Annotated in this window: 39 protein-coding genes and 1 riboswitch (1 of these 40 only partly in view); of the genes, 16 read left to right on the top strand and 23 right to left on the bottom strand. The window is 73.3% G+C overall.

The features are described 5' to 3' along the window. The 4 genes from ACFUJY_RS31240 to ACFUJY_RS31255 all read right to left on the bottom strand — a co-directional run. Positions 1 to 643: the 5' end (the start) of a DUF4246 domain-containing protein gene (locus tag ACFUJY_RS31240; protein ID WP_383305793.1), read on the bottom strand. It extends 926 nt beyond the left edge of the window; only the first 643 of its 1,569 coding nucleotides appear in the window; it begins with the start codon at positions 641 to 643; its stop codon lies off the left edge, out of view. Positions 644 to 657: 14 nt separating this feature from the next. Continuing rightward, positions 658 to 2,373, bottom strand: coding sequence for a PP2C family protein-serine/threonine phosphatase (locus ACFUJY_RS31245; protein ID WP_383305795.1), 1,716 nt, complete (start codon positions 2,371 to 2,373; stop codon positions 658 to 660). A gap of 198 nt (positions 2,374 to 2,571) precedes the next feature. After that, the gene (locus ACFUJY_RS31250; protein ID WP_383305796.1) at positions 2,572 to 3,369 is read right to left on the bottom strand and encodes a triphosphoribosyl-dephospho-CoA synthase; all 798 of its coding nucleotides are present in this window, start codon (positions 3,367 to 3,369) and stop codon (positions 2,572 to 2,574) included. A gap of 212 nt (positions 3,370 to 3,581) precedes the next feature. Continuing rightward, entirely contained in the window at positions 3,582 to 4,574 is a 993-nt protein-coding gene (locus ACFUJY_RS31255; protein ID WP_383305798.1) for a polysaccharide deacetylase family protein, read from the bottom strand. A 356-nt stretch (positions 4,575 to 4,930) separates the two neighbouring features. Here ACFUJY_RS31255 and ACFUJY_RS31260 point away from each other — a divergent pair, with 356 nt between their 5' ends. Then, on the top strand, positions 4,931 to 6,118 hold the full coding sequence (locus ACFUJY_RS31260) for a cellulose-binding domain-containing protein (protein WP_383305800.1): 1,188 nt from the start codon (positions 4,931 to 4,933) through the stop codon (positions 6,116 to 6,118). A 40-nt stretch (positions 6,119 to 6,158) separates the two neighbouring features. On the opposite strand, the gene ACFUJY_RS31265 is transcribed toward ACFUJY_RS31260, so the two are convergent. The 3 genes from ACFUJY_RS31265 to ACFUJY_RS31275 are packed head-to-tail and all read right to left on the bottom strand — an operon-like array spanning position 6,159 to position 8,961. Further along, positions 6,159 to 6,857 (bottom strand): IclR family transcriptional regulator, encoded by a 699-nt coding sequence (locus ACFUJY_RS31265; protein ID WP_383305802.1) that lies wholly within the window; start codon positions 6,855 to 6,857, stop codon positions 6,159 to 6,161. After that, entirely contained in the window at positions 6,854 to 8,086 is a 1,233-nt protein-coding gene (gene fahA, locus ACFUJY_RS31270; protein ID WP_383305804.1) for a fumarylacetoacetase, read from the bottom strand. Before fahA ends, ACFUJY_RS31265 begins: the two co-directional genes overlap by 4 nt. A 26-nt stretch (positions 8,087 to 8,112) precedes the next feature. Beyond that, positions 8,113 to 8,961 (bottom strand): hypothetical protein, encoded by an 849-nt coding sequence (locus ACFUJY_RS31275; protein ID WP_383305806.1) that lies wholly within the window; start codon positions 8,959 to 8,961, stop codon positions 8,113 to 8,115. A gap of 232 nt (positions 8,962 to 9,193) precedes the next feature. Here ACFUJY_RS31275 and ACFUJY_RS31280 point away from each other — a divergent pair, with 232 nt between their 5' ends. The 3 genes from ACFUJY_RS31280 to katG all read left to right on the top strand — a co-directional run bounded on the left by ACFUJY_RS31280 (position 9,194) and on the right by katG (position 14,460). Beyond that, positions 9,194 to 11,416, top strand: a complete 2,223-nt coding sequence (locus ACFUJY_RS31280) for a serine/threonine-protein kinase (protein ID WP_383305808.1) — start codon at positions 9,194 to 9,196, stop codon at positions 11,414 to 11,416. 39 nt (positions 11,417 to 11,455) lie between these two features. Then, positions 11,456 to 12,073 carry a class I SAM-dependent methyltransferase gene (locus ACFUJY_RS31285; RefSeq protein ID WP_383305810.1) on the top strand — a complete coding sequence of 206 codons (618 nt, stop codon included), beginning with the start codon at positions 11,456 to 11,458 and terminating at the stop codon, positions 12,071 to 12,073. A gap of 155 nt (positions 12,074 to 12,228) precedes the next feature. Next, positions 12,229 to 14,460 carry a catalase/peroxidase HPI gene (katG, locus tag ACFUJY_RS31290; protein WP_383305812.1) on the top strand — a complete coding sequence of 744 codons (2,232 nt, stop codon included), beginning with the start codon at positions 12,229 to 12,231 and terminating at the stop codon, positions 14,458 to 14,460. Positions 14,461 to 14,526: 66 nt separating this feature from the next. On the opposite strand, the gene ACFUJY_RS31295 is transcribed toward katG, so the two are convergent. The 3 genes from ACFUJY_RS31295 to ACFUJY_RS31305 all read right to left on the bottom strand — a co-directional run bounded on the left by ACFUJY_RS31295 (position 14,527) and on the right by ACFUJY_RS31305 (position 21,283). After that, entirely contained in the window at positions 14,527 to 17,832 is a 3,306-nt protein-coding gene (locus tag ACFUJY_RS31295; protein ID WP_383305864.1) for a GH92 family glycosyl hydrolase, read from the bottom strand. Positions 17,833 to 18,085: 253 nt separating this feature from the next. After that, positions 18,086 to 20,296, bottom strand: a complete 2,211-nt coding sequence (locus tag ACFUJY_RS31300) for a HelD family protein (protein ID WP_383305866.1) — start codon at positions 20,294 to 20,296, stop codon at positions 18,086 to 18,088. A gap of 177 nt (positions 20,297 to 20,473) precedes the next feature. After that, positions 20,474 to 21,283, bottom strand: coding sequence for an alpha/beta fold hydrolase (locus tag ACFUJY_RS31305; RefSeq protein WP_383305814.1), 810 nt, complete (start codon positions 21,281 to 21,283; stop codon positions 20,474 to 20,476). Between the two features lie 153 nt (positions 21,284 to 21,436). Here ACFUJY_RS31305 and ACFUJY_RS31310 point away from each other — a divergent pair, with 153 nt between their 5' ends. Further along, the gene (locus ACFUJY_RS31310; protein WP_383305868.1) at positions 21,437 to 21,898 is read left to right on the top strand and encodes a MarR family winged helix-turn-helix transcriptional regulator; all 462 of its coding nucleotides are present in this window, start codon (positions 21,437 to 21,439) and stop codon (positions 21,896 to 21,898) included. Between the two features lie 11 nt (positions 21,899 to 21,909). Here the strand turns inward: ACFUJY_RS31310 and ACFUJY_RS31315 are convergent, their stop codons facing one another. From ACFUJY_RS31315 to ACFUJY_RS31325, 3 genes are read right to left on the bottom strand one after another with little or no spacing between them, the layout of a single operon-like run. After that, positions 21,910 to 22,542, bottom strand: coding sequence for an isochorismatase family protein (locus tag ACFUJY_RS31315; RefSeq protein ID WP_383305816.1), 633 nt, complete (start codon positions 22,540 to 22,542; stop codon positions 21,910 to 21,912). Between the two features lie 33 nt (positions 22,543 to 22,575). Next, complete coding sequence (locus ACFUJY_RS31320) at positions 22,576 to 24,234, bottom strand: (2,3-dihydroxybenzoyl)adenylate synthase (RefSeq protein WP_383305818.1); 1,659 nt, start codon at positions 24,232 to 24,234, stop codon at positions 22,576 to 22,578. A gap of 51 nt (positions 24,235 to 24,285) precedes the next feature. Then, entirely contained in the window at positions 24,286 to 25,128 is an 843-nt protein-coding gene (locus ACFUJY_RS31325) for a 2,3-dihydro-2,3-dihydroxybenzoate dehydrogenase (RefSeq protein WP_383305820.1), read from the bottom strand. A 421-nt stretch (positions 25,129 to 25,549) separates the two neighbouring features. Next, a riboswitch (cyclic di-AMP (ydaO/yuaA leader) is annotated at positions 25,550 to 25,734 on the top strand. A gap of 3 nt (positions 25,735 to 25,737) precedes the next feature. Between ACFUJY_RS31325 and ACFUJY_RS31330 the strand changes: the two genes are divergently transcribed. The 3 genes from ACFUJY_RS31330 (at position 25,738) to ACFUJY_RS31340 (ending at position 29,626) form a co-directional block, all read left to right on the top strand. Next, the gene (locus ACFUJY_RS31330; protein ID WP_383305822.1) at positions 25,738 to 26,604 is read left to right on the top strand and encodes a transglycosylase SLT domain-containing protein; all 867 of its coding nucleotides are present in this window, start codon (positions 25,738 to 25,740) and stop codon (positions 26,602 to 26,604) included. A 188-nt stretch (positions 26,605 to 26,792) separates the two neighbouring features. Next, on the top strand, positions 26,793 to 26,978 hold the full coding sequence (locus ACFUJY_RS31335) for an antitoxin (RefSeq protein ID WP_383305825.1): 186 nt from the start codon (positions 26,793 to 26,795) through the stop codon (positions 26,976 to 26,978). 140 nt (positions 26,979 to 27,118) lie between these two features. Continuing rightward, positions 27,119 to 29,626 carry a SpoIIE family protein phosphatase gene (locus ACFUJY_RS31340; protein ID WP_383305827.1) on the top strand — a complete coding sequence of 836 codons (2,508 nt, stop codon included), beginning with the start codon at positions 27,119 to 27,121 and terminating at the stop codon, positions 29,624 to 29,626. 91 nt (positions 29,627 to 29,717) lie between these two features. Here ACFUJY_RS31340 and ACFUJY_RS31345 read toward each other — a convergent pair whose 3' ends face one another. The 3 genes from ACFUJY_RS31345 to ACFUJY_RS31355 form a co-directional block, all read right to left on the bottom strand. Then, positions 29,718 to 30,521, bottom strand: coding sequence for a thioesterase II family protein (locus tag ACFUJY_RS31345; protein ID WP_383305829.1), 804 nt, complete (start codon positions 30,519 to 30,521; stop codon positions 29,718 to 29,720). 67 nt (positions 30,522 to 30,588) lie between these two features. Beyond that, entirely contained in the window at positions 30,589 to 31,908 is a 1,320-nt protein-coding gene (locus ACFUJY_RS31350) for a geranylgeranyl reductase family protein (RefSeq protein ID WP_383305831.1), read from the bottom strand. A 177-nt stretch (positions 31,909 to 32,085) separates the two neighbouring features. Next, on the bottom strand, positions 32,086 to 32,571 hold the full coding sequence (locus ACFUJY_RS31355; RefSeq protein ID WP_383305833.1) for a potassium channel family protein: 486 nt from the start codon (positions 32,569 to 32,571) through the stop codon (positions 32,086 to 32,088). Between the two features lie 343 nt (positions 32,572 to 32,914). On the opposite strand from ACFUJY_RS31355, the gene ACFUJY_RS31360 reads away from it, so the two are divergent. Beyond that, positions 32,915 to 35,515, top strand: a complete 2,601-nt coding sequence (locus ACFUJY_RS31360) for a SpoIIE family protein phosphatase (protein ID WP_383305870.1) — start codon at positions 32,915 to 32,917, stop codon at positions 35,513 to 35,515. Between the two features lie 78 nt (positions 35,516 to 35,593). On the opposite strand, the gene ACFUJY_RS31365 is transcribed toward ACFUJY_RS31360, so the two are convergent. Further along, entirely contained in the window at positions 35,594 to 37,777 is a 2,184-nt protein-coding gene (locus ACFUJY_RS31365) for a discoidin domain-containing protein (protein WP_383305835.1), read from the bottom strand. A 473-nt stretch (positions 37,778 to 38,250) separates the two neighbouring features. On the opposite strand from ACFUJY_RS31365, the gene ACFUJY_RS31370 reads away from it, so the two are divergent. Further along, a complete protein-coding gene (locus ACFUJY_RS31370) occupies positions 38,251 to 39,684 on the top strand; it encodes a helix-turn-helix domain-containing protein (protein ID WP_383305872.1) in 1,434 nt (477 codons plus the stop codon). Positions 39,685 to 39,741: 57 nt separating this feature from the next. On the opposite strand, the gene ACFUJY_RS31375 is transcribed toward ACFUJY_RS31370, so the two are convergent. Continuing rightward, entirely contained in the window at positions 39,742 to 43,224 is a 3,483-nt protein-coding gene (locus ACFUJY_RS31375) for a M28 family peptidase (protein ID WP_383305875.1), read from the bottom strand. 241 nt (positions 43,225 to 43,465) lie between these two features. Here ACFUJY_RS31375 and ACFUJY_RS31380 point away from each other — a divergent pair, with 241 nt between their 5' ends. Next, on the top strand, positions 43,466 to 44,386 hold the full coding sequence (locus ACFUJY_RS31380) for an aldo/keto reductase (RefSeq protein ID WP_383305837.1): 921 nt from the start codon (positions 43,466 to 43,468) through the stop codon (positions 44,384 to 44,386). After that, entirely contained in the window at positions 44,383 to 45,375 is a 993-nt protein-coding gene (locus tag ACFUJY_RS31385) for an aldo/keto reductase (protein ID WP_383305840.1), read from the top strand. Before ACFUJY_RS31380 ends, ACFUJY_RS31385 begins: the two co-directional genes overlap by 4 nt. Here the strand turns inward: ACFUJY_RS31385 and ACFUJY_RS31390 are convergent, their stop codons facing one another. Both ACFUJY_RS31390 and ACFUJY_RS31395 read right to left on the bottom strand, forming a co-directional pair. Further along, positions 45,376 to 46,458 (bottom strand): serine/threonine-protein kinase, encoded by a 1,083-nt coding sequence (locus ACFUJY_RS31390; RefSeq protein ID WP_383305877.1) that lies wholly within the window; start codon positions 46,456 to 46,458, stop codon positions 45,376 to 45,378. It abuts the gene before it with no gap. 206 nt (positions 46,459 to 46,664) lie between these two features. Then, on the bottom strand, positions 46,665 to 47,138 hold the full coding sequence (locus ACFUJY_RS31395) for an Lrp/AsnC family transcriptional regulator (protein ID WP_164398671.1): 474 nt from the start codon (positions 47,136 to 47,138) through the stop codon (positions 46,665 to 46,667). A gap of 333 nt (positions 47,139 to 47,471) precedes the next feature. Here ACFUJY_RS31395 and ACFUJY_RS31400 point away from each other — a divergent pair, with 333 nt between their 5' ends. Both ACFUJY_RS31400 and ACFUJY_RS31405 read left to right on the top strand, forming a co-directional pair. Continuing rightward, a complete protein-coding gene (locus tag ACFUJY_RS31400; protein WP_383305879.1) occupies positions 47,472 to 48,965 on the top strand; it encodes an FUSC family protein in 1,494 nt (497 codons plus the stop codon). 112 nt (positions 48,966 to 49,077) lie between these two features. Continuing rightward, entirely contained in the window at positions 49,078 to 50,124 is a 1,047-nt protein-coding gene (locus ACFUJY_RS31405) for a lactonase family protein (RefSeq protein ID WP_383305843.1), read from the top strand. A 73-nt stretch (positions 50,125 to 50,197) separates the two neighbouring features. On the opposite strand, the gene ACFUJY_RS31410 is transcribed toward ACFUJY_RS31405, so the two are convergent. Together ACFUJY_RS31410 and ACFUJY_RS31415 are read right to left on the bottom strand one after the other, a co-directional pair. After that, positions 50,198 to 51,121 (bottom strand): sirohydrochlorin chelatase, encoded by a 924-nt coding sequence (locus tag ACFUJY_RS31410; RefSeq protein ID WP_383305845.1) that lies wholly within the window; start codon positions 51,119 to 51,121, stop codon positions 50,198 to 50,200. Between the two features lie 137 nt (positions 51,122 to 51,258). Next, a complete protein-coding gene (locus ACFUJY_RS31415; protein WP_383305847.1) occupies positions 51,259 to 52,269 on the bottom strand; it encodes an N-acetylglucosamine kinase in 1,011 nt (336 codons plus the stop codon). Positions 52,270 to 52,352: 83 nt separating this feature from the next. Here ACFUJY_RS31415 and ACFUJY_RS31420 point away from each other — a divergent pair, with 83 nt between their 5' ends. Then, complete coding sequence (locus ACFUJY_RS31420) at positions 52,353 to 53,030, top strand: uracil-DNA glycosylase (protein WP_383305849.1); 678 nt, start codon at positions 52,353 to 52,355, stop codon at positions 53,028 to 53,030. Positions 53,031 to 53,046: 16 nt separating this feature from the next. Here the strand turns inward: ACFUJY_RS31420 and ACFUJY_RS31425 are convergent, their stop codons facing one another. Beyond that, the gene (locus ACFUJY_RS31425; protein WP_383305851.1) at positions 53,047 to 54,135 is read right to left on the bottom strand and encodes a WD40/YVTN/BNR-like repeat-containing protein; all 1,089 of its coding nucleotides are present in this window, start codon (positions 54,133 to 54,135) and stop codon (positions 53,047 to 53,049) included. A 255-nt stretch (positions 54,136 to 54,390) separates the two neighbouring features. On the opposite strand from ACFUJY_RS31425, the gene ACFUJY_RS31430 reads away from it, so the two are divergent. Then, a partial coding sequence (locus tag ACFUJY_RS31430; RefSeq protein WP_383305853.1) for a leucine zipper domain-containing protein occupies positions 54,391 to 54,601 on the top strand: 211 nt, incomplete at its 3' end.

The raw sequence follows: 54,601 nt of genomic DNA on the forward strand, positions 1-54,601 counted from the left end.
GGAAGGCGGCCACGCCGTCCGCGCTGACGTCGACGTCCGTGGGAAGCCACTGGAACCGCTCCGAGAACTCGTACTTCGAGTAGCGGTTCGTCGGGTTCTCCCAGGCCCGCTCAGGGCCGCCGCTCACGTCCCGTACCAGGCAGAACAGCGAAGGATGCACCAGGTCCAGCACCTGTCCGTCCGACCCCGGATGCCAGTCCTTCTCCTCCTCGGGGACCTCCTCCAGCACCCGGACGGCCTCGCGCAGCCGTGACCGGAGCGCCTCGTCGATCAGCGTGTCCGACTGCCAGACACCGTCGACGGCGGACACCTCGATGCCGGTACGGGCGTCCCGCAGCTGCGCGTAGTACGCGAGTTCGGCCAGCACATGGCGCACCTGCGCCTCGGTGAGGCCCTGGTCGACGGCCTCCCGCGTCCATGTGGCGGCTATGGCCGTGTCGTGCATCTTCTCGAACCACCCCGGCTTCGCCCGAAGGTGCGCGCTGCACGTGATCATCTCCAGCTCGCGCACGGTCCGGGGCTCGGCCGACGATCGGAGGCGGGCGCTGTGGAACGGCAGCGGAAAGGGGGACAGGCCAGTCAACTCTCTTGGTCCTTCCGGGTGGTGAGTGGTGGCCGGAAGACTACGGGAGCCCACTGACACCGCCCGGGCACGGGTCAGGGCCGGCGCAGGGCCAGGAGCGTCGCGTCGTCGGTGCAGTGGGGACCGTTCAGGCGGGCCACCAGCCGTTCGACGTAGTCCTGGAGCCCGTCGTGCCCGGGGCCCGGCGGGGTCTCCCGGAAACAGCGCTCGACCGCGTCGAGGAAGCGGAGCGTGTCCTTCTCGGGATCGGCCGGCCGGCGTTCGGTCAGCCCGTCCGAGTACATCAGGACGATGTCGCCCGTCTCCAGCGTCGTCTCGGTGGCGCTGTACGACGTCCCCGGCAGCACTCCCAGGGTGAGCCCGGGTCCTCCGGCCGGCGCGGGCAGCTGACCGGCGCGACCGTCCCGGAGCAGCACCGGGCGGGGATGCCCCGCGCAGGTCCAGCGGAGCAGGGTGCGCTCGGGGTGGTAGAGGGCGATGATCGCGGTGGCGGTGGACTCCCGGTCGTCCGCGCAGGCCACCTCGTTGAGCCACTGCGTCAGCCGCTCCACGGGCTCCGACGTGTACGCGAGCCCCGCGAGCGCGTAGCGGAGTTTGGCCATCAGGGTGACCGCTTCCAGGCCGTGCCCCCGGGCATCGCCCAGCGCGAGCAGCAGACGTCCGTCGGGCAGCCCGCGGGCCTTGTACCAGTCGCCGCCGACCCCGGCCCCGGGCGCGTCGGGGCGGTAGACGGCCGCCGCCTCCAGGCCGTAGCCGTCCAGCTCGTCCTGGAAGTGGGGCAGCACCGCGTCCCGCAGGACACCGGCCACCTCCGCGACGGCCTCGGCCCGCTCGTGCTCGCGGCGCGCGGCGCGCTCGGCCCGCTGTGCCGCCTCCCGCCTGCGCCGTTCCGTGGTGACGTCGATCAGGACGGCCCGAAGAGCCCACACCAGACCGCCGGACACGATGCGGACGGGCTCGGCGACCATGCGGATCACGCGCTCACTGTTGCGGAAGCGCAGTTCGCACTGGGTGACGCGCTTGCGCAGGAGCACGTCGTACAAGGTCTGGTACAGCGTGGTCAGACACTCCGGCGTGGTGGCGGCGGCCAGCTCGTACAGGCTGGGCACCGGGGTGTCGTCCGCCAGGCCGAGCACCTGGCGGAACCCCCGGGACGGCTGGATTCCGTCGTCGGCGAGATTCCACTCCGCCCAGCACGTGCGCACCAGCTGCTGGGCCGCGCCGGCCATGCTGAGCCGGCCGCCCGGTTCCCAGGTGAGCAGGAAGTGGTCGCCGCAGCGCGCGATCCGGACCTCCGCGTTGACCCGCACCGGCCCCGTGCGCGTGTTCACCAGCCATTCCACCGTGTCGCTGTGCTGCGGCACGCCCTGGCGGTGCGCGTCGGCCAGCATGCGCGGGATCGCGGTGCCGGCCAGGGAGGGGATGCGTTCGAACAGCGACACCGGTCCGGTCCACCGGGGCAGGGCCTCGCCGGGGAACCGGGAGGCCTCGTCGTCGCGGGCCGTGGCGTTGCGGGCGAGGAGGACGACGTCCCGGACCTCGCCGCCTTCGTCGAACTCCGGGGCCAGCAGCAGGGCCGCCACCGGGAGGGCGTCGAGCACCGCCTGACCGGAGGGCGGGGGAGCGGCGACGGCTTGCGGGGCCGGCGGCCCGGCGGCGGGTGCGGGGGCCCCGTAACGCTCGGCGTACCGGGTGACGCGCCGGCGCTGCGCGTCCAGGAGCGCCCGGATCGCCTGGAGTTCCAGACGTGCGCGTGCGCTGCCCGCGGGCGGGGGGACGTCCACGGGCATGTCGGGCCTCTCGACGCGGGTGTACGGGCGGCGCCGCAACAGCATCGGGCGGCGGGCCGCGGTTGTACGGGCGGCGCCGCAACAGCATCGGGCGGCGGGCCGCGGGTGTACGGGCGGCGCCGCAACAGCATCGGGCGGCGGGCCGCGGGCCGCCACTCGGTGTACGCCGGGTGGGCGTGCCCGGGCCCCCTGCCCGGCTCAGGCGGCGACGCCGAGCGGCCGGCTGTCCACGGAGTCCAGGAAGAGCACCACGGTGAGCAGTGCGCCGCTGGTCGCCGGGCAGATCCCGTACCGGGTCAGCTGCTCGTCCAGCTCGGCCAGGCGCCGCCGCCCCTCGGGCATTCCGGCGCCCCCGGCGGCCAGGACCGCGGCGGCGTCCTCCTGGACGATCCGCAGCGCCAGCGGCCCCTTGTCGCGTACGACGCGCTCGTCGTCCATCGCCGCCATCAGCGTCAGCAGCGCGTCGAGCTGCGCGGTCTCCTCCGTGAGACTCCGCGTCCGGGCCTCGCGCACGGCGGAGAGCGCCGCCTCGATGGCCGTCAGACCGCGCCACTTCGTGCGGCCCGACAGCAGCCGGTAACTTTCGTGGAAGTCGCCCGACGGCTCCACCCGCTCATCGAGGGCGAGGGCCCGCGCGCAGGCGTCCCTGGGGTCGACGGCGCCCTGTGCCCACGCGGTGGTGAGCAGGCACAGCGCGCGGGCCGCCACATCGAACCCGTTCAGGGACGCGGTGTGGGGCACGACCTCCTGGGCCGCGCGGCAGGCGGCGGCGAGCTGGGCGGTGTCCGCTCCGGCGCCGCCGGCCGCGCGCAGCGGCCCGTGGAGCCGTACCCCGACGTTCACGAGCGAGGAGAACACCGAGTTGGCGGGGGTCTGTGCGGTGCGGCAGTCCGGCAGTCCCGGCTTGGGCGTGAGGAACACCTCGCGGGTGAAGGCCGCGACGGCGAGGTCGGCGAGGCCGTCTGCGTCGAGCCGGGGCAGGTGCTGAGAGGACATGCGTATCGCTTCCACTGGGCGGTGCGGGGCGGACGGACCCGGCACGGGGCCGGGCTCACAGGGTGATGCCCGTGCCCCGGCGGGAGAACCGGGACGAAGGGCCATAAGAGGCACATAAGTGATCGATTCCGGCTGGCGCTGCCGCCGGCCCCGCGCACCTCCCGCCCCCCGCCCCCGGTGGCGGCCCCGCACCGCTCAGTGGCGGGCCGGTGTCAGCCCGTGGCGCAGGAGACCGTGGGCCAGGTCCAGGTGCCGTTGGTCTGGATCGTCAGGCCCCAGTTGTTGCCGCTGCCGTTGGGCCTCGCGGTCAGTACCTGGGCGCTGGGGTAGGAGGCGCTGATGTTCCAGGTGGTGAGGACCCGTTCCGGGGAGGGGAGGCGCAGGGTCACCGTCCAGTTGGACGAGCCCGTGACGGCGACGTTGAGGTTGTAGCGGTCGCCCCAGCTCTGGCCGGCGGACAGGGTCGCCGTGCAGCTGCCGGTGTTCCCGCCGCCGTCGCCTCCGCCGCTGCTGCCGTCGGGTGCGACGGCCCGCCCGGTCTGCGGCGAGATCATGCCGGAGCACAGGCCCCGGGAGGCGAGCGACTGGGCGATGCGCGGGATGGCGGCCAGGGTGTTGGCTGGCCACTCGTGCATCAGGATGATCTGGCCGCTGGAGAGGCGTGAAACGGCCTGGACGATCGCGTCGGTGCTCGCCCCGTTCCAGTCCTGCGAGTCGACGTCCCAGATGACCTCGGTGAGCCCGTACTTGGCCTCGACGGCTTTGAGCGTGGCGTTGGTCTCCCCGTACGGCGGCCGGAACAGCTTCGGCGTGCCGCCGCCGGCGTTCGCGATGGCCTGCTGGGTCCGGGAGAGCTCCGAGTCGATCTGGGCCTGGCTCTGCTGGGTGAGGTGGGGGTGGGTGTAGCTGTGGTTGCCGACCCACATGCCCGCGTCGACCTGGGCCTTCACCTGCGCCGGGTACGAGGCGGCGAACTGGCCCTCGTTGAACATGGTGGCCCGCAGGCCGTTCTGCTTGAGGGCGTTGAGCAGGGCGGGGGTGTGGTCGTTGGACGGGCCGTCGTCGAACGTCAGGCCCACGTAGCCGTTGCAGGCGGCGGCCTGGGCCGGGGCGGCGGCCGTGGCGGTCAGGCCCAGGGAACTCGCCGCGGCGAGTACGAGCCCCGCCGCCAGGGCGGCCGGGCGGCGGTGGAATCGGAGACGCATGAGGGGGTCCTCCAGGTGAGGGGAGTTCCGGCCGCACGGGCGGTGCGGCCGGGCCTGAGCACGGAGTTTTTGGGCCACTTCCGTGGCTGTCAATGGTTTCGGCAATCATTTCGAAAGCTTCGGTCTCGTACGGTGTCCGTCCGGACCGAAACAGCGCATGTCAGGGGCATGCGTGGCTGCGAGCCGGTACACCGCGATGGCGCGCGGGGCCGATGCGGCGTCGAGGCGGAGGCCTGGGCGGCGAAACTTTCGGGCCTCATGAAGTCTCGACCCGCCACCGTATTGACAGTGCGCCGTCAACTCGCTGTCATACATGGGAGCGCTCCCACCACTTTCCCCGCCCCGAGGAGGCGCACATGACCATCCACCCCCGCCGCTTACTGCGCAGACCCTGGACCGCGGCCGGCTCCGCCGTCGCGCTGGCCCTGTCGCTCTTCGTGGCCATGCCCGCCGGTGGACCGGCCGCGGCGGCGGAGTCCGCGCCCGGGTGCCAGGTCGACTACACGGCCAACGAGTGGACCGGCGGCTACACCGCCGAGGTCCGCGTCACCAACGAGGGCCCGGCGCTCAGCGACTGGCGGCTGACCTGGACGTACACCGGCGACCAGCACGTCACCTCCGGCTGGAACGCCACCGTCACGCAGACCGGCCACGCCGTGACCGCCGTCAGCACGGCCTGGAACGGGGCGGTGGCCGAAGGCGGCACCGTCTCCTTCGGGGTGCAGGGGACCTCGCAGTCGGGCGGCCCCGCGCCCACCGACTTCGCCCTCAACGGCGTCTCCTGCGGCGGCGACGGCACCACGCCCCCCACCACGCCGCCTCCCACGACACCGCCCCCCACCACGCCGCCCTCCGCCGAGTGCGGTGACGCCGTCGTCTGCGACGACTTCGAGGACCAGGCCGGCCCGGCCCCCGCCGGCGACTGGCGCTTCACCGCGCCCGACTGCCAGGGCACCGGTACGGCCGCCGTGGACACGGAGACCGCGCACAGCGGCACGCGTTCGCTGAGGCTCGACGGGAAGGCCGGCTACTGCAACCACGCCTTCGTCGCCTCCACCGCCGACCTGTCGGCGGTCGGTCCCGTGCTGTACGTCCGCATGTGGGTGCGGCACACCACGGCGCTCCCGGCGGCGCACGTCGCCTTCGTGTCGATGCCGGACAGCTCCCAGGGCGGCAAGGCCCTGCGGATCGGCGGGCAGAACGGGGCGCTCCAGTGGAACCGGGAGATCGACGACGCCACGCTCCCGGCGCAGAGCCCGACCGGGGTGGGCCTGAGCAGGCCCCTGCCGACGGGCAGCTGGCAGTGCCTGCGGTTCGCGGTCGACACCTCGGCCCCGGGGCTCGACACCTGGCTGGGCGACGAGCAGGTGCCCGGCCTGCACGCCGACGGCGTACCCACGCGTGACGTGGACGACCAGTGGCTCTCGCGGACCACTCCGCCCCGGCCCACCGCCCTGCGGCTGGGCTGGGAGAGCTACGGGGTCGGCGACGACACCCTGTGGTTCGACGACGTGGCCGTGGGCTCCGAGCCGATCGGCTGCTGACGGGCGGACGCGTACCGGCCGTGGCGGGCCGGTACGCCGTTCACCCCGTGCCGAGGTGGTCGCTCAGTGTGCCGATCGCGGCGGCGGCCTCCAGGACGTGCGGGACGGCCCGGTCGGCGAGTGCGGGGTCGGAGGTCACCACGTTGATCGCGGCCCGGACGGGCCAGCCCGGCAGCGGGGCCGCGATGCCGTGGGCGCCGATGTTGACCTCGCTGTGGGTGATGACGTAGCCGGTCTCGCGGATCGCCTGCACACGGGGCGGTTCGGCGGCGCGCGGCGGGCCGGAGGCCAGGGCGGCCAGGCCGCCGGAACCGTGGTCCAGGGGGTCCCGGCTGCCCTTGCGGTACCAGAACAGGGGGCCGTCCGTCGGCGGCTCGGCCACCACCGTGGTGACGGCGGCGGTGCCGACCGCCTCGACCAGACTGGCGGTGGCGTCCAGGCGGCGGGCGAGGCGGTGCAGGACGGGCTCCGTGACGGACCGCAGGCTCGGGCCGGTGCCGCCGAGGAGCCCGGTCACGGCCGGCCCCACGGTGTACCGGCCGCTGTCGTCGCGCGCGGCGAACCCCGTCCGGTGGAGCGAGACGAGCAGCCGGTGCGCGATGGAGCGGTGGAACCCCGTCGCGGCCGACACCTGGCTGGTCGTCAGCCCCTCCGGGTGGCGGCTCAGTTCGACCAGCAGGGCGAGTCCGCGCTCCAGGGTCTGCGAGCCGCCGCTCTCGGGGTCGTTCGGCGGTGTCATTCCACCTCTTCGGGGAGCGGCCGGATGGTGGGGAGGATCTTGCCACGGACCTCGCCCAGGCCGATGCGCCCCCGTGCGCCCGGCGCCGAGTAGCGCAGGACGACCTCGTCGCCGTCCTGGAGGAACGTGCGCTCCTCGCCGCCCGCCGTCCAAGTCTCCTTGCCGCCCCAGGACAGTTCGAGGAACGAGCCGCGCTGGTGCTTCCCGGGGCCGGAGATGGTGCCCGACGCGTAGAAGTCGCCGACCCGCAGCGAGGCGCCGTTGACCGTGAGATGGGCCAGCATCTGCGCGGGCGACCAGTACATGGACGCGTACGGCGGACGCGCCACCACCGTGCCGTTGACCTCCACCTCCACCTCGATGTCGTAGCCCGACGGGCCGTCCTCGCGCAGGTACGGCAGTACGGCGGGGCTCTGGCCGGGCAGCTCGGTGCGGGCGTGCTCCAGCGCGGCGAGCGGGGTCACCCAGGCGCCGATGCTGGTGGCGAAGGACTTGCCCAGGTTGGGGCCCAGCGGGACGTACTCCCAGGCCTGGATGTCGCGCGAGGACCAGTCGTTGACCCCGGTGACGCCGAACACGGTCTCGGCGAACTCGGAGGTGGCCACGCGCTGCCCGAGCGGGACCGCGCGGCCGACGACGAAGCCGAGTTCGGCCTCGATGTCCAGGCGCAGGGACGGGCCGAAGACGGGCGCCGGGTCGGTGGGCGCCTTGCGCTGTCCGGCGGGGCGGTGCACGGGGGTGCCCGAGACGACGATGGAGCCCGCGCGGCCGTGGTACGCGACCGGCAGGTGGCGCCAGTTGGGCATCAGGGCGTCGCCGTCGGGCCGGAAGATGCGGCCGACGTTGGTGGCGTGGTCCACGGAGGCGTAGTAGTCGACGTAGTCGCCGACCTCGAACGGCAGGTGCAGCGTGACATCGGTCAGCGGCACCAGGCGGACGCGGTCGCGGTGCGCGGTGTCGGTGAGCAGACCGGTCACCCAGGCCCGGACCTCCGCCCACACGGTCGCGCCCGCGGCCATCAGCGGGTTGAGCGCGGGCGCGTCGAGCAGCGGCGCCCAGTCGGGGCGCAGGCCGGTGGCGGCGGCACCCAGGTCCAGGACCCGGTCGCCGATGCGGACGCCGATGCGCGGGGCGGTGTCCGCGGTGGAGAAGACGGCGTACGGGAGGTTGTCGACGTCGTACGCGCTGCCGGCCGCGGTCTCGACCCAGGTGACGGGGTGGATGGTCATGCGTGGCGCCCTTCGGTGACGGGTGATCAGGTGGTGGCGGGGCCGAGCAGGCCCAGGCCGGTCAGGTCCTCCAGCGGTTCGCGCACACTGCACGACCCGTACGAGACGAACGCCTCCCGCGCGGCGGCGGCCTCGGCGGCCGGGAGCGCGGTCACGGCACGGGCCAGCGCCTCCGGATCGCGCTCGGCGAGGGCCGCGCGAACCTCGGGCAGGGGCGCTCCGGCGCGGGCCCGTGCCGTCGCCAGGAGCACGTTGAGGTAGCCGTGGTGCTCGAACCCGGTGGCGGCGGCGGTGTGCCGGACCGCGTGGTGCAGCCCGGCCGTGCACTTGAAGGCGGCGCCGGCGGCGACGGCCCCGTGGACCCACGCCGCCACCTCGTCCTCGGACGGGAACGCCGCCGCCTCGGTCCCGCCGGTGCGGAACTTCAGCCGGAAGCCGTGGCGTACCACCAGTGCGAGAGCCCGCTCCCACTCCGGCGTACCGGGGCGCGGTACCTCGACGTACGCCGCCCCGGGGAAGCGCAGCGCGGCCAGCTCCTCGGTCTGGGGCCCGAGCGGCCGGGCGGGGTCCGGCTTGAACTCCACGGCCGCCGGCACGAGCCGGCCGGTTTCCGCGAAGGCGGCCGGGACCGCCGGGAGCGCGGCCGGCCCGGCCACCACGCTCACCCGCAGCCCGCCGGGGAACAGCCGGGGCTCGGCCAGCCCGGCCAGTTCGCCGAGGCGGTCGGCGCCGATCACGAAGGGGCCCACGAGCTCGGCGTACCCGGACGCGAGGTGCCCGGCGTGCTCGGCGACGGCGCGCGGCAGCGGAGCCAGGCCGGGCGGGAAGACCGCGGCGTCGTCCACGAGGTGACGGAAGGCGAGAGGGAAGGACACGCGCGACACCCTAGCCGAGGTACCTCGGAATGCGGACGGAGAGCGTTCTGATATCGGTCACCGTCTTCATCCTGGCGCCCGACGGAGGCGGTTGCAGTCCCACCAGGGACGGTGACCCGCCCGCACGTGTCACCCGCTTTGCCCACCCCCACCACCCTGCGGCTAGTTTGTGTCCAGCACAGACGGGCGGTCCGTGACGGCACGGGCGCACGGGGACGAGAGGTCGGGAAGAGTGTCGCTGCGCGCAGGCGATCCAGCCGAGATCGGCGGTTATCCGCTGGAGGCGCGGCTCGGCTCAGGTGGCATGGGCACGGTCTTCCTGGCCCGTACGAGCTCCGGCCGGCCCGTCGCGATCAAGCTCATCCACCAGCAGTTCGCCGGCGACAGCGAATTCCGCATCCGCTTCCGCCAGGAGGTCGCCGCGGCGCGCCGGGTCAGCGGCGCCTTCACCGCCGCCGTGGTGGACGCCGCGCCCGAGGCCGAGCAGCCCTGGATGGCGACCACCTACATCGAGGGCCCCACGCTCGCCGAGCGCATCGCCGCCGAGGGCCCGCTGAACGGGCCGGCACTGCGCAGCCTGGCCATCGGGCTGGCCGAGGCGCTGCGCGACATCCACCGCGTCGGGGTCGTCCACCGCGACCTGAAGCCGTCGAACGTCGTGCTGTCCCCCGAAGGGCCGCGCGTCATCGACTTCGGCATCTCGCGCGCCGCCGACCAGCAGACCCTGACGATGACCGGACGCGTCATCGGCACCCCGCCCTTCATGTCCCCGGAACAGCTCCAGGCGCCGCGCGGCGTCGGACCCCGCTCGGACGTCTTCTCACTGGCGACCCTCCTGGTGTACGCGGCCACCGGCCGCGGCCCCTTCGACGCGGACAGCCCGTACCTCACGGCCTACCAGGTGGTGCACGAGGAGCCGTCGCTCGACGCGGTGCCGGAGGCGCTGCGCGCCGTCGTCGAACCGTGCCTGGTCAAGGAACCCGAGGGCCGGCCCTCGGCCGACGAACTCCTGGAACTGCTACGGGACCTGCCCGCCGACCCCGGCGGCGCGGCGGTGGCCGGGCGTGCCACCGGCCGCACCCGGGACGTGGCCACCCAGCACCACCTCGCCACGCGCGACACCCCGGCGCCGAACGCCCCCGCCCCGGAGGAGACCGCTGCCCCCGGCGGACGCGGGCTGCGCGGACGCTGGCGGCCGGTCCTCGCGGCGGCGGTCGCCGTTGCGGCCATCGGCGGGGGAGTGGCCGTCCTCCAGGCGGGCGGCTTCGGTGAGGAGTCGGACGAGGGCAAGGCCCGCACGGTCGCCGCGCCCGCCGGCACCCTGCCCGACGGCTTCACGCCCTGGCGCGTGACCGTGCCGGGCGGCCGCGAGGACATCCCGGACGAACTGCGGTGCGTCGCCCGCGCCGACGCCGTGTTCTGCGGGGGCGGCGGGGTCCTCGCCGCCCGCATCGACGTCCGGGACGGCTCACGCGCCTGGACGGCGAAGAGCCCCGGCGTGCCCGTCCAGGGCATGCACCTGGTGGGCGCCACCGACGACACCGTGCTCGGCTACCGGATCGCGGCCCAGGACGACCCGCGGGGCACCTCCGACGAGGTGGTCGCCCTCGACGCCGACAGCGGCAGGGAGCTGTGGTCCACGCCCTCGGGCGCCCAGTCGACGGCCGTCACCGGCCGGACCCGGGACGCGGTGGTGCTCGGCACCGACGTGATCACCGTCGACGCCGCGGACACCGCCCTGGAGGCCCGCGACGCGCGCACCGGAGACCTCGCCTGGACGGCGCCGTTCCCCGCCGGCTCCCGGTGCGCCCCCGTGCCCGTGGGCGCCCGGCTGCTCGCGATGTGCGCGACCGACGCCGAACTCGACGCCTCGGCGGTGCGCCACCCGGCCCTGTACCCCCTCGACCCGGACTCCGGCACCTGGGGCGAGGCCGTCGCGGTCGACGGACCCGCCGTGCCGGTGGGCGTCGCCGGCGGCCGGCTCGTCCTGCTCAGGGAACACCTGGAGGGCCCGGCGCTCACCGGGTACGACGCGGTGGTCCGGGTCGACCCGGCCTCCGGGAAGGTCACGGACGCCCCGCTGCCCACCACGTACGCGGGCACGCCCGGCATGGCGGACGGCACCGTGTACGTGAGCGGGCAGACCGGCCGCGTCACCGCGTTCGACCCCGCCACGGGCCGTGCGAAGTGGTCCCGGCAGACCAGCGTGGAGGGCGCGTCGGGCCCCGCGGCCGGGGACGGCGCCCTGTTCTTCAGCTCCGCCACCGGCCGGGTGGTCGCCCTCTCCCCGTCCGACGGCACGGTGCTGTGGGCGACGGACCCGAGGGCCGACGGCCTGACCGGCCAGGAGGGCGCGAGCCCCCGCGTGACCGTCGCCGGACGCGTCGTGGTCGTGGCGGCGGCCCGGAACACCCTCTTCGCCTTCGACGCCGGCCACCCGCCGCCCTCGGGCTGATCCGGCTCCGGCCCACGCGCTCCGCTTACAGTGGCCCGCATGAATCGCTGGACCGAACTGACCGGAGACACCTCGGGCGAGGACTACGCCGCCCGTTTCGCCGCCCTCGCCCGCAGCGGCAAGGACATGCACGGCGAGGCGCGGTTCTGCGCCGCGCTGGTGCCCGCCGGGGCGCGGGTGCTGGACGCCGGCTGCGGCACCGGCCGGGTCGCGATCCGGCTCGCGGAGCTCGGGTACGACTGCACCGGGGTGGACGTCGACGCCTCGATGCTGGCCGTCGCGCGCAAGCAGGCGCCCGGACTGCCCTGGTACCGGGCCGACCTCGCCGCGTTCGACCCGGCTGCGCTCTCCGTGGAACCGGGGTTCGACCTCGTCGTCGCCGCGGGCAACGTGATGGCGCTGGTCGCCCCCGGTACCGAGGCCACCGTCGTCGCCCGCCTGGCCGGGGCCCTGCGCCCGGGCGGCCTGCTGGTCGCCGGGTTCGGCCTGGACGAGGCCCACCTCCCCGTACCGCCCGGCCTCACGCTCGACGAGTACGACGCCCACTGCGCCGCCGCGGGGCTCACCCCCGTCGACCGCTTCGCCACCTGGGACGCGGCCCCGTACGACGGCGGCGGCTACGCGGTCAGCGTCCACCGGCGGCGGAACGGTGCTTGAGGGCTGTCGCGGGTTCGTATTGACTTGGACTGGGTCCATCGTAGGATCGGTTCCGGCCGAAGCCAGGGCAGGACGCCCCTCCGGGCGAGACCGGCCAGGCCACCCGCCCGCACCTTCTCAGAGCACCGAGATCCGCCCCGTCCGGAAGGAATTCCATGACTGAGAACCACGACGCGATCGTCACCGACCCCAAGTCGGAGGAGGCCGGCGGCTGCCCCGTCGCGCACGGTCGCGCGCCGCACCCCACCCAGGGCGGCGGCAACCGCCAGTGGTGGCCGGAGCGGCTCAACGTGCGGATTCTCGCCAAGAACCCCGCCGTGGCCAACCCGCTCGGCGAGGACTTCGACTACGCCGCGGCCTTCAACGCGCTCGACCTGCCCGCCGTCAAGCGGGACATCGCCGAGGTGCTGACCACCTCGCAGGACTGGTGGCCCGCCGACTTCGGCAACTACGGCCCCTTCATGGTCCGGATGGCCTGGCACAGCGCCGGCACGTACCGCATCAGCGACGGCCGCGGCGGCGCCGGCTCCGGCCAGCAGCGCTTCGCCCCCCTCAACAGCTGGCCGGACAACGCGAGCCTCGACAAGGCGCGCCGCCTGCTGTGGCCGGTCAAGAAGAAGTACGGCAAGAACCTCTCCTGGGCCGACCTGCTCGTCCTCACCGGCAACGTCGCCCTGGAGACCATGGGCTTCAAGACCTTCGGCTTCGGCGGCGGCCGCGTTGACGCCTGGGAGCCCGACGAGGACGTCTACTGGGGCCCCGAGACCACCTGGCTCGGCGACGAGCGCTACACCGGCGACCGGGAGCTGGAGAACCCGCTCGGCGCCGTGCAGATGGGCCTCATCTACGTCAACCCGGAGGGCCCCAACGGCAACCCGGACCCGATCGCCGCGGCCCGCGACATCCGCGAGACGTTCCGCCGCATGGCGATGAACGACGAGGAGACCGTCGCCCTGATCGCCGGCGGCCACACCTTCGGCAAGACGCACGGCGCCGGTCCCGCCGACGCCGTCGGCCCCGACCCCGAGGCGGCCCCGATGGAGCGCCAGGGCCTCGGCTGGGAGAGCTCGCACGGCACCGGCAAGGGCGGCGACACCATCACCAGCGGCCTCGAAGGCATCTGGACGGACACCCCCACCACCTGGGACAACAGCTTCTTCAACATCCTCTTCGGCTACGAGTGGGAGTTGTTCAAGAGCCCGGCCGGCGCCCACCAGTGGCGCCCGAAGGACGGCGCGGGCGCGGGCACCGTGCCCGACGCGCACGACCCGTCGAAGAGCCACGCCCCGACCATGCTCACCACCGACCTGTCGCTGCGCTTCGACCCGGCGTACGAGCAGATCTCGCGGCGCTTCCACGAGAACCCGCAGGAGTTCGCCGACGCCTTCGCCCGCGCCTGGTTCAAGCTGACCCACCGCGACATGGGACCGGTCGTCCGCTACCTCGGCCCCGAGGTCCCGCAGGAGACCCTGATCTGGCAGGACCCGCTGCCCGAGCGCACCCACGAGCTGATCGACGCCGCCGACGTCGCGGCGCTCAAGGAGAAGGTCCTCGCCTCCGGCCTGTCCGTCTCCGAGCTGGTCTCCACCGCCTGGGCCTCGGCCTCGTCCTTCCGGGGCAGCGACAAGCGGGGCGGCGCCAACGGCGCGCGCATCCGCCTCGAACCGCAGAACGGCTGGGAGGTCAACGACCCGGACCGCCTCGCGGGCGTCCTGCGTACGCTCCAGTCCGTCCAGGAGTCCTTCAACGCCGAGCAGCAGGGCGGCAAGCAGGTCTCCCTCGCCGACCTGATCGTCCTCGCGGGCGCCGCCGGGGTCGAGAAGGCGGCCAAGGACGCCGGTACGGACATCGAGGTGCCGTTCACCCCGGGCCGGGTCGACGCCTCGCAGGACCAGACCGACGTGGAGTCCTTCGTCGAGCTGGAGCCGGTCGCCGACGGCTTCCGCAACTTCCTGGGCAAGGGCAACCGGCTGCCCGCCGAGTACCTGCTGCTCGACCGGGCGAACCTGCTGAACCTGAGTGCGCCCGAGATGACGGTCCTCGTCGGCGGGCTGCGCGTCCTGGGCGCCAACCACCAGCAGACCTCGCACGGTGTGCTCACCGACGCCCCGGGCACGCTGACCAACGACTTCTTCGTCAACCTGCTCGACATGGGCACGACGTGGAAGTCGACGGCCGACGACCAGAGCGCCTTCGAGGGCCGGGACGCCGTCACCGGTGAGGTCCGCTGGACCGGTACCCGTGCCGACCTGGTCTTCGGCTCGAACTCCGAACTGCGCGCCGTCGCCGAGGTCTACGCGAGCGACGACGCCAAGGAGAAGTTCGTGCGCGACTTCGTCGCCGCCTGGGACAAGGTCATGAACCTGGACCGGTTCGACCTCGTCTGATCCGATGACGCCGCAAGGGCCGGCCCCCGAGGAGGGGGACCGGCCCTTGCCGTCGTCCGGATGCCGTCAGGCGGTGGCCACCGCGAAGACGTGGATGATCCCGCCGTCCGTGGTGCCCGGCAGCGTCACGGACGCGAGCCGCTTCCCGGCCTGGAGCGCGATGGGCGCGGTCGTGAAGACCTCGGTGCCCACCGGGTCCTTTCCGCCGCCCTGCACATCGCGGTACTCGGTGTGCACCGCCACCGTGTTCCCGTACGACGGCTGCTGCGAGCCGCCGCCCAGCGTCCAGTCGCTGAAGCCGATCTCGGCCCGCTGCGTGGTGCCGTCGGTGTACGTGAGCGTCACCGTGCCCGACGCCTTGCCCTCGGCGGCGCTGCCGAGGAACGCCAGCTCCGTGTCACCCTCGTCCGAGGCGACGTCCAGCACCTGGGGGGTCGTCCCGGTCACCTCGATGTTGTCCGGGTCACCGGCCTTCACCTTCGGCCAGCTGAAGTCGAAGCCGCCCGAGGAGACCGTGGCGCCCGGCTCCGCACCGGCCGCCGCCAGCGCCTGGGCCGAGTAACTCCAGCCCTCACCGTCGAAGTTGGCCTGTGGGTTCTCGTCGTCCGCCGAGATCCCGGTGCTGTTGCGGTTCCACAGCAGACCGTTCTTCTCGGCGACCGTCACCGCCGCCGACGTCTTCGGCAGGTCCGCACCCGACGAGGACGTGAGCGTCACCGGGACCGTGTAGTAGCCCTCGGCGGTGTCCTTCCCCGCCGCCACGGTGAGCTTGGCCTGCGCCGCGCCGCTCGCCGGGACCGTGAAGTCGCCCTCGGACGGGCTCACGGTGACCCCGTCCGGCGCGTCCGCCGTCCAGTGCACGGTGGTGGCCTTCGTCTCCAGGCTCTGCACCTTGACCACGGTCTGCGCGCCCTCGCCGCCCGGTTCGACCTTCAGCTGGTCGGGGGAGGCCCCGGTGAAGTACTTCAGCCCGCCGCCGGGGAAGGACGGCGGCGCGTCGGCCGGTGCGCTGCCCCAGGAGGTGTCGGGCTCGGTGCCGAGCGTGAAGTCCAGCCGCCCGCCGTGCTCCACGAGCGAGTCACCGACCCACGCCTTCGTGGACGTGCGGCCGTTCACCTTCAGCCCGTGGATGTACGTGTGGTCCGCCGACGCGGCCGGTGCCTCGATGGTGATCCGCTTGCCGTGCCCCGTGTGCACGACCGCGTGCGGGAACAGCGGCGCGGTCAGCGTCAGATCGGCGCGGCTCGGGTTCTGCGGGTACACGCCGAGCGCCGAGAAGACGTACCAGGACGACATGGTCCCCGCGTCGTCGTTCCCCGGAATCCCGCCGGGACCGTCGGTCCACAGCTGGTCCAGCTCGGCGCGGACCGTCTCCTGCGTCTTGTACGGGGCGCCGAAGTAGTTGTACAGGTAGGGCGCGTTGATGTCGGGCTCGTTCGTCGGGTCGTAGCGCGTGGCGTCCTTCGCCGAGAAGTCGAACTTCCCGTCGGGCGTGCGGAAGAACGCGTCCAGCCGCTCCGTGGCGCGCTCGTTGCCGCCCATCGCACCGGCGAGACCGGCCACGTCGGAGTAGACCATCCAGGTGTACCGGGCGCTGGTGCCCTCCACGAACCCGGCGCCGGTGCCGGGGGTGAAGGTGCCCGCCCAGCTGCCGTCGGACTTCCGGTCGCGTATGTACCCGCCGTGCTCGGTGGCGTTGGCGTCGAACACGTTCGTCCAGTTGCCCGACCGGTCCAGGAACATCTTGGCGTCGCCCTTGTGGCCCAGCCGCCGGGACAGCTCCGACAGACCGTAGTCGGCCGCCGCGTCCTCCAGCGTCTCGGCCGCCCCGCCCCAGCAGTGGCAGTTGTCCGCCGGTACGTACCCGAGCTCCAGGTACTTGTCCAGCGCGGGGCGCTGGCCCACGCACTCGACGTTGCAGCCGGCGCTGTCGGAGTCGTTGGCGGTCGGCACGGTCGCCGCCTTCACCAGCGACTTCAGCGCGCCCTCGACGTCGAAGTCACGGCCGCCGAAGGCGTAGATCCCGGCGAGCGCCGCGTCGGACGGGTCGCCCGACATCACGCTCGTCTTGCCGTTCTCCAGCAGCCAGCGGTCCCACTCGCCGTCCCGCTGGTTCGCGTAGTTGAACAGGGACTGCGCGTAGTCGCTGCCCGCCCTCGGGTTGAGCAGCGCCATCAGCTGCACCTGCGCCCGGTACTGGTCCCAGCCCGAGAAGGTGCCGTACTGCTCCTTCTGCCCCTTGGCGAGCCGGTGCGGCTTGCGGTCGGCGCCGAGGTAGCGGCCGTCCACGTCGCTGGTCAGGGTCGGCTCCAGCATGGAGTGGTACAGCGCGGTGTAGAACGCGGTGCGCTGCGTGTCGGTGCCGCCGCCGATCTCGACGGCCTTCAGCGCCTTGTTCCAGTTGGCCGCCGCCCGCCGCTTCACCGAGTCGAAGCTCCGGCCGGGCCCGTTCTCCTTGCGGAGGTTGGCCTCGGCGTTCGCGGCGCTCACGTACGAGACGGCGACCCTGACGCGCGCCTCGGTGGTGCCGTCCGCGAAGGTGACGTACCCGCCGGAGCCCTTGCCCTCGACCGCGTTGCCGGACGAGCTGTAGCCCGTGCCGCCGGAGGCGGAGGTGGAGCCGGGGGTGAGCGTGCCGTCCTTCCAGGTGCCGACCTTCGCGAAGGGCTGGTCGAAGTGGGCGGTGAAGTACAGCGTGTAGAGGTCCTTGCGGTTGTTCGCGCTCTGCGGTCCGCAGAAGTTGCCGGCCGTGACCGAACCCGTCACCGTCCGCGCGGCCTTGTCGATCCGCACGGTGGCGTCGGTGCTGCCGGTCTCCGAGTTGGAGGTGCGGAAGAGCAGGCTGGCGGGCTTGTCCGCCGGGAAGCCGAACTTCCCCGACCCCGTCCTGGCGGTCGTGGTCAGCGCCGCCGAAGCACCGCCGGCCAGGCCGACCCGGTAGTACCCGGGGGTGGCCGTCTCGTCGTCGTGCGAGAAGTCGCTCGCGTACTTCGCGTCCTTGGTGTCCGAGGTGGGGGAGGAGTCCACGTCTCCCACGTACGGCATGATCGGGATGTCGCCGTTCGCGCCCGAGCAGCCCACACCGTTGAGGTGGGTGAGGCTGAAGCCGCGGATCTTCTTCGCGTCGTACTGGTAGCCGCCGGGAGCGGGCGTCGAGACCTGCTTGCCCCTCGAATTCTGCGGGCTCCACGCCAGCATGCCGAACGGCTGCACGGCGCCCGGGTAGGTGTTGCCCGCGTTGGACGTGCCGATGAGGGGATCGACGTACGACACCGGGTTCTTCACGAGGTCCCTGCCCGGCGCGGCCGAAGCGGGGGCGGTGGCGACCGCGAGCCCCGCGACGGCCATCGCGGCGGCCGTGACGGAGCCCACGGCCCGGATCGCGGTGTGCGTACGACGTTTGTGCGTCTGTGGCACCGTTCCTGCCCTTCTGATGTGACGGACGGTCAACGCGGCGCGAGGCCGGCGCCGTGACCGAGGAGGAACGGCGTCGCCCCGACAACGTTGTCAACGACGTGAGGATGCTCCTCCTGCCGGTCCGGGGTGTCAAGGCTCTCCGGAATCCATCCGTCCGGCCGGGCTGTCCGCGTACAACAGCCCGGCCCGCGCACCCGGTTGCGGCCCGTCAGCGCAGGGACGCCGGAAGCGCCTCCCGGTGCAGGACGCCCAGCCGCTGCGTGGCCCGGGTCAGCGCCACGTACAGGTCGCTGGTGCCGAACCGGCCGGGCTCCACCACCAGGACGTGGTCGAATTCGAGGCCCTTGGCCTGCCGGGGCCCCAGCAGCACCACCGTCCGGGTCAGATCCGGCTCGCCGCCGGGCACGATCCCGTCCATCGGCGCCGCGATCTCCTCGTGCAGCTCGCGCGGCGCGATCACCGCGAGGCGCCCCTCGGCGGGCGTCAGCTCCCCGACCGCCCGCGCCACCGCGCCCGCCAGATCCGCCCCCGCGTCCCGCACCCACGGCACCTCGCCCGTGGAGCGCACCGACCCCGGCGGCTCGAACGACGGGTCCACGGCCCGCAGCACCTTCGCCGCGACCTCCATCACCTCGGCGGGCGTACGGTAGTTGACCCCGAGCCGCACGTGCTCGTACCGGTCGCCCACGTACGGCTCCAGGATCTCCCGCCACGAGCCGACCCCGGCCTCCTCCGAGGTCTGCGCCGGGTCGCCCACCAGCGTCATCGACCGGGTCGGCGACCGCCGCATCAGCAGCCGCCACGCCATCGGCGACAGCTCCTGCGCCTCGTCCACGATGATGTGCCCGAACGCCCACGTGCGGTCGGCGGCGGCCCGCTCGGCCGCGCTGCGGTGGTCGGCCTCCTCCTGGCGCTCCGCCATCCGCTCCGCGTCGATGACGTCGTGGGCGGCGAGCAGCTCCGACTCCTCGTCCTCGAACTCGAAGGACTCCGAGCCCCGGGACAGTTCGAGAACGCCCTGGGCGTACGCGATCCGCTCCTGGCGCTCCGCCTCGGCCGCCGCCCGCTCGGCGCTGTCGTCCACCCCGAGCAGCTCGGCGGCCTCGTCCAGCAGCGGCACGTCGGCCGGTGTCCACGCCCCGTCGCCGGGCGCCCGCCGGATGGCCGCCGCGTCCGCCTCCGGCAGGTGCACCGGCTCGGCCAGGTAGTCGGCGAGGAAGCCCTCGGGGGTGAGGGCCGGCCACAGCCCCTCGATCGCGGTGTGCACCTCCTGGCTGACGGCGACCGCCTTGCCGAGCTGGGCGACGTCGTCCGGGCCCAGGAAGTTCGGCCCGCCGTACGGGTCGGCGCCGATGCGCTCGGTGAGCTGGGCGGTCAGCGCGTCGATGATCCGGAAGGCGAAGTGCGGCCGGGCGAGGTTGTGCGGCAGCCGGGTGTCCCGGGCCCCCTGCCGGGCCTCGTAGGCGATCTCCCAGTCCAGGACCAGGTCGCCGTCGTCGTGCGGGACGACCAGCGGGGCGCCCGGCTCGGGCAGCAGCTGCCGGTCCCGCACGGCGAGCGCCAGCGCCTCCGCCATGGACGCGCCTCCCTTCACGGCCGCGGCCCGGGGCGTGTCCGTGCCGCGCGCGTGGACGCCCGGGTACAGCTCGGCCTGGGTGGCGAGCAGGACGCCGGTCTCACCGAGCGAGGGCAGCACCTCGCCGATGTAGCTGAGGAAGGCCGGGTTCGGGCCCACGATGAGGACCGCCCGCTTGGCCAGCAGCTCCCGCTGCTCGTACAGCAGGAAGGCCGCCCGGTGCAGCGCGACGGCCGTCTTGCCGGTGCCCGGCCCGCCCTCGACCACCAGGACGCCCCGGTGCGGCGCCCGGATGATGCGGTCCTGCTCCGCCTGGATGGTCCGCACGATGTCCGCCATGCGTCCGGTGCGCGCCGAGTTCACCGCGGCGAGCAGGACCGTGTCGCCGCTCGGGTCCTCGAAACCGGTGCGTTCCTGGTCCCCGACGTCCAGGATCTCGTCGTGCAGCTCGGTCACCGTGCGGCCCTCGGTCGTGAGGTGGCGGCGTCTGCGCAGGCCCATCGGGGTGTGATGGGTGGCGAGATAGAAGGGGCGGGCGACCGGGGCGCGCCAGTCGATCAGCAAAGGCGTGTGCTCGCTGTCGTCCTCTCGGATTCCGATACGGCCGATATGGTGCGTGTCGCCGTCCGTGAGATCGATACGGCCGAAACAGAGTGAGCCGTCCACCGCGTTCAGAGCGGCGAGCAGTCCGGAGCGCTCGGCGACCAGGACATCGCGTTCGAGGCGGGCCTGCTGGCCGGTGCCGACCGGCGTCAGGGCGTCCTGGACCTGCTCGGCGGCGTCACCGCGCAGGACGTCGACGCGGTGGTGGAGCCGGTCGATGTATTCCTGTTCCTTCTGCAATTCGGCGCTTTCCCGAGTTGACAAAACAGCTCCCTGACGGATATGGTGATTCTTGTTGGCCCCCGGTGCGGGGCCTTTTCTGTGGGTGCACAGAATCACTCAATATACGTGGGCAAATCCCCGGTCCGCAATTTCGGACCGGGGATTTCTCTTTGCCCTGGGAGTCCCGGGCCGCGTCTACCCCAGGACCTCGCGCAGCCGTGCGGCGTACGCCCGGGGGTGGGTGGTGTTTCCGTTGTGCCCGCCGGGGAAGGTGACGAATTCCCGCCCCACCAGCCCGGCCAGCCGCTGCGCGCACTGTCCGACGAAGACGTCCGGTGCGGTGATGGCGCCGCCGGCGGGCACGATGCGCACCGGGGACGTCCGCAGCGCCTCCCGGTCGAGTTCGGCCTCGATGACGGCCGTGAAGTCGCGCGCGATGAAGAAGCCGAAGTCGGCGGCCCGCTCCGGGGTGAGCGGCATGGGCGTCAGGTCCGGCTCGGTCTCCTGGCGGGCCGGGTCGATGCCGAGGACCCGGGCGATCTCCGGGAGCGCGGCCCGCAGCCCGCTCTCGCGGTACTTCTCCTGGAGGTGGGTGAGTTCCGCCGCGTGCCCGGCGCGCGGGCCTGCGGGCAGCAGGGAGGGGGAGACCGGGTCGTGCGCCACGAGGGTGCGCAGCCGGCCGGGGTGGGCCACCGCGAGGTGGAGCCCGATCGCGGCGCCCATGCTGCATCCCAGCATCAGGGCGGGCTCGTCGGTGAGTTCGGCCAGCAGTCGGTGCACGTCGTCGGCGTGCTGCTCCATGGTCACGCCGCGCTCGGGGCCGGCGAGCGTGCTGCGGGACAGGCCCCGGCGGTCGTAGGTGACCACGGTGTACCGGTCGGTGAGGTGGTCGACCAGGTCGGTGCTCCGGCCGGCGCCGCCCTCGCCGCTCTGCGACAGGAGCAGCAGGGGGCCGGTGCCCCGGACCTCGTAGTAGAGGGTGGCGCCGTCGGTGTCGAGGAACATCGGGGTCTCCCGGTCGGTGAGGTGGCCGGCGCGGAGGGCGCCGGCGGGTGCCCCCGACCGTACTCCATCTCTTTAGATGCATCAATAGAGATGCATCTAAAGAGATGTATCGGTAGTGATGGGCAGAGGTAGGGTTCGGCCATGAGTGCTGAGATGACACCGGTCCGGTTGTTCCTGCTCGGGCGGACGCTGATGAAGATCGGTGAGGAAGCGCTGCCGGAGCCGTCGTCCGCCGCCGGCGCGGCGAAGCGCGGAGGCACCCGGGCCGCCCTGGTCGTACTGAGCGACGTCCTGGGGCACCAGGACACCTCCGTGAGCGAGATCGCCGGGCGCACGGGCCTGCCGCAGAGCCAGGTGTCCGGTGCCGTGGCCCGGCTGAAGGAGACCGGATCGTTCGTGACGGCTCCCGATCCGGCGGACGGCAGGCGGCAGCTGATCCGTACGGCCTCCGAGGCCTCGGAGCGGGTGGCCGAGGTGCGGGCCGCCCGGATCGACGGCGCCCTGAGCGCGGCGCTGGGCACGGACGACCCGGAGACGCTGCGCACGGTCGGCGAGGCACTCGACGTGCTCGCCCGGCACCTCGCACCGGAGGCGGCGGGCCGCCTCCGGCCGTGAGGCGCGCGGGCTCAGATCTCCTTCAGTAGCGCGTCCGTCGTCGTCACGACCGCGCAGCGGCCCGCCGCCCAGCGCAGCGCCATGTCGTGGTCCTCGCGCGAGAAGTCCGCGACCGCGTCGGCCACCACGAACGCCTGGATGTCCCGCATCCACGCGTCGGCCGCGCTCATCAGCACGCCGATGTGCGCGTACACACCGGTGATCACCAGCTGGTCGCGGCCGTCGTCGCGGATGAGGGATTCCAGCTCGGTGCGGACGAAGGCGCTGTACTTCCACTTGGTGAGCACCGTGTCGCCCGGCGCCGGCGCCACCTCGGCCGGTGCGGCCAGGGCCTCCGGATCGTCCGCCATCCCCGGCCCCCAGAAGTCCAGCTGAAGACCGCGCTCTTCGGCGCTCTGCCCGCCGCGCTGCGCCGAGTGCACCACCGGGATGCCGGCGCGGCGCGCGGCCTCCATCACCCGGGCGGTGTTCGCGAGCATGCCGGTCAGCGGCTCCTCGCCGGGGCGGTACGCGCGCAGGAAGTGGTTCTGGAGGTCGTGGACGAGCAGCACGGCGCGCGCCGGGTCGACGGTCCAGCCGACCCGGTTCGCCGGGAGCTCGCCGGCGCCGGGCAGGGGATAGGGGGCGATGGCGGGAAGTGCCATGGGAGCAGCCTTTCGGTGCCGCGCGGAGCGGACTCAGTTCTGAACGGGGGGAGTTGACGCGGTGACGGGTGCCGCATCGGTGCGCAGGCCCTTCTTGCTGACCTTGCCGATCCCCGTCTGCGGGAAGGCGTCCACGAACTCCACGAGGTCGGGCACCTTGTACGCGGCGATTCCGTGTGCGCGCACATGCCGCTTCACGGCGAGCGCCCCGGGCGGTTCGGCGCCCTCGCGCAGGATGACGTACGCCAGGGTGCGTTCACCGAGATACGGGTCGGCCACACCGACCACCGACACGTCGTGCACCGACGGGTGGGCGAGGATGATGTTCTCGATCTCCTCGGGCGCGACCTTCTCGCCGCCCCGGTTGATCTGGTCCTTCGCCCGCCCCTCCACGACGAGATGGCCGCTCGGGGTACGGCGCACGATGTCGCCCGTGCGGTAGAACCCGTCCTCGGTGAACGCGGTCCTGTTGTGTTCGGGGGCGCGCCAGTAGCCGCGGATCGTGTACGGGCCCCGGGTCAGCAGATGCCCGAACTGCCCGTCGGGGACCTCTTGTCCGGCGTCGTCAACGATGCGGATCTCGTCGTCCTCGGAGATCGGACGGCCCTGGGTGGAGACGATCGTCTCGTGGTCGTCGTCCAGCCGGGTGTAGTTGACGAGTCCCTCGGCCATCCCGAAGACCTGCATCAGCCGGCAGCCGAGCGCCGGTTCGAGGCGCCGGGCCGCCGTCTCGCTGTACTTGGCGCCGCCGACGAGGACCAGACCGAGGCTCGACAGGTCCTGCTCCGCCGAGGCCGCCGCGTCCGTCCACACCAGGGCGAGCGGCGGGACCATGCCCGTCATGGTGACGCGCTCCCGCTCGATGACCGGGAACGCGGTGGCCGGGTCGGGGCGCGGGCACAGGACGACGGTGCCGCCCGCGTACAGCGTGCCGAGCCAGCCGGGCGAGCTCATCGGGAAGTTGTGCGCGGCGGGCAGGACCACCAGGAAGCGGGTGTCCGCGTCGACGCCGCAGATCTCGTTGGAGCCGCGCAGCGAGTAGATGTAGTCGTCGTGCGTACGGGGGATGAGCTTGGGCACCCCCGTGGTGCCCCCGGACAGCTGGAGGAAGGCCAGGTCGTGCGGCTCGGGCCCGTCCTCGGGCTCCCCGTCCGCGTCGCACGGCACGTCGGACAGGGCGGTGTGCTCGCCCGGGTCGCCGACGACGAACACGTGCTTCAGGGTGGGCGCCTGCTCCCGGACGGCGGTGGCCAGCGCGCGGTGGTCGAATCCGGCGTGCTGGTCCGGGACGACGTAGGCGACGGCCTCGGCGAAGGAGCAGAAGTAGCCGATCTCCGTCTCGCGGTGGGCGGGCAGCGCGTAGACGGGGAGTGCGCCGATGCGGAAGAGGGCGAAGACCACCTCGGCGAACTCGGCGATGTTGGGCAGCTGGACGACGACCCGGTCGCCCCTGGCTATCCCGCGCGCCCGGAAGCCGGCCGCCAGCCGGGCCGCGCGCTCGTCCAGCTCCCGGTACGTCCAGGCGCGGCGCGTGGGCGCGGGGTCGATCAGCGCGACGCGGTCGCCGTGGGCCTCGGCCCGTTCGCGCAGCATGCTCGTGAAGGTCTCGCCGCGCCAGTGCCCTGCCGCGCGGTAACGGGCGGCGAACTCGGCGGGCCAGGTCGGGGCGTCTTCGTACGGTGAGGCGGTCATCGATCCACGTCTCCAGGGGGAGGGCCGTTTGCGGGGTGCCGGGCGGACGGGTCAGGCGCGCAGCGTGGCGCCGCCGTCGACGTACAGGTCGTGCAGGGTGATGTGGCGGGCCCGGTCGGACACGAGGAAGGCGACCGCCTCGGCGATGTCCGCCGGTTCGGCGATCCGGCCGAGCGGGATGCCCGTGCGGTAGCTGGCCAGGTCGCCGGCTATGACGCGCTGCGCGGCGGGCCCGTCGTCGTGGGCTTCCCCGGCGGGCCACATCCCGCGCTGCATGTCGGTGAGCGTGGAGCCGGGCGACACGGTGTTGCAGCGGACGCCCCGGGGGGCCAGTTCCAGGCCGAGGCACTTGGTGAACATGACGGCCGCGGCCTTCGACGCGGCGTACGCCGCCATGGTCGTACGGGGGATGCCGGCCGCGTTGGACGCGACGGTGACGATGCTGCCCGCGCCCCGGTCCGCCATCCGGCGCGCGACGGACCGCGAGACGTGGAACACCCCGTCGGTGTTCACGGCGAAGGTGGCCCGCCAGTCCTCGTCGGTCAGCTCGGTGACGGGTGAACAGCGCAGTATCCCGGCGACGTTGACCGCGATGTCGAGGGCGCCGAGCGTGTCCTCGGCCTCGCCGACCAGGGCCTCGACGGCCGCCGCGTCCGTGACGTCCAGGGCCCGGGCGACGACGCTCCCGTCGTGCTCCCGAGAGAGGGCGCCGACACCCTCCCGGTCCGCGTCGGTCGCCAGGACCCGGCAGCCGCGCGCGACGAGGGCCCGCACGACCGCCTCGCCTATGCCGCGTCCGGCTCCCGTCACGAGGGCCAGCCGGCCGGTGAGTTCCTGTTCGGCGGGGGCGGAGGCGGTGGGGCGAAGAGAGGGAGAGGCGGAATGCGGCGCCATGGTCCTGGGATCTCCAAGCGACGGTGAACGGGGACGGGAACACTTAGGTAAGCCTAACCATAGAGTGATCACGGAGACGAGGGGGCGGGAACCGGCGATCCGGCCGCCCGGGCAGCATGGGATGTCCCTTTTATTCACATATAGGCAAAAGGTCAATTGAGGGCGATCGGGACCGTTTTGATGCTGTCAGATGTGCCCAAAACGGACGAATATGCACATTGCGCTTCCAGTGGGCAGCGTCACGTCGGCCGTTTCTGACGCACGATCCGATCTCCCGGTTCCCAGTCGTGCCAAGAAATTTGACTTCCCCCGGCGCGGGCGATCATGAGTATTTCCTTTGATTGATCTTGCAAAACAATTGTGATCAGCAATTCCGGGCTTGTTCCGGCCGTCGTTTCTCGCTTACGGTCCCGTCATCAATCCGGATGGAACGCCGAATCCTGCCGCCGTCCGGTAACCCGACCACTCACGTACGGCAGGAGCGGGGGACCCAGGTTTGCCGCCGGTCCGGAATCCGGAGCGGCTAGGGGTGAAGTCGCCATGCGCGACCGGACATCTCCAGTCCGAACCCGACAGCTCACCTCGCAGGCGACGGAGAGGAAATACGCCATGCCCCTCACGGGTAAGCACCGTCGTGCCAAGTCCGCGTCCCTGACCCGCGGTTTCATCGCCGTCAGCGCGGGCGGAGCCGTTCTCGCGCTCCCCCTGATCACGGCCGGATCGGCCTCCGCCGCCCCCGCCAAGACCGTCGTCGCCGAAAAGGCCGCGGCCCCGACTTCCGTCGCCGGCAAGGAAATTGCCGTGCGCAAGGCCGCGCCCACCACCTATTCCGTGGTGTCCGGCGATTCGCTTTACAAGATCGCCCAGGGGCATTCCCTCAGCGGCGGCTGGGAGCGGCTGTACAAGGACAACCGCGGTGCTGTCGGCAGCAACCCCGACCTCATTCACCCGGGCCTGAAGCTCACCATCGGCGCCAAGTCCGAGACCGCCGCCCCTAAGGCCGCGGAGAAGAGCGCGTTCAAGGCGGAGACCGCCGAGAAGAACGGCGACACGGCCCCCCGCGCCGAGAGCGCCGACCGTGCCGACCGCTCCGAGCGCTCCGTCGTTCCGGTCGCCGCCGAGAAGCCCGCCGAGACCCAGGCGGCCGTCACGTACACCGACGACCTCGACGGCTGGATCAAGGAATCCCTGGCCGTCATGGCCGAGCAGGGCATCCCGGGCAGCTACGACGGCATCTACCGCAACATCATGCGCGAGTCCTCGGGCAACCCGATGGCGATCAACAACTGGGACATCAACGCCGTCAACGGCACCCCCTCCAAGGGTCTGCTCCAGGTGATCCAGCCCACCTTCGACGCCTACCACGTGCCCGGTACGTCGATGGACATCTACGACCCGGTCGCCAACATCACGGCCGCGTGCAACTACGCCGCCGCCACGTACGGCTCGATGGACAACGTCTTCGGCGCGTACTGATCCACACCGGCCCCGCGCTCGGGGCAGGGCCGTGAGCAGGGGTGGAAAGAAGCGGAACGCTTCTTTCCACCCCTTTCGCATGCCGTACCGCTCCTCCGCGGCCGGACCGCCGCGACCGCCCGTCCCGGAATGCGAGGGCGCGGCAGGGCGTGGATGCTGGAACGGTCAGCGTCTCTAGGAGGTCAGTCATGAGCATGCTCGACAAGATCAAGGACATGATCAAGGGGCATCCGGACCAGGCCCGCCAGGGAGTCGAGAAGGGCGGCGACTACGTCGACAAGAAGACCGGCGGCAAGTACGGCGGCCAGGTCGACTCCGCCCAGCAGAAGCTCAACGACCAGTTCGGCGACCGGCCGCCGGACGAGGGCCGGTAAGCGCCCGCACGGACCGTACGGGAGCGGTGGACGCCACAGCCGTGGCGTCCACCGCTCGCGCGCGTCGTGCCCCCGCCGGCCGCGCGGGCCGGAGGTGCCTCCGACGTGCCGCACCGGCCGCCCGGGAGCATCCTGACTGTGTGACCTGGCACGGCGCGGCCGGGCGGCTTCCGTCCGGCCCGAGCGACGGCCCGCCCGGAGGACCGGAGGACGGCCGGGCGCCGGACGACCTGTCCCTGGTGCTCGCCCAGTCCGTCGTGAACGCCATCGAGGCGGTCGGCGGCCGGGCCGGCGGGGTCTACCTCCCCTCGCGCACCCCCGGCCTGCTCCGGCTGGCCGTCCTCGCCGGGCTGCCCGGCCCCCTGTTCCGCCCCTGGTGGCGGATGCACGTGAACCGGCCGTTCCCCGTCGCCGAGGCGTTCCGCACCGGCAGCCCGGTCTACCTCGCCGACGCGGAGGACGCCATGCGGCGCTTCCCGCAGCTCATGGCCGGACTGCCGTTCCCCTTCGGCTCCCTGTACGTGCCGGTGCCGCGCCGCCGCGCACCGGTCGGCGTCCTCGTCGTCCTGCGCGCCGCGACCGGCGACGAGCCGGTCCCCGCCGCCGACCGGGACCGGCTCCAGCACATCGCCCACGGCCTGGGCGCCGAACTGGCCACCCTCGCGGAGGCGGGCATCCGGCCGGAGTGGGAGGGCGAGCCGCTCCCCGTCCAGCTGCCCGCCAGGACCTCCCCGCCCGTGCGCATCGGCCGCTTCGACTGGAACCTCGCCACGGGTGCCGTCGAGGCGGACGACGACCTGGCCGCGATCCTTGGCACCGGAGCCGGGCGATTCCCCGGCACCATCGGGGCCCTGGCCGCCCGGCTCGCACCGGAGGACGTCTACGGCCTCTGGGCGCTGGCCCGGCAGGCGGCGGACTCCGGCGGCCCCGTCGTACGCCGGATGCGGCTGCGCGGCCCGGACGGGCGCTCCCACCTGCTGGAGGTCTCCGGCCGCAGGCAGGACGACGAGGGACCCGCCGGGCACCTGACCGGCTTCCTGGTGGACCTGGGCATCGGTCCGGTCGTCGCCGAGGCCGCCGACCGGCTGCCGCGCGGCATCTTCTCGCTCGACCGCTTCGGCCGGATCACCTACGTCAACCCGCTCGCCGAGGACATGCTCGGCCGGCCCCGTGCCGCGCTGGTCGGCCGGGTGTTCTGGGAGGCACTGCCCTGGTTCGCGAACCCGGCCTACGAGGACCACTACCGGGCCGCGATGATCTCCGACGCCCCGGTCCACTTCCTCGTCCGCCGTGACCCGCCCCCCTGGCTCTCCGTCTCCCTGTACCCGGGGCACGACGGCCTGACCGCCGTCCTCACGCCCGCCGAGAAGCCCGCCTACGCCCCGGACTCCGTCGTCACGCCCGGACTCGGGCTCGGCTCACCGGCCGACCGGTCCGCCGCCCTCTACCGGCCGGTCGCCCTCGCCATCGCGCTCACCGAGGCCGTCACCGCCCGGCAGGTCTCCCGCGTGGTCACCGAGGAGCTGCTCCCGGCCTTCGGCGGCCGGCAACTGGCGATCTACCTGCTCAAGGAGGGCCACCTCTACCTGGAGTGGGAGACCGGCTTCCCGCCGGGCTTCCTCGACCGGTTCGACGCGGTCGGCCTGGACGCCCGCATCCCCGGCGTGGAGACGCTCACCACGGGCCGCCCCATCTTCTTCGAGTCGATGCAGCGCCTGGCCGCCGCCTACCCGGGCATTCCCATGGACGCCGACGTCGGCGCCCGCGCCTTCCTCCCGCTCATCGCTTCCGGGCGGCTCGTCGGCTCCTGCATCCTCGGCTTCGACCAGCCGCGCGGCTTCAGCCCGGAGGAGCGTACGGTCCTGACCGCCCTGGCCGGCCTCATCGCCCAGGCCCTCCAGCGGGCCCAGCGCTACGACACCGAGGCCGCCCTGGCCCGCGGCCTCCAGGACGCGCTGCTGCCGCACCGGCTGCCCGCCGTCCGCGGCATCGACACCCAGGGCCGCTACCTCGCCGGCACCCAGGGCATGGACGTCGGCGGCGACTGGTACGACGTGATCGAGACCCACGGCCGCCTCGCCCTCGTCATCGGGGACGTGCAGGGGCACGGCGTGGCCGCCGCCGCGACCATGGGCCAGCTCCGCAGCGCCGTACGGGCCTTCGCGCTCAGCGGCCACGACCCGCAGGAGGTCATGGGCGGCACCAACCGCCTGCTCATCGACCTGGACACCGGCCAGTTCGCGAGCTGCTGCTACATCGTCACGGACCCCGCCACCGGCCGGACGCACGCCGTGCGCGCCGGGCACCCCCAGCCCGTCCTGCGCCGGCCCGACGGCACCGCCGAGGTCATGGAGCTCCCCGGCGGCATCGTCCTGGGCATCGACGCCGAGGCCGCCTACCCCGTCACCGAACTGCACCTCGACCCCGGTGCCGCGCTCGCCCTGTACACCGACGGCCTGGTCGAACAGGCGGGCACGGACATCGACGTCGGGATCGAGCGGCTGCGCTCCACCCTCGCGGGCCTGGGCGCCGCCCCGCTCGCCGACACCGCCGACCACGTCATCCGCCGCGCCCGCCAGGCCGCGGACCGCCCCGACGACATCGCCCTGCTCCTCGCGGCCCGGTGGACCGGGCAGGACGGCGGATGAGCGGGGCGCCGCCCGTCCGCCTCCCTCAGCCGTAGCCCGGCCTCGCCCAGCCGCCGCCCGGCCGCCTTCCTCAGCCGCCGCCCGGCCTCCCTCAGGCGCCGCGCGGCGCCCGTACGGGCGCCGGAGCGGCGGACAGGGACACGGCCAGCTCCGCGACCGCCGGCAGATGGTCGTTCAGGAAGAAGTGCCCGCCCGGCAGGACCCGCATCGCGAACGGGCCGGTGGTCGTCTCACGCCACGGCCCCACGTCCTCCGGCGTCACCTCCGGGTCGCCGTCCCCGGTGAGGGCGACGACCGGGCACGACAGGAGACCGCCGCCCGGCACGTACCCCGCGACGGCCGCGTAGTCGGCGCGCAGCGCCGGCAGGATCACATCCAGGAGTTCCGGATCGGCCAGCACGGCCGGGTCCGTGCCGCCGAGCTCGCGGACCCGCGCGAGCAGCGCCTCGTCCGTGTCCGGCCCGCCGGAGCCGAGCCGCGAGGGCGCCCGCCGGCCGGACACCATCAGCGCCGCCGCCCCGTGGCCCGGTACGCCGGACAGCCGCAGCGCCACCTCGTGGGCGAGCGAGGCGCCCATGCTGTGCCCGAGGAGGACGCGCGGACCGGCCGGGGCGGGCCCGGCCGACAGGGCCTCCGCGATCAGGTCGGCGAGCCGGTGCAGATCGTCGAGGGGTTCCTCGCGGTAGCGGTCCTGCCGGCCCGGATACTGCACGGCGCGCACGTCCAGCGCGTCCCGCACGGTGTCGGACAGCGGGCGCCAGAACCCCGCCGCACCGCCCGCGTGCGGAAAGCACACCAGCTCGGCCCGGGCGTCCGTGGCGTGGTAGCGGCGCAGCCAGGCTTCCGGGCGCACGCCCGCTCCTCGGCCGGTCTCTTCGGTCTTCTGCTCGTGCATCGATCGCCTTCGGTTCTCACGTCTGGTGTACAGGGGGTCCACCGGCGGGCGGCGGACACGTTCCGGATCAGCGGCGCCGGGCGCCCGGCGCGGGCACCAGGCGGACCGCCGTGTTCAGCACATGGTCGATCGCGTCGCGCGAGGGATGCTCCGTGAGATTGGTGAGGAGCCGGGCCAGGGTGTTGAGCAGGGCGGGCGAGCCCATCACGTACCGGTTCAGCACCGGCTGGAAGCCCGACCGGCTGAAGATCAGATCGGCGGCCGTGTTGCCCAGCCGGTAGTAGCGGCCCCAGCGCCGGTTCATCTCGGCCGGGTAGTGGCGCAGCGCCCGTTCCCGCCGCGGCCCGGTGGGCAGCGCCAGCGCGAGCGCCGTCGTCTCGGCGGCGACCTCGCCCGCCTCCAGGGCCTGCCCGATGCCCTCGCCGTTCCACGGGCTGACCATGCCCCCGGAGTCACCGACGAGCAGGAGCCCCCGGGTGTACAGCGGGTGGCGGTTGAAGCCCAGCGGCAGGGCGGCGCTCCGCACCGGCCCCTCGGCGTTCTCCTCGCGCAGCCCCCACTCCTCGGGCGTGCGGGCGAGCCACCGGTCCAGCGTGGCCCGCAGGTCCGCGCTGCCGTGCCGGCGGTGGGGGAGCGCGCCCAGGCCGACGTTGACCCGGCCGTCCCCCATCGGGAAGATCCAGCCGTACCCGGGCAGATAGGCGTCGTTCCTCGGGAAGCGGAGGTCGGCCCACAGCTCCAGGAAGTCCTCCCGGGAGCGCTCCGGGCTGCGGTAGTAGCGCCGGGCGGCCGTGGCGATCTGCCGCTTGGCGTCCCGCTGGAGGCCCATGGCGAGGGCGATGCGCGCCGAGGCCCCGTCGGCGGCGATCACGACCGGGGCCCGGTGCACCACCGTGCCCGCCTCGGACACCGCCGTCACCCCGGTGATCCGGCCCGCCCGGTCGGTCACCGGTTCCCTCACCTTCACCCCGGTACGCAGCCGGGCTCCGGCCGCCACGGCGTGCCGGGCCAGGATGTCGTCGAAGTCGTGCCGGCTGCGGGTGAGCCCGAAGTCCGGGAAGCCGCCCAGCGCCGGCCAGTCGATCTCCACCTGCCGGGGACCGGCCACCCAGCGCATCCCGCGCGACCGGGTCCAGCCGGGGGCCTGGATGTCGACGCCCATGCGGATCAGCTGGTGCACCGCGCGCGGGGTGAGGCCGTCCCCGCACACCTTCTCGCGGGGGAAGCGGGACTTCTCCAGGAGCAGTACATCGACCCCGGCCCTCGCGAGGTGGTACGCGGCGGACGAACCGGCCGGGCCCGCACCGACCACGATGACCTGCGCCTCCTCGGCCGCGTCGTGAGCGGTCTCCTCGTCCGGCGACTGCTCGGCACGCGTCTCCCGCATGGGGCTCCCTCCTCGGTCCGGCGCCGCCGCCCGGGGACGACGACCCTGTACACCGCCATCCTGCCGGTTTCCCGGGCCCCGGGGAGGGTGATCGAAAGTGCCGGTGCCCGGTACCGGGCCGTTCATACACGGCAGGGTGACCCGAGGGCTGTCCCGTCGGCCGCGACGTCCCGCCGTTCAGCCCGGCGGCCTGCGCCCGGCATCGGCGAGCAGCCGCTCGATGCGGTCGAAGCGCTCGTGCAGCAGGCGCTCGGTGTCGTCGCGCATCCGGCGCGCGGCGTGCTCGGCCTCGGCGGCCAACCGGTGACGGCGCCGCTGCTCGTGCCCGACGAACCAGGTCGCGAGCGCCGCCGTGACCATCCCGTACGTCGTGATGCCGACACCCATCACGACGACGGCGACGATCCGCCCCCACAGCGTCACCGGGAAGAGATCCCCGTAACCGACGGTCGTCGCGGTCTCCACCGACCACCACAGCCCCCGCGGGTACGAGGTGATCGTGGCGTCCGGCGCGTGCCGCTCGGCCAGGACCACCAGCCAGGAGCCGGCCAGCACGGTCAGGGCGAGCAGCACCGTCGCCCAGCCCGCCGCCTTGAGATGCAGTGAGCGGTTCTCCCGGCCGAGCAGCAGCTCGACCGCCTTGGTCAGGAATACAGGCACCATTTCCGGATCATCGGGCGACGGCGGCGGCCCCGGCGCCCGGGCACGCGCCCGTCGCCCGCGCGTCACCCGATCGCGCCCGGCCCGGCCCGCCGGTCCACGCGGACCGGTCCCGCACGCCGATCGCCCTACGACGATCCGTGTTAAACCTGGATATGTGGGTGGCACAGGTCGATTCCGGGCGAGGTTTCACCGCTCCGCCTGGCGTCCGCAGCGACACGAGGGCGGCCGCCCGGGCGGTCACGCGCCCGCGCCCTCCGAGCCGCCGTCCGGGCGGACCTCACCGGGGCGCGGTCTGCGCTCCCTGTTCAGCGTCCGGACCGTCGCCGGGCAGTTCTTCGTCCTCATGCTCGGCATCGTCGTCCTGCTCGACGCCGCTGCCGTCGTCGCCCTCGTCGTCCAGGGCCGGCGCGACAGCATGAGCGCGGCGCGGGCCCAGTCGCGCAGCGTCGCGGAGACCTTCGCGCACGCCCCGGGCGTGGCGGCGGCGCTCGACAGCAAGGACCCCACGGCCGTCCTCCAGCCGCGCGCCGAGGATATCCGGAAGAGCACCGGCGTCGAATTCGTCATCGCGGCCGGCACCAACGGCATCCGCTACACCCACCCCGACATCGCGCTCATCGGCAAGGAGATCCCCGGCCCCTACAAGGACGCCCTGGACGGCGAGCCGGTCACCCGGACCGTCTCCGCCAGCCGGGGCAAGGCCGTCGTCTCGGCGGTCCCCGTCCCGCGGCGGGACGGAACGGTCGCCGGGCTGGTCGCGGTGGGCATCAAGGCCGAGGCCGTGAACAGGCTGGCGTACCCCAGCATCCCGCTCACCGTCGGCGCCGGGGTCGCCGCCCTCGCCCTGACCACCGTGGGCGCCGCCCTGGTCAGCCGCCGGCTCAGCCGCCAGACGCGCGGCCTCGGCCCGGCCGAGATGACCCGGATGTACGAACACCACGACGCCGTGCTGCACGCCGTGCGCGAGGGCGTCCTCATCATCGGCGCCGACCACCGGCTGCTGCTCGCCAACGACGAGGCCCGGCGGCTGCTCGATCTCCCGGCGGACGCCGAGGGCCGCGCGGTGACCGATCTCGGGCTGGCGTCCGGCACCGCGGAGCTGCTGGCCTCCGGGCAGGTCGCCACGGACGAGCTGCGGCCCGCCGGGGACCGGCTGCTCGCCGTCAACCTCCGCCCCACGGAGGAGCGCGGCGGCCAGCCCGGCATGGTCGCCACCCTCCGTGACACCACCGAACTCCGGGCCCTCACCGGCCGGGCCGAGACCGTACGGGAACAGCTGACGCTCCTGTACCGGGCGGGCGCCCTGATCGGGACCACCCTCGACGTCACCACCACCGCCCAGGAACTCGCGGACGTCGCCGCCCCCGGATTCGCGGACTGCGTGACGGTCGATCTGGCCGACGCCGTCCTGCGCGGCGGGGAGCCGAGACCGCCCACGGGCGACACCCTGGAGCTGCGTCGCACCGCCGTCCGCACCGCCACCGAGGACCACCCGCTCCTTCCCGCCGGGAACGTCGTCGGCTACCGGCCGACCACCGCCGAGGGCCTGGGCTCCGCCGCCGGGCACACCTGGATCGTCTCCGACCTGGCCACCTCCCGGCAGTGGCGGGAGGCCGAACCGGACCTGGCCGACCGCCTCCTGCGCCACGGCTACCACTCACTGCTCTCGGTCCCGCTGCGGGCCCGCGGCGTCATCCTGGGCATCGCCAACTTCTGGCGCGCGCAGAACGAGGAGCCGTTCGACCTGGACGACCTCTCCTTTGCCGAGGAACTGGTGGCCCGCGCCGCGGTCAGCGTCGACAACGCCCGCCGCTACACCCGCGAGCACGAGATGGCGGTCACCCTCCAGCGCAGCCTCCTCCCGCGCGGCCTGCCCGAGCAGAACGCCCTGGACGTCGCCTACCGCTATCTGCCGGCGCAGGCGGGTGTGGGCGGCGACTGGTTCGACGTGATCCCGCTCTCCGGCGCCCGGGTGGCCCTCGTCGTCGGCGACGTCGTCGGGCACGGGCTGCACGCGGCGGCCACCATGGGCCGGCTGCGCACGACGGTCCTCAACTTCTCCACGCTCGACCTGGCACCCGACGAACTCCTCGGCCACCTGGACGAGCTGGTGGTCAGGATGGACCAGGACGAGGAGTCCGGCGGCGGCGCGATCACCGGTGCCACCTGCCTGTACGCGATCTACGACGCCGTGTCCGGCCGGTGCACCGTCGCCAGGGCCGGCCACCCCGGGCCCGCGCTCGTGCTGCCCGACGGCACGGTCAGCTTCCCGGAGATCCCGGCCGGGCTGCCCCTCGGAATCGGCGGCATGCCCTTCGAGATGACCGAGCTGGACGTCCCCGAGGGCAGTCGCCTCGTCCTGTACACGGACGGTCTGGTGGAGCGCCGCGACCGGGACATCGACGACGGCCTGGAACTGCTGCGCCGCTCGCTCGCCGACCGCGACCGCACCCCCGAGGAGACCTGCGACGACGTGCTGGAGGCCATGCTGCCCAGCCGCCCCGGCGACGACGTGGCCCTGCTGGTCGCCCGGACCCGCACCCTGGACCCCTCCCGGCGCGTCCAGTGGGACGTGCCCCCGGACCCCGCCGCCGTCGCCGGAATCCGCAAGCAGGCCATGCGCTGGCTCTCCGACCGGGGCCTGGACGAGGAGGGCTTCGTCACCGAGCTCATCCTGAGCGAGCTCGTCACCAACGCCATCCGCTACGGCTCCGAGCCCATCACGGTCCGGCTCCTGTACGACAAGGCCCTGACCTGCGAGGTGTCGGACTGCAGCAGCACCTCCCCGCACCTGCGCTACGCCACGACCACGGACGAGGGCGGCCGGGGCCTCTTCCTCGTCGCCCAGTTCGCGGAGCGCTGGGGAGCCAGGTACACCGACCGGGGCAAGGTCATCTGGTCCGAGCAGGCACTCGGCGGCTCGCCGCCCGCCGGCTTGTTCTAGGGGACGGACGCGGGGCCCGGCTCACTGCCGGGCCCCGCGCCGGTTCACCTCAGGTGCCGGATGTCCTGCGTGTCCCCGTCAGGGGAACGACACCACGTTCGACGGTACGGTCGAGGTTCCGGAGGTCGGGGAGCCCGTGTTGTTGATGACGTGGTTGTACTGGCCCTGGCCGCCGAGTGAGACGACGAGCAGGTCGTGGAACTTCACGCCGGCCTTGACCGGGGCCTCGAAGCCGTGGTCCTGGCGGATGCTGGGGTCGACGTTGTAGTAGCAGTAGCTGCCGAGTCCCCAGCCCTCGTGGGTGTTGACGGAGTCGTCGACCTTGTAGGCGGCGTAGCCCTTGATGTCACCGTTCTGGACGGCTGCCTGGTTGGGGGCGTCGTAGGCCTTCTCGTTCTGGAAGAAGATCGTCTTGCCGTTCTCGCCCGACCAGCGGACGTCGTACTTGTTGAAGTGTTCGACGAAGAGTCCGGTGGCCAGGACGTTGTCGCCGTTGACCTGGAGGCCGTAGTCGGCGCGGTTGGTCTCCCAGCCGATGCCCTCGCCGTGGTCGGCGCGCCAGAGCCAGGTGTGGTCGATGATGGTGTCGTTGCTGTTGATCACCATGCCGGTGGTCGCCTTGCCGGCGCCCGCGCCGCCGACCCGGACGAACACGTCCTGGACGCTGGTCGGGTTGGCCGCGTGGCTCGCGGACGCGCCCTCGGGGCCGACCTGTACGAGGACCTGGGAGTTCTGCGGTCCGGCGTCCACGAGGAGACCGGCCAGCTTGACGCCGTCCACGTCACCGACCTTGAGGGCGGTGACCCCGTTGTCCGGGATGATCGTGGCGAGGCCGAGGCCCAGCACGACCGTGTTGGCGCGGTCGATGTCGATCGTCTGGTTCACGTGGTAGATGCCGGGTGTGAACAGCAGGTGCAGGCCCTGCTGGACGGCCGCGTTGATGGTGGCGGCGGTGGCCCCCGGCTTGACCACGTAGAACTGGCTCAGCGGGATCGACTCGCCCTGCGGGGTACCGCTCCAGGAGACGCCGCGTGCGTTGGTGCGCTTGGCGGGGACGAACACCTTGTAGGCGTCGCCGTCCAGGTAGAGGAACGGCTTCTCGCGGGAGACCGGGGTGTTCTGGAGGGTGGTGTACGGGGGGTTGGGGAAGCTCTGGGCGGGTGCGCCCTCGACGCCGGAGAAGGTCATGTTCCAGACGCCGTTGCCCCAGCTGCCGATGGAGCTGTCGCGGGTGTACCACTGCTGCTGCGAGTACGGGCCGACCTGGCCGTCGATCTTGCTGTCGGCGATGTAGCCGCCGCTCGCCCAGCCGTAGCCGTTCGGGGCGAGGTTGAGGCCGCCCTTGACGTGCATCCGGCGGAACGGTGCGGCCTGGGACACGGCCCAGCGGTCGGTGCCGTTGACCGGGTTCAGTGCCAGGTTCTCCGCCGAACGCCAGAAGTTCTGTGTGGCGTTGCCGTTGAACCAGCCCGCGTCCACGGTGACGTCACCGTTGAACGTGGTGTCGTCCGGCTTCAGGCCGAGACCGGCGATCGAGGTGTAGAAGCCGATCTGCGCGTTGATGTTGTTGTACGTGCCCGGCTTGAACAGCAGCGCGTAGCGGCCGTCACCGAACTGGGCCGACTCCTGCTTCTTGAAGACCTCGTCGACCTTGGCCTGGATGCCGGGCGTCGACGGGTCGAACACCAGGACGTTCGGGCCGAGGTCACCGCCGCCCGGGAGCTGGGGACCCCCGTCACCGCCGGTGGTGCCGAACACCTGGAACTCCCAGAGCGAGTAGCCGTACCCGGTGGCGCGGGTGGTGCCGGTCAGCCGCACGTAGCGGGCGGTGCCCGAGACGTTCAGCGTCTCGTTGCCGCCGGGGCCCGTGGTGGTCGAGTAGGCGGTGTTCCACGTGTTGTTGTCCGTGGAGAACTCGATCTTGTAGCTCTTGGCGTAGGCGGCCTCCCACCTCAGCGCGATCTGGCTGACCGAGGCGGAGGTGCCCAGGTCGACCTTGATCCACTGCGGGTCGGAGAACGCGCTCGACCAGCGGGTGCCGTTGTCACCGTCGACGGCGGCGGTGGCGGGGGTGCCGGCGTTCTCCTGGCTGGACGTGGTCACCGTCTTGCCCTGCGAGAGCAGGGATGGGGCCGCGCCGGCCGCGGTGGACGGCACGAAGGCGAGGAGCGAGACGACGAGACCGGCGACGGCGGCCAGGACGCCCGTGCGTCTCCTTCCGGTCGAGGGTGCGGGTCTGCGGAGCGAGGGGGGTCCATACATGGGGGCTTGTCTCCTGAGTCGCGGAACGGGTGCACGACACGAAGCCGGAGAGCGCTCTCTCCGGCCGATGGGGATACTTCACCCTGGCTCCCGACGCGTCAATAGGTGTGCCGCAAAAGCTTGTTGGCGTGACCTTGGGAACAACAGTTGACGACGGAAAGCTCACGAGTGTCCGCCTTGCGGCCATCTCGCGGGTACCGGAGCCCGCGGGCTGACGCGCCGTCGGTTCAGGTGATGACGGGGCGCGTACGGGGAGTGAGTGCGGTCCTGCGGGTCGTTGCCACCGCAATCACGCGCCGGGCGCGCCCGACGCGCGGACCCCTCCGCAGCCAACGGCCGCGCCTGTTACCGGACATGTTGTCGCCGCCCCGGGGACAGCGGCCCCGGCCCCTCGCTATCCTCCGGGGCATGAGCCGTGAGTGTGGTGCGAGAAGCACCCCTGACCAGGCGCGACGAGGCCAGGGGTGACCGAGATGACGGGCCCCGCGCCCGCGGACGCCCGGACTGTCCCGGCATGGCGGGCGTTCGGCACCCGGCTGCGCCGGTGGCGCAGGCGGGCCGGTCTCACCCAGGCCCAGGTGGGCGCCCGGGTCGGCTACGACCACACCGCCATCAGCAAACTCGAACACGGCAGCCGCCGCGCCCCGCTCCCGCTGGCCCGCCGCCTGGACCAGCTGCTGAGGGCCGACGGGGACCTCGTCGCCGCCTGCGAGGAGGCCGAGGCGGGGGAGCGGACGGAAGTGCTCCCGGTTGCGCCCGGGCCCCTGCCCGACCCGGTCCGGCAGCACCCGCTGCCCGGCGAGCCCATCGGCGGGGAACTCCCGGCGATGCTGCCCCCGGGAACCGTCCTGCCCGGACGGCTGCCGGCGTACGGCCTGGTCTGCCCGCTGCACGGGCGCGACGGCTGCGCGGTCCCGGCGCTAGCCGACGTCGTCGCCCTGCACGCGCGGTTCTGCGCTCCGGGGCCGGAAACCGCCGGCCACCCGGCCCTGGACACCGACACGGTGCACGCCCTGACCGCGCTGCTCGCCGTCTGCCTGCGCGCCGACGAGGAACGGGCCTGGCCCGGAGCGACCGCCGTGGTCGAGCGCACCCTGCACGCGATGCTCCGCTGGATGTCCCTCCCGGCCGCCCCGTACCAGCGCCAACTCGCCCCGCTGGCCGCCGAGTACGCACAGTCGGCCGGCTGCCTCAGGCTCCTGTGGGGCCGCAACGGCACGGCGATGGCCTGGCTGGACCGCTCCCTGGTGTGGGCGGCCATGTCCGGCCACGTCGGCGTCCGGGTCGCGGCGCTCAGCGACATGAGCACCCTGGCCCGGCTGGAGGGCGACGGCCCCTCCGCGCTCGCATACGGCGAGGCCATCCGCCCGGCAGCGGCGGGCCGCCACTGGGCGGGGGCCATGAGCGACCTGTACCAGGCGCGCGGCCACGCGGTGCGCGGCGACGCCGACCGCACCCTGCACCACATCGCCCGGGCCTGGTCGCAGATGGACCTGGCCGGTGAGCGGGACGAGGCCGAGGCGCCCTGGCTCTCCGTCGCCTCCGTGCGCCTGCGGGTGGAGTCCGGCGCGGCGGGCGCCCTGCGCGACCTCGCCGCCGCGACGGGGGAGCGCCGGTACGCGCTGCGCGCCCTGGACGCGGCCGGCAGCGCGATCCGGCTGCTGCCGCCGGGGCTGCACTCGGCCCGCAGGCTGTTCCTGGCCCGCACGGCGGACGCGTACGTCTGCGCGGGCGAACCGGCCGCCGCGTCGGCGGTGGCCGGACCGGTCCTGGACAGCACCGAGGTGCACCCCGAGACCCTGCTCGGCCAGGAGTTGCGCGGGCTGTACGGGCGGCTGGCCGGCCGCTCCGACGGGGGCGCGGAGACCGAGGACTTCGTCCGCAGGCTGGCCGCCGTCGTCCGCTGACGCACAGGGGCGGGGCGTGTGGTCCACGCCCCGCCCCCGTACACACGCCCTCGGTGGTCAGCTCACGTCGAGGGCCACGTCGTCCACGACGAAGCTGGTCTGCAAGTAGGCGTCCTCCTTACTGGTGAAGCCCAGCGTCACCGTCTGCCCGGCGGCCGACGAGACGTCGAAGGTCCGCAGGACGTAGCCGCCGGCCGCGTCGAGGTTCGAGTACGTGGCCAGCGTCCGGGAGCCCAGCTTCACGGTGAACGTGTCGTACGCGTTCCCGTCGGGCGTCTCGGCGGTGTCGGTGCGCAGGTAGAACGACAGCCGGTACGACGAGCAGCCGGCCGGCACGGTCACCGACTGCGTGACGTAGTCGGTGTGGGTGCTGCCCCAGCCGCCGAGCCACGCCTGGTACGAGCCGCTGTGCGCGGGCTTCTCGGAGGTCCGGTTGTTGATCACGCCGTCGGTCTGCGTCCACGGCGCGGTCCCGCTCTCGAACCCGCCGTTGGCCACGACCTGCTGGGGCCGGCAGTTGCCGCCGCCTCCGACCACCAGCGAGTAGGTGGTGGTGTGGGTGGCCGTGCCGGTTCCGGTGACGGTGAGCGTGTACGTACCCGCCGCGGTCTGGGCGCTCGCCGAGACCGTCATGGTGGCCGACGAGCCCGACTGCACGGACGTGGGCGAGAAGGAGACGGTCACACCGCTCGGCGCGCCGGACGCCGACAGCCGCACGCTCTGCGCGTCGCCGCCGGTGGTGGCCGTGGACACGGTCGCGGTGACCGAGTCGCCCGGCTGGACGCTGCCCGAGACCGGGTTCACCGAGACGGAGAAGTCGTCGTCCGGCGCGGTGGAGCCCACGGCGGACTTCCACAGCGTGTACGCGACCCCGTCGGCGCTGCGGTTCAACGCGGTGGCGTTGATGTTGGCGGTGGTGTCGCAGGCCGAGTGGTAGCACGGGTCGTACGAACGGCCCGCCGTGCCGCCCCACTTGGACGCCTGCCCGGACGTCTTGGTGTCACTGGCCCCGGTGGCGTACCCGGAGGTGGCGATGCCCGCCTGCTGGAAGGAGTAGTCGTCGGAGCGGCCCTGGCCCTCCACGTTCTCCTCCGGGGCGAGCCCCAGGGAGTCCCAGTAGGCCTTCATCGGGGCCGACGCGGCGGAGTTGAGGTTGTTGATGAAGTAGCCGCCGTTGACCGAGGCCACCATGTCGAAGTTGTAGTAGGCGGTGATGGCGCTGCGCTGTGCCGAACTCAGCTGGCTCACGTAGTACTTGGAACCCTGGAGGCCCTGTTCCTCACCGTTCCACCAGGCGAACCGGACGTGCTTGGTCATGGTGGGGTTCTGCTGGGCGAGCGCGAGGGCGTTCTCCAGCAGGGTGGCGGAGCCGGAGCCGTTGTCGTTGATCCCGGGTCCGGCGGACACGCCGTCCAGGTGCGCGCCGAACATCACGGTGCTGTCGGCGGGCCCGCCGGGCCAGTCGGCGATGAGGTTCTTGCCGGTGTAGGTGCAGGTGGCGCAGGTCTGCTCGGTGACGGTGTAGCCGGCCGCCTGGAGCTTGCCCTTCACGTAGGAGAGCGAGGCGTTGTAGCCGCTGCTCCCGGCCCGCCGGTTGCCGCCGTTCTGCGAGGCGATGGTGTTGAACTGGGTGAGGTGGGCCTGCACCTTGGCGACGTCGATGTCGGGCGGGGTGCCGCCGGGCGTGCCGCCGCCGTCGTTGACGGTGAGGGTGTACTGCGCGGTGTGGTCCTGCGTGCCGTCACCCTTCACGGTGAAGGTGTAGGAGCCGGGGGCGGCGGCCGACGTCGTCGTGACGGTCATGGCGGAGGTACCGCCGGACTGCACCGAGGCCGGGCTGAAGGAGGCGGTCACCCCGCTGGGCAGGCCGCTCGCGGACAGGCTCACCGTCTGGGCGCTGCCGGAGGTGACCGTCGTACGCACGGTGGCCGTCACCGAGCTGCCGGGCTTCACCGAGCCGGACGCCGGGTCCAGGGACAGCGAGAAGTCGTTGTTGCCGCTCGGCGAGCAACTGGGGTCACCGCTCTGCGCGGGGATGCTGATCGCGTCCCACGCCGCCTTCGTGCGGTTGTACAGGGTGCAGGTGGTGTCGAGGTTCTTCGCGGCGGTCAGGGTGGCCGTCCGGTAGCGCTTGTACGTCATGCCGCTGGTCTTGAGGAGCATGCCGCCGTAGAACACCTTGCCGGCGTCCTGGATGCCGACACCGGTGACCGTGGAGTTGTTGCAGGTGGGGCTGGAGGGCTTGCCGCCGCCGGGGTTGGAGCCCTCGGCGAGCAGATAGAACCAGTGGTTGAGGGGCCCGGCCGCCGCGTGCTCCTCGGTGTTGGGTATGGAGGAGCTGTAGCAGTTCGGGTCGCCGGTCTGGCCGGGGTTGTACATGACCCGGATCGGTCCGTTGCCGACGAGGTTGATCTTCTCGCCGACGGTGTAGTCCGGGTCGTCGTACGGGGCCGGCTCGTTGGTGTACGCCTCGGTCAGCGCGCCCATGATGTCGCCGGTGGCCTCGCCGAGCCCCGACTCGTGATTGGCGCCGCCCGGGGTGTACTGGTCGATGCCGTGGCCGAACTCGTGGGCCACGACGTCCATGGCGCCGATCCACTGGTTGGCCTGGTTGTGGCCGATGGAGACCGTGGAGCCGTCCCAGTAGGCGTTGACGTCGTTGAGGCCCACCTTGACCGGCCAGCTGCGGCCGTTGCCGTCGTGGCCGTTGCGCCCGAGCCAGTCGCGCAGCATGTCCCATTCGTGCTGGGCCGCCCACATCACGTCGACGCAGCCGGTCTCCTTGCTGGACGCGCTGCCGTTGCCCCAGGAGTCGGTGGACTTGGTGAAGACGCTCCCGGTGCTGTAGTCGGCGCAGCTGAGGCCGGTGCGACTCGGGTCGCGCAGCGAGTAACCGCTGCCGGACGAGGTGGTGTCGATGGTGAGCGGATTCGGCCCGTTCCACTGGCTGTTGCCGGTGCCGGCCCGGACGTCGTCGTAGCTGTCGAGGACCGCGCCGGTGCCCGCGTCCACGAACACGTGCAGCCGGCTGGGCGCCTTCGCGGTCCGGCCGGTGAGCACGGTCTCCCAGGCCAGCCGGGAACGCTTGCCGGTGGCCCGGACGACGAGCCGGTGGCTCTCGACCTCGTCCACCGTGCGCAGCTGCTTGCGGGAGGTGGCCTCGGCGGCCTTCGCGGAGACGGTCGCGGTGGTGGGCACGTTGATGCGCCGCGAGACCGCCGACTGCGAACCGCGCACCCGCCCCTTGGAGTCGGCCACCACGACGGCGTCCCCGCCGACGACGGGCAGGCCGCGGTAGGTGCGCTCGTACGCGACGGAGTAGAGGCCGTTGATCCACGGGGTGACCATCCGGCGCTCGTAGCGCTCGTCAGGCCCCTTGGCCAGGGTGTCGAGCCCGCTGGCAGCGGCCTTGTCGGCGGCCGAGACAGCGGTGGTGAGCGCCTTGGGGGCGGGCGGCGGGGCGGGGTCCGCCGAGGCGGACGGGCCGCTGACGGCGACCAGCATTCCGGCGAGGACGGCCAGGGTCGTCCCGGCCGTCATCGGTCTGCGTTTCATCGAGGCTCCTCATGGGGTCCGTGATCGAGCGACCGAACACTCACATGTGGTCATGACCCCGTCAACGAACTGCGGGCGCCCGCGAGGGAGTTGGCAAGTCTCGTCAAGTAGGGCGGAGGTGCCGCAGGAAGCACCCGCGAAAAAAGTGGATGGACAGGCGGGGAGACGGAAGTTATCCCTTCAGGTGCCCCTTCTCCACGCATCGACCACAAGGAAGGCACCCGCCTTGACCTCACACTCCCTCAGCGCAGCGGCCGCCGGCACCTGGCGGCTCGGTGATCTGACCGTCAACCGGATGGGCTTCGGCGCCATGCGGCTGACCCAGAACGGCCGGGCGTTCAGCGACGAGCGCACCCCGCACGACCGCGACCGGGCCGTCGCGGTGCTGCGCCGCGCCGTCGAGCTGGGCGTGAACCACATCGACACGGCGGCCTTCTACTTCTCGCCCCTGCGCTCGGCCAACGAGCTGATCAACCGGGCGCTCGGCCCCTACCCGGACGACCTGGTCATCACCACCAAGGTGGGCCCGGGCCGCGGCCCCTCCGGCGACTGGCTCGACTGGGCCCGCCCCGAGCAGCTGCGCGGCCAGGTCCAGGAGAACATCCGCCAGCTCGGCCGCGACCACCTCGACGTGGTGAACCTCCGGATGAACGGCAACCGCCCCGTCTCCGACCTCTTCGGCGCCCTGGCCGAACTGCGCGAGGAAGGGCTCATCCGCCACCTGGGCCTCTCCAACGTCTGGCCGGAGCAGATAACCGAGGCCCAGGCCATCGCGCCCGTCGTCTGCGTGCAGAACCGCTACGGCATCGGCGAGCGGCGCGCGGACTCCCAGGAGGTCCTGCGCATGTGCGGTGAACGGGGCATCGCCTTCGTCCCCTTCTACGCCATCGCGGGCGCCGGCCGCGAGTCCGGGGCCGTCGCCGAGCACGAGGCGCTGCTCGACGTGGCCCGCGCCCGGGACGTCTCGCCCGCCCAGGTCCGGCTGGCGTGGACGCTCCAGCAGGGTCCGCACGTCCTGGCCATCCCGGGCACCGGCGACCCCGCCCACCTGGAGGCCAATGTGGCGGCGGGCGCCCTGCGGCTGACCGGCGAGGAGATGGCGCGCCTCACCGCGCTCGGGCAGGCCGCCGGGGCGGACGTAGCATGATCCCCATGGAACAGCGCGAACTGGGCAGGACCGGACGGAACGTGTCGGTCGTCGGACTGGGCACCTGGCAACTCGGCGGGGACTGGGGCGAGGTCCGCGAGGAGGACGCCCTCGGGGTGCTCGACGCGGCCGTCGAAGCGGGGGTCACCTTCTTCGACACGGCGGACGTCTACGGGGACGGCCGCAGCGAACAGCTCATCGGCCGCTATCTGAAGGAACGGCCCGACGCCGGAGTCTTCGTGGCGACGAAGATGGGCCGCCGCGTCGACCAGCTGCCGGAGAACTACACCCTGGAGAACTTCCGCGCCTGGAACGACCGTTCCCGCGCCAACCTGGGCGTCGACACCCTCGACCTCGTGCAGCTGCACTGTCCGCCCACCGCCGTCTACTCCTCCGACGAGGTGTACGACGCGCTGGACACGCTCGTCGCCGAGCAGCGGATCGCGGCCTACGCGGTCAGCGTCGAGACGTGCGCGGAGGCCCTGGCGGCCATCGCCCGCCCGGGGGTGTCGAGCGTCCAGATCATCCTGAACCCGTTCCGCCTCAAGCCGCTGGACGAGGTCCTGCCGGCGGCGCGGGCGGCAGGGGTGGGCATCATCGCCCGGGTGCCGCTGGCCTCCGGGCTGCTCTCGGGCAAGTACACCGCGGACACCGTCTTCGCCCCCGAGGACCACCGCACCTACAACCGGCACGGCGAGGCGTTCGACCAGGGCGAGACCTTCTCCGGCGTCGACTACGGCACGGGCGTGGCGGCCGCCGCCGAGTTCGCCGGGCTGGCCCCCGAGGGCGCGACCCCGGCACAGACGGCGCTGCGCTGGATCATCCAGCAGCCGGGCGTCACCAGCGTCATCCCCGGCGCGCGCTCCACGGAGCAGGCACGGGCCAACGCGTCCGCCGCCGCGCTCGCCCCGCTCCCGCAGAGCACGCTGGACGCGGTGCGCGACCTCTACGACCGGAGGTTCCGCGCGACGGTCCACGACCGCTGGTAGTCACCGCCCGGAGAACAGGCTCATCCCCAGGAACACGGCCGCCAGAAAGGCGATCGCGCCCGCGATGGCACTGGCCACCCTGGGCCGGCGCCGGATCGCCTCGCCGGCGGTCCGGCGCCGGCCCTTCCCGGTCCTGGCCGCCGCACGCCGACCGTGCCCGCCCTGTCCGTGCACGGTCCCGTGTCCCGCCGGCGCCTGCGGCAGCCGGTACGTCGTCGGCGCACCGGAGTCCGTCGCCGGCAGCGGGGCGGGTGCGGCGGGGAAGTGCGCGGGGGCGGGGGCCCGCTCCGGCGCAGGCTGGTGCGGCGGCAGTGGTTCCGGGCGGCCCCGCCAGGCGTCGCCGTGGAACCAGTCGGCGACCTGCTGCGCGGTGGGCCGGTCCTCCGGCTGCTTGGCGAGCAGGCCGAGCAGGTACGTGTCGAAGGCGGCGGGGACGTCCACGCCACGCCGGCGCAGCGGCACCGGAGGCGTGTCCACGTGCTGGTACAGGGTGGCCGTCGCGGTGTCCGAACGGAACGGCGGCTCACCGAGCAGCAGCTGGTAGACGACGCAGCCGAGCGAGTACATGTCGGACGCGGCGTCGGCGGTGCGGCCGAGCGCCCGCTCCGGGGCGAGGTAGAGACTCGTGCCGACGATGTGGCCCGTCGTCGTCAGCGCGGCGGACGGGTCGTCCACGAACTGCGCGATGCCGAAGTCCCCGATCTTGACGGTGCCTTCGCCGTCCAGCATGAGGTTCCCGGGCTTGATGTCGCGGTGGACGATGCCCTGGCGGTGCGCGGCGGCCAGCCCGGCGGCGGCCTGCCCGGCGATGCGGGCGGCCTGCTCGGGGCCCAGCCGTTCCTGGGCCAGCAGCAGATCCGCCAGGCTCCGCCCCTCGACCAGCTCCATCACGAGGAAGAGCCGGTTCTCCCAGGCCCCGAAGTCGAAGACGGCCACCAGATGAGGGTGGCTCAGACGGGCGGCGGTCTGGGCCTCCAGGCGGAACCGCGCGGTGGCCGACTCGTCGGCGTGTTCCCCGAGGAGCAGCTTCACGGCGACGGCGCGGCCGAGGACTTCGTCGGTGGCCCGCCAGACCTCACCCATCCCGCCCCGGCCGATGGCGGATATCAACCGGTACCGACCAGCAACCAGCACCTGTGCACACCAATCTCGATAGCTCGGGCTCGCACGGCCCGGACCGAGGACCGCTTCGACTGCCGCGGCGACGGCCTCGCCGGGGCGAGAGCGGGGTGGGGGAGCGCGACAAGATCAGGATATCCGGCGTGCGGACCCCGTACGACCGGACCTCCTCAACGCGCGGCCCCGCCCAGCGATTCGACCAGGGGGAGCAGCCGGTGCGGCACGCGTTCGCGCAACGCGACCTCGGTCCGGGTCCTGACCACGCCGGGCAGCCGGATGAGCCGCTGGATGACGTCCTCCAGGTGCCCGTTGTCCCGGGCGACCACCCTGGTCAGCAGGTCGCCGCCGCCCGTGGTCGAGAAAGCCTCGATGATCTCGGGCACGGCGGCGAGCGCGTCGCCCACCTCGTCCAGGTGGCCCTGGGTGACCTCCAGGTGCACGAAGGCGAGGACGGGGTGGCCGAGGGCGGCGGGGGAGAGGAAGGGGCCGCTCCCGGTGATCACGCCGTCGCGCTCCAGCCGGTCGATCCGCGCCTGGAGGGTGCCCCGGGCGATGGACAGGATGCGTGCGTACTCGCGCACGCTCGTCTGCGGCTGCTCGATGAGCAGCCGCAGGATACGGGTGTCGAGCGCGTCCACCGCCATGCTTCGCCGGCCTCTTTCGGTGCGTCCTTCGGGGGCCAGCGACTGTACCAACGGCGTTCGTCCGCGGCGGGCCGCGCGGCACCGTCCCGGCCGGATGTGCCCCCTGCGCGGGTGTGTGGCGCGGGCAGGGCTGCCACCGCTGGTCCGTTGGCCGGCGACTGGTCGCCCGGAGGCGCCCTTGGGTGTACCAATGGTCCAGTGAATCGAGTTCAATTTGAGCCAACCGCCCTTCGGATGGTCTGATGTATCCGTCGATGGCGCTGCGGACCTCCGCGGCGCCTTTTTCATGCCTGGAACGGAGAGCCGGTGGACCGGAGTGGGGGAGCGGCAGTGCTGCTCAGGAAAGCGTTCGTGGCCCGGGACCCGGGACGGCTGCGCCTGCGCTTCGCCGGTCGCGCGGTGCTCGGCATCGGGCTCGCCGTCGTGGTGTGCGGGCTCGTCGGCCACTCGCTCGTGGCGGCCGTCACCGGCGGCCTGGCCGCGCTCCTCGCGCTGTTCACCGTGACCGACCCCACGGTCCGGGGCCAGGCGGTCACCACCGCGCTGCTGCCCGCCGTGGGCTTCCCGGTGCTCGCGCTCGCCGCCGTGCTCCACGACCACCCGCTCGCCCGCGACACCGCGTTCCTCGCGGTCATGGGCGCGGGGGTCTACGCCAGGCGGTGGGGGCCGCGCGGGCACTCCCTCGGCGTCTTCGCCTTCATGGCGTTCTTCACCACCCAGTTCCTCCACACCCTGCCCGGGCAGCTCCCCGAGCTCTACTCCGCCGTCGCCCTGTCCCTGCTCTCCGCGTCGGCCGTCCGCTTCGGTCTCTGGTGCTACGAGCGCCGGTCGGCCGTCCCCACCGTCCCCGCCCCGCCCTCCGGCACCGGCCTGGCCAGGGTCACCACCCGCCAGGCCGTCCAGGCGGTCACCGGCGGAGCCGTCGCGCTCATGGCCGGGCAGCTGATGTCCGACCAGCGCTGGTACTGGGCCGTCGGCGCCACCTGGTGGGTCTTCGTGAACACCGCCTCGCGCGGCGAGACCCTGGTACGCGGCTTCCGCCGGGTGCTGGGCACGCTCATCGGCATCCCGGTCGGCCTCGCCGTCGTCGTCCCGCTGCACGGGGCGCCCGTGCCCACGGCCCTCGTCGTCGCCGCCGGCGTCTTCGGGATCTTCTACACGGCCGCGGTCTCCTACACCTGGATGATGTTCTCCGTGACGGTCATGGCCGGCGCGCTCTACGGCGCGCTGGGCGTGCTCGACCCCGGGCTGCTCGCCCTGCGGCTCGGCGAGACGGCTGTCGGCGCGCTCGGCGCGATGCTCGCGGTGCTGTGCGTCCTGCCCGTCACCACGCACGCCACGACCGACGCCTGGATCCAGCGCGCCCTGCGCTGCGTGCACGCCTGCACCGAGGAGGCCGCCGCCCGGCTCTCCGGCTCCGCCACCGCCGACCCGGCCCCGCGCGTCACGGAGCTGGAAGCGCTTCTCGGGCGCGTCCGCCTCTCGCTCGCCCCGCTGGTCCACCCGCTGAGCCCGCTCCGCGCCCGCCGGGCCCGGGCCGGACACGTGCTGGCCCTGCTCGACGAGTGCGCCCGCGAGGTGCGGGGCCTCGCCTCGGTGGCCGCCGACCCGGAGGCGTCCCACGACGCCCGGCTCGCCGCCGCCTGCTGGCGCGTCGAGAACGCGGTGGAGGCGCTGACCGGGCGCACGACCGTCGCGTCCGCCGTCCCGGCGCCCCCCGCCGCCACCGAACCCGCCCTCGCCCACCTGCACAGCCTGGAACGCGCGCTCGCCGAACTCGCCGCGCCGCTCCACAGCCCGCCGAGCGCACCCCTGGTCACGGCCTGAGGGCTGTCCCGACCCACCACCCCTGGTCTGGACCACGCCTCGCCCTGCTACCGTCGCGGCAAAGATCACGACGGCCACGTCCGCCGCGCACAGCCGGCGGGGAGGAGCAGCGGTGGACAGCAGCAACGGAGCGGGACGGGCATTCATCGGGTCGTTCACCTCGGCCGGAGGGCGGGGCGTCACCGTCGCCGCCGTGGACGCGGAGACCGGCGCGCTCACCGTCCTGGGGGCCACGGACGCCGTGCCCGACCCCTCCTACCTGGCGCTGGGCCCCGGCGGCACGGTCCTGTACGCGGTCAGCGAGACCGAGCCGGGCGGCGCGGCGGCCCTGGACGTGACCACGGACGAGCCCTGTCCGCTCGGCGGGGTCCGGGCGGTGGACGGCGACGGCCCCACCCACCTCACCCTCGCCGCCGGCCACCTGGTCACCGCGAACTACGGCTCGGGCAGCGTCAGCGTGCTGCCCGTCGCCGGGGACGGTACCCTCGGCCCCGTCGCCGCCGTCCTCGCGCACGAGGGCGGCGGACCGGTCGCGGACCGCCAGGAGGGCCCGCACGCCCACCAGGTCCTGCCCGACCCCTCCGGGGCCTGGCTGCTCGGCGTCGACCTCGGCACCGACTCGGTACGCGTCAGCGTGGTCGACCCGGCCACCGGCGAGCTGCGCCCGCACGGCGAGACGGCCCTGCGCCCCGGCACCGGCCCCCGCCACCTGGCCTTCCACCCCTCGGGCCGCCACGCCTATGTGCTGAACGAGCTGGAACCCACGCTCACCGTGTGCCGCTGGGACGCCGCGGCCGGCGTCCTGGAGCCGGTCGGCGAGACCCGGGTGCTCCCCGAGGACGCGACCGGCGAGAGCTACGCCTCCGAGGTCGTCGTCGCCCACGACGGCCGGTTCGTGTGGGCGGCGAACCGGGGCCACGACAGCATCTCCGTCCTCGCGCTCGACGCGACCGGTGAGAAGCCGTCCCTGGTCACGACCGTGGGCTGCGGCGGGCACTGGCCCCGCGACCTCGCGCTGGACCCGGCCGGGCGCCGGCTGTACGCGGCCAACGAGCGCAGCGGGAACGTCGCCTGGTTCACCGTGGACCCACAGACCGGTGTCCCGCGCCACGACGGCACCCTGGACGCCCCGGCGGCCTCCTGCGTGGTCTTCGGCTGATCCCCCTCGGACACGACCGGGGCCCCGGTGCCGGACTGCCGTCCGGGCCGGGGCGCCGCTCATGCCGAAAGGGTCAGCGGGCCTGCGCCCCCTGCGCCACCGCGGGAGCGATCCCGAGGGCGGAGGTGTACATCGAGAGGACCAGCTTGCCGATCGCCGGGTACGCGCCCAGCGGCTCGGCGCTCGCGCAGCCGGCCTCCTTGGCCGCGGCGTCCAGCAGCTCCTCCGGCACCTCGGGGCCCACCAGGTACGGCGCCACGGCCAGCTGGAGCGAGCCGGAGCCCTTCAGCTGATCGGCGATCGCGGCGACCGAGCCCTCCACGTCGAGCGCGGCGGCCATCACCGGCACCGCGAGCCGGGCCGCGAGCAGCATGCCCGTGATCCCCGCCGCCTGCACGGCCTCCTCGCCGCCCACCGTGGCGAGCACGATGCCGTCGGCGGCCGTCGCCACCGTGAAGAGCCTGGCGCGGTCCGCGCGGGCCAGCCCGGCCTCCGAAAGCCGGACGTGCAGCGCCTCGGCCAGCAGCGGGTGCGGGCCGAGCACGTCGGTCAGCTCCGCCGGGGCCTCGCTGTCGGTGATCGCCTGACGTATCCGCTGCACCAGCGAGGTGTCCGGGCCCGCGAGCAGCGGGACCACCACGGCGGCCGGGCCCTCGGGCTCGGCGACCTCACGGCCCACGGCCAGCGCCTGCTCGTAGCGCGCGGTGCGCTCGGCGGCGGAATGCGCGATCACGGAGGCCAGTGCCGGGTACTCGGCGTCGTCCCCGTCCACGTAACCGATCAGGGCGTTCAGACCGGGCAGCTCGGAACGGGCGATGCTGACGACCTCTTCGGCCAGACTGCGGCTCGTCGAGGAGGGGGTACCGGGAACGGCGAGAACGAGCGCGGCAGCGCCCTCGGGTGCGACCACGGGCTCCGGGCGGCGGTGCCGTCCGGACTGGCGAGGTCGCGGCATTCGTACAGGCAGGCCGGAAGCGGGCCCAGTGGGGGTGCTCATGGCGCCGCATGCTACTGGTTTTGGACGGTGGCCTGCGCGGGGAGGGTCCGGTCGAGCGGCCTCTGTCCGCTTTTATCCGATCAGTGGCTTACCCGGAGACTGCCCTGATCTGTCGTCAGCGTCCGCCACCCGTCGCCCTACGGCCGGGGCCCCGGCGCCGGAACGCAGAGCAGCGTCGCGTGGTGCGGCAGCCTGAGCCGTCCGGCGGCCAGGGCCTGGGCGATGCGCAGCGCACCGATCAGGGGATCACCCGAACCGGGGACGGCCCGAGCCCGGGGCAGCAGCCGCGCCAGCTCCTCGCGCAGCGGTCCGAGCAGCGGTTCGCCCATCCGGAACAGCCCGCCCGTCAGAGCGACTTCGCAGGCCTCCTCGTCCGCCGCCGCCTCCGGGCACACCGCCGCGGCGGCCTCCGCGATGTGCGCGGCGGCTCCCCGCAGGATGCCCTCGGCGACCGGGTCGCGGTCCGCGCACGCGGCCACCTCCGGCGCGAACGAGGCCAGCAGCGCGGGGCGGTCGGCGCGCGGGTAGAGCAGACCGGGCAGCTCCTGCGGCGGCCCGAACACCGCTTCCAGCCGGGCCAGCAGCGCGGACGAACCGCCGCGCCGCCCGTCGTGGGCGCGCATCGCGGCGTCGAGCCCGGCCCGCCCGATCCAGGCACCGCCCCCGCTGTCGCCCAGCAGGTGGCCCCAGCCGTCCGCCCGCCGCCACCGCGTCAGGTCCGTGCCCAGCGCGATCAGCCCGGTGCCGGCGGCCACCACGGCCCCGGGCCGCTGCCCGACCGCCCCGGCGTACGCGGTCACCGCGTCCGCCGCGAGGGCGATCCGGCGCACCCCCAGCGCGTCCGCCAGGGCGCCCGGCAGTTCGGCGCGCAGCTCGTCGCCGAGCGTGGCCATCCCCGCGGCGCCGACCGCCGCGGCGGTGATCCGCCCACCGGGGGCGTGCTCGTCGAGCAGGCCGCGTACGGCGGGCAGCACCTGCTCCAGGAGATGCGCGGCGTCGATGCCGCGCGGTCCGGTGCGCACCGGACCGCCGCACGCGACGGTGGACAGCGGGGCGTCGGCCTCCGCCGTGCCCAGCGCCACCCGGAGCCCGGAGCCGCCCGAATCCACACCGATGACACAGGTGCCCGGTTGTCCGTGCGACGTCATGGACCGGCTCCCGGGACGAGAAGGTGAGGGACGGCAGCACCCTAACCCCGGGGCGCCGCGTTGCGCCGGTAGGGTGATCTTCCGTGACAGCGCGACCGTTGAACGAAGTAGTCGAGCCCGGCTGGGCCGACGCCCTGGCCCCCGTGGCGGGGCGCATCGCCGAGATGGGCGATTTCCTGCGCGCGGAGGTGGCGGCCGGCCGCACCTACCTCCCCTCCGGGGCGAACGTGCTGCGCGCGTTCCAGCAGCCCTTCGCGGACGTACGGGTCCTGATCGTCGGTCAGGACCCTTACCCCACACCGGGAATGGCGATCGGGCTGAGCTTCGCGGTCTCCCCCGAGGTGCGCCGGATTCCGGACAGCCTGGAGAACATCTACCGCGAGCTGCACACCGACCTCGGGCTGCCCCGTCCGTCCAACGGCGATCTGACGCCGTGGACGCGACAGGGCGTACTGCTGCTGAACCGGGCGCTCACGACCGCACCGCGTCGCGCGGGCGCCCACCGGGGCAAGGGCTGGGAGGCGGTCACCGAACAGGCCATCCGCGCGCTGGTCGCGCGAGGGACCCCGCTCGTCTCCATCCTCTGGGGCCGCGACGCCCAGAATCTGCGGCCCCTGCTGGGCGACTACCCGTCGGTCGAGTCGGCCCATCCCTCGCCGAGGTCGGCGGACCGGGGCTTCTTCGGTTCGCGTCCCTTCAGCCGGGCCAACGCACTCCTGGTCCAGCAGGGCTCCCAGCCGGTCGACTGGCGCCTGCCGTAAGGGGCTTCCGCGGCGCTCACAGCTCCACCGCAGCCGCCCGTACGCACAGCACGTCCGGGAGGTGGGAGGCGAGCTGCTCCCAGCTGTCCCCGTCGTCCGCGCTGGCGTACAACTCGCCGTTGCGGTTGCCGAAGTACACCCCGGCCGGGTCCGCGTCGTCCGTGCAGAGCGCGTCGCGCAGCACCGTGCCGTAGTGCGCGCTCTCGGGCAGGCCCGCCGACAGCGGCTCCCAGTGGGCGCCCGCGTCGGTGGTCCGGAAGACCCGGCAGCGGTGCTCGGCCGGCACCCGGTCGGCGTCGGCGTTGATGGGGAAGACGTATGCGGTGTCCGCGCGGTGCGGGTGGGCGGCCACGGCGAAGCCGAAGTCCGAGGGCAGGCCCGCGCCGATGTCCGTCCAGTTGCCCCCGGCGTCGTCGCTGCGGAAGACGCCCCAGTGGTTCTGGAGGTAGAGGCGGTCCGGGTCGGCCGCGTCCCGGCTGACCTTGTGCACGCACTGGCCGAACTCCGGGTCCGGGTCGGGCAGGAAGACCGCCGACACCCCCTTGTTGGCCGGGGCCCAGCTCTCGCCGCCGTCGGACGTCCGGAACACCCCGGCGGTGGAGACCGCGACCGTCACGGCGCGCGCGTCCCGCTCGTCGGTCAGGATCGTGTGCAGTCCCTCGCCGCCTCCGCCGGGCACCCACCGCGAACGCGTCGGGTGCTCCCACAGCGGGCGCACCAGCTCGAAGGACTCGCCCCCGTCCTCGGACCGGAAGAGCGCGGCCGGCTCCGTGCCCGCGTAGACGACGTTCGGCGCCTCGGGCCCCGCCGGATGCAGTTGCCACACCCGCTCCAGCGAGGTCCCGGTGAACTCCGGGAACTTCACCGCCGGGATCTTCGGCTCCACCCAGCTCGCGCCCAGATCGTCGGAGTGGAAGACGGACGGGCCCCAGTGCGCGCTGTCCCCGCCGACCAGCAGCCGGGGCCGGTCGCCCCGGGTGTCGATGGCGACCGAGTAGACCGCCTGGGCGTTGAAATGCGGGCCGTCGAACTCCCACGTGCCGCCGCGCCCGCGGCCGATGAAGAGCCCCTTGCGGGTGCCCACGGTGAGCAGTACCCCGGTCATGACCGAACCTCCCGAAACGCCGATGTGCCGGATATCGGTCAGTCTGCACCCCGGCACCCGCGGCGGCCCGGACCACGGCCCGGGGTGTCCCGGTCCGGGCGGACCAGGACCAGGGCCTGTCGGACAGGCCCTAGCTGTTCTGTCCCGGGAGGTTGTGGACGGGTGAGGCAGGTCTCGGCTGTGGGTTCTTGAATGGGTGAGGGCCTTCCGGGTTCGGTGTGGATTGCGACGTCTACACCGACCAGAAAGGCCCTCGTGCCCCACCGTAATGCACCCCTGACCGAGACCGGCCGCCTGCGTCTGGCGCGCTGCGTGGTCGAGGACGGCTGGCCCCTGCGCCGGGCTGCCGAACGCTTCCAGGTCTCACCCATCACGGCCCAACGCTGGGCACACCGTTACCGCCTCCTCGGCGAGGCCGGCATGACCGACCGTTCGAGCCGCCCGCACCACAGCCCGCGCCAGACCC

The organism is Streptomyces sp. NPDC057249 (genome assembly GCF_042669245.1).
Classification (GTDB): domain Bacteria; phylum Actinomycetota; class Actinomycetes; order Streptomycetales; family Streptomycetaceae; genus Streptomyces.

What these genes read in the sequence shown, in the direction of transcription:
- ACFUJY_RS31310 (WP_383305868.1), top strand. Translation starts at nt 21,437, where the DNA reads ATGACACCGGTCCGGTTGTTCCTGCTCGGGCGGACGCTGATGAAGATC.
- ACFUJY_RS31350 (WP_383305831.1), bottom strand. Translation starts at nt 31,908, where the DNA reads ATGCGGGAGACGCGTGCCGAGCAGTCGCCGGACGAGGAGACCGCTCAC.
- ACFUJY_RS31330 (WP_383305822.1), top strand. Translation starts at nt 25,738, where the DNA reads ATGCCCCTCACGGGTAAGCACCGTCGTGCCAAGTCCGCGTCCCTGACC.
- ACFUJY_RS31255 (WP_383305798.1), bottom strand. Translation starts at nt 4,574, where the DNA reads ATGCGTCTCCGATTCCACCGCCGCCCGGCCGCCCTGGCGGCGGGGCTC.
- ACFUJY_RS31325 (WP_383305820.1), bottom strand. Translation starts at nt 25,128, where the DNA reads ATGGCGCCGCATTCCGCCTCTCCCTCTCTTCGCCCCACCGCCTCCGCC.
- ACFUJY_RS31390 (WP_383305877.1), bottom strand. Translation starts at nt 46,458, where the DNA reads ATGGGTGAGGTCTGGCGGGCCACCGACGAAGTCCTCGGCCGCGCCGTC.
- ACFUJY_RS31265 (WP_383305802.1), bottom strand. Translation starts at nt 6,857, where the DNA reads ATGACACCGCCGAACGACCCCGAGAGCGGCGGCTCGCAGACCCTGGAG.
- ACFUJY_RS31410 (WP_383305845.1), bottom strand. Translation starts at nt 51,121, where the DNA reads ATGAGCACCCCCACTGGGCCCGCTTCCGGCCTGCCTGTACGAATGCCG.
- ACFUJY_RS31285 (WP_383305810.1), top strand. Translation starts at nt 11,456, where the DNA reads ATGAATCGCTGGACCGAACTGACCGGAGACACCTCGGGCGAGGACTAC.
- fahA (WP_383305804.1), bottom strand. Translation starts at nt 8,086, where the DNA reads ATGACCATCCACCCCGTCACCTGGGTCGAGACCGCGGCCGGCAGCGCG.
- ACFUJY_RS31345 (WP_383305829.1), bottom strand. Translation starts at nt 30,521, where the DNA reads ATGCACGAGCAGAAGACCGAAGAGACCGGCCGAGGAGCGGGCGTGCGC.
- ACFUJY_RS31385 (WP_383305840.1), top strand. Translation starts at nt 44,383, where the DNA reads ATGATCCCCATGGAACAGCGCGAACTGGGCAGGACCGGACGGAACGTG.
- ACFUJY_RS31245 (WP_383305795.1), bottom strand. Translation starts at nt 2,373, where the DNA reads ATGCCCGTGGACGTCCCCCCGCCCGCGGGCAGCGCACGCGCACGTCTG.
- ACFUJY_RS31395 (WP_164398671.1), bottom strand. Translation starts at nt 47,138, where the DNA reads ATGGCGGTGGACGCGCTCGACACCCGTATCCTGCGGCTGCTCATCGAG.
- ACFUJY_RS31355 (WP_383305833.1), bottom strand. Translation starts at nt 32,571, where the DNA reads ATGGTGCCTGTATTCCTGACCAAGGCGGTCGAGCTGCTGCTCGGCCGG.
- ACFUJY_RS31260 (WP_383305800.1), top strand. Translation starts at nt 4,931, where the DNA reads ATGACCATCCACCCCCGCCGCTTACTGCGCAGACCCTGGACCGCGGCC.
- ACFUJY_RS31305 (WP_383305814.1), bottom strand. Translation starts at nt 21,283, where the DNA reads ATGTTCCTCGACACCGACGGCGCCACCCTCTACTACGAGGTCCGGGGC.
- ACFUJY_RS31250 (WP_383305796.1), bottom strand. Translation starts at nt 3,369, where the DNA reads ATGTCCTCTCAGCACCTGCCCCGGCTCGACGCAGACGGCCTCGCCGAC.
- ACFUJY_RS31320 (WP_383305818.1), bottom strand. Translation starts at nt 24,234, where the DNA reads ATGACCGCCTCACCGTACGAAGACGCCCCGACCTGGCCCGCCGAGTTC.
- ACFUJY_RS31370 (WP_383305872.1), top strand. Translation starts at nt 38,251, where the DNA reads ATGACGGGCCCCGCGCCCGCGGACGCCCGGACTGTCCCGGCATGGCGG.
- katG (WP_383305812.1), top strand. Translation starts at nt 12,229, where the DNA reads ATGACTGAGAACCACGACGCGATCGTCACCGACCCCAAGTCGGAGGAG.
- ACFUJY_RS31335 (WP_383305825.1), top strand. Translation starts at nt 26,793, where the DNA reads ATGAGCATGCTCGACAAGATCAAGGACATGATCAAGGGGCATCCGGAC.
- ACFUJY_RS31415 (WP_383305847.1), bottom strand. Translation starts at nt 52,269, where the DNA reads ATGACGTCGCACGGACAACCGGGCACCTGTGTCATCGGTGTGGATTCG.
- ACFUJY_RS31360 (WP_383305870.1), top strand. Translation starts at nt 32,915, where the DNA reads ATGCTCGGCATCGTCGTCCTGCTCGACGCCGCTGCCGTCGTCGCCCTC.
- ACFUJY_RS31375 (WP_383305875.1), bottom strand. Translation starts at nt 43,224, where the DNA reads ATGACGGCCGGGACGACCCTGGCCGTCCTCGCCGGAATGCTGGTCGCC.
- ACFUJY_RS31315 (WP_383305816.1), bottom strand. Translation starts at nt 22,542, where the DNA reads ATGGCACTTCCCGCCATCGCCCCCTATCCCCTGCCCGGCGCCGGCGAG.
- ACFUJY_RS31425 (WP_383305851.1), bottom strand. Translation starts at nt 54,135, where the DNA reads ATGACCGGGGTACTGCTCACCGTGGGCACCCGCAAGGGGCTCTTCATC.
- ACFUJY_RS31365 (WP_383305835.1), bottom strand. Translation starts at nt 37,777, where the DNA reads ATGTATGGACCCCCCTCGCTCCGCAGACCCGCACCCTCGACCGGAAGG.